This is a genomic window from Bacillus sp. DHT2 (genome assembly GCF_026241455.1).
GTDB lineage: Bacteria > Bacillota > Bacilli > Bacillales > Bacillaceae_G > Bacillus_A > Bacillus_A pseudomycoides.
This window is the reverse complement of sequence record NZ_JAPHWH010000007.1, coordinates 57,672-115,342: the sequence shown is the minus strand read 5'-3', so window position 1 is coordinate 115,342 and position 57,671 is coordinate 57,672. Positions and strand designations below refer to the sequence as shown.

52 protein-coding genes, 1 pseudogene and 1 riboswitch (2 of these 54 cut by a window edge) are annotated in these 57,671 nt (G+C 37.6%); of the genes and pseudogenes, 33 read left to right on the top strand and 20 right to left on the bottom strand.

Translation table 11 applies throughout. The features are described from left to right. A protein-coding gene (gene tagU / locus ORL93_RS17725; RefSeq protein WP_098909811.1) for a polyisoprenyl-teichoic acid--peptidoglycan teichoic acid transferase TagU crosses the window boundary here: on the top strand, positions 1-839 show its 3' portion. Its footprint begins 70 nt before the window's first position; the window shows 839 of its 909 coding nt (coding positions 71-909); its start codon lies off the left edge, out of view; its stop codon occupies positions 837-839. Between the two features lie 315 nt (positions 840-1,154). Here tagU and ORL93_RS17720 read toward each other — a convergent pair whose 3' ends face one another. After that, on the bottom strand, positions 1,155-1,919 hold the full coding sequence (locus ORL93_RS17720; protein WP_309534123.1) for a LicD family protein: 765 nt from the start codon (positions 1,917-1,919) through the stop codon (positions 1,155-1,157). 290 nt (positions 1,920-2,209) lie between these two features. Between ORL93_RS17720 and ORL93_RS17715 the strand changes: the two genes are divergently transcribed. From ORL93_RS17715 to pgtP, 9 genes are all read left to right on the top strand, one after another. After that, complete coding sequence (locus tag ORL93_RS17715) at positions 2,210-4,057, top strand: NTP transferase domain-containing protein (RefSeq protein WP_265959329.1); 1,848 nt, start codon at positions 2,210-2,212, stop codon at positions 4,055-4,057. A gap of 14 nt (positions 4,058-4,071) precedes the next feature. After that, complete coding sequence (locus tag ORL93_RS17710) at positions 4,072-5,046, top strand: DMT family transporter (RefSeq protein WP_018764992.1); 975 nt, start codon at positions 4,072-4,074, stop codon at positions 5,044-5,046. Next, positions 5,043-5,738: a CTP--phosphocholine cytidylyltransferase gene (locus ORL93_RS17705; protein WP_033799240.1), complete on the top strand. Its 696-nt coding sequence runs from the start codon at positions 5,043-5,045 to the stop codon at positions 5,736-5,738. The genes ORL93_RS17710 and ORL93_RS17705 overlap by 4 nt, the downstream gene beginning before the upstream one ends. Before the next feature lie 251 nt (positions 5,739-5,989). Beyond that, entirely contained in the window at positions 5,990-6,982 is a 993-nt protein-coding gene (gene galE, locus ORL93_RS17700) for a UDP-glucose 4-epimerase GalE (protein ID WP_003202222.1), read from the top strand. 111 nt (positions 6,983-7,093) lie between these two features. Then, complete coding sequence (locus tag ORL93_RS17695; protein ID WP_097795185.1) at positions 7,094-7,765, top strand: response regulator transcription factor; 672 nt, start codon at positions 7,094-7,096, stop codon at positions 7,763-7,765. A gap of 11 nt (positions 7,766-7,776) precedes the next feature. Further along, positions 7,777-9,207 (top strand): HAMP domain-containing sensor histidine kinase, encoded by a 1,431-nt coding sequence (locus ORL93_RS17690; RefSeq protein WP_097795186.1) that lies wholly within the window; start codon positions 7,777-7,779, stop codon positions 9,205-9,207. 66 nt (positions 9,208-9,273) lie between these two features. After that, entirely contained in the window at positions 9,274-10,056 is a 783-nt protein-coding gene (locus tag ORL93_RS17685) for a DUF3919 family protein (protein WP_265959328.1), read from the top strand. Continuing rightward, on the top strand, positions 10,053-11,087 hold the full coding sequence (locus ORL93_RS17680; protein ID WP_265959327.1) for an ABC transporter substrate-binding protein: 1,035 nt from the start codon (positions 10,053-10,055) through the stop codon (positions 11,085-11,087). Before ORL93_RS17685 ends, ORL93_RS17680 begins: the two co-directional genes overlap by 4 nt. Positions 11,088-11,106: 19 nt before the next feature. After that, positions 11,107-12,447 (top strand): MFS transporter, encoded by a 1,341-nt coding sequence (gene pgtP, locus ORL93_RS17675; protein WP_006096585.1) that lies wholly within the window; start codon positions 11,107-11,109, stop codon positions 12,445-12,447. A gap of 347 nt (positions 12,448-12,794) precedes the next feature. Here pgtP and ORL93_RS17670 read toward each other — a convergent pair whose 3' ends face one another. Then, a complete protein-coding gene (locus ORL93_RS17670; RefSeq protein ID WP_018764997.1) occupies positions 12,795-13,079 on the bottom strand; it encodes a hypothetical protein in 285 nt (94 codons plus the stop codon). 619 nt (positions 13,080-13,698) lie between these two features. Here ORL93_RS17670 and ORL93_RS17665 point away from each other — a divergent pair. The 6 genes from ORL93_RS17665 to ORL93_RS17640 all read left to right on the top strand — a co-directional run bounded on the left by ORL93_RS17665 (position 13,699) and on the right by ORL93_RS17640 (position 19,074). Next, on the top strand, positions 13,699-14,145 hold the full coding sequence (locus tag ORL93_RS17665; protein WP_265959326.1) for a hypothetical protein: 447 nt from the start codon (positions 13,699-13,701) through the stop codon (positions 14,143-14,145). 223 nt (positions 14,146-14,368) lie between these two features. Further along, complete coding sequence (locus ORL93_RS17660; protein WP_003202236.1) at positions 14,369-15,559, top strand: efflux RND transporter periplasmic adaptor subunit; 1,191 nt, start codon at positions 14,369-14,371, stop codon at positions 15,557-15,559. After that, positions 15,556-16,236, top strand: coding sequence for an ABC transporter ATP-binding protein (locus tag ORL93_RS17655; protein WP_018781240.1), 681 nt, complete (start codon positions 15,556-15,558; stop codon positions 16,234-16,236). The genes ORL93_RS17660 and ORL93_RS17655 overlap by 4 nt, the downstream gene beginning before the upstream one ends. Then, the gene (locus tag ORL93_RS17650) at positions 16,233-17,432 is read left to right on the top strand and encodes an ABC transporter permease (RefSeq protein WP_018765168.1); all 1,200 of its coding nucleotides are present in this window, start codon (positions 16,233-16,235) and stop codon (positions 17,430-17,432) included. Before ORL93_RS17655 ends, ORL93_RS17650 begins: the two co-directional genes overlap by 4 nt. A 258-nt stretch (positions 17,433-17,690) precedes the next feature. Next, on the top strand, positions 17,691-18,386 hold the full coding sequence (gene yknW, locus ORL93_RS17645; protein ID WP_097795815.1) for a YknW family membrane protein: 696 nt from the start codon (positions 17,691-17,693) through the stop codon (positions 18,384-18,386). Positions 18,387-18,600: 214 nt separating this feature from the next. Beyond that, the gene (locus tag ORL93_RS17640) at positions 18,601-19,074 is read left to right on the top strand and encodes a sigma-70 family RNA polymerase sigma factor (RefSeq protein WP_265959325.1); all 474 of its coding nucleotides are present in this window, start codon (positions 18,601-18,603) and stop codon (positions 19,072-19,074) included. 62 nt (positions 19,075-19,136) lie between these two features. On the opposite strand, the gene ORL93_RS17635 is transcribed toward ORL93_RS17640, so the two are convergent. Further along, positions 19,137-19,628 carry a competence protein ComK gene (locus tag ORL93_RS17635; protein WP_003209016.1) on the bottom strand — a complete coding sequence of 164 codons (492 nt, stop codon included), beginning with the start codon at positions 19,626-19,628 and terminating at the stop codon, positions 19,137-19,139. Positions 19,629-19,968: 340 nt separating this feature from the next. Here ORL93_RS17635 and ORL93_RS17630 point away from each other — a divergent pair, with 340 nt between their 5' ends. Continuing rightward, positions 19,969-20,367, top strand: coding sequence for a DUF4359 domain-containing protein (locus ORL93_RS17630; protein WP_033799325.1), 399 nt, complete (start codon positions 19,969-19,971; stop codon positions 20,365-20,367). A gap of 20 nt (positions 20,368-20,387) precedes the next feature. Here ORL93_RS17630 and ORL93_RS17625 read toward each other — a convergent pair whose 3' ends face one another. Then, the gene (locus ORL93_RS17625; protein WP_003203134.1) at positions 20,388-20,603 is read right to left on the bottom strand and encodes a DUF2922 domain-containing protein; all 216 of its coding nucleotides are present in this window, start codon (positions 20,601-20,603) and stop codon (positions 20,388-20,390) included. Positions 20,604-20,631: 28 nt separating this feature from the next. Next, positions 20,632-20,856 (bottom strand): DUF1659 domain-containing protein, encoded by a 225-nt coding sequence (locus ORL93_RS17620; RefSeq protein WP_003203136.1) that lies wholly within the window; start codon positions 20,854-20,856, stop codon positions 20,632-20,634. 109 nt (positions 20,857-20,965) lie between these two features. Between ORL93_RS17620 and ORL93_RS17615 the strand changes: the two genes are divergently transcribed. Beyond that, complete coding sequence (locus ORL93_RS17615) at positions 20,966-21,451, top strand: VanZ family protein (RefSeq protein ID WP_097795814.1); 486 nt, start codon at positions 20,966-20,968, stop codon at positions 21,449-21,451. A gap of 81 nt (positions 21,452-21,532) precedes the next feature. On the opposite strand, the gene ORL93_RS17610 is transcribed toward ORL93_RS17615, so the two are convergent. Both ORL93_RS17610 and ORL93_RS17605 read right to left on the bottom strand, forming a co-directional pair. Continuing rightward, complete coding sequence (locus ORL93_RS17610; protein WP_265959324.1) at positions 21,533-24,289, bottom strand: DEAD/DEAH box helicase; 2,757 nt, start codon at positions 24,287-24,289, stop codon at positions 21,533-21,535. Next, positions 24,273-25,892, bottom strand: a complete 1,620-nt coding sequence (locus ORL93_RS17605; protein ID WP_097795812.1) for an SWIM zinc finger family protein — start codon at positions 25,890-25,892, stop codon at positions 24,273-24,275. Before ORL93_RS17605 ends, ORL93_RS17610 begins: the two co-directional genes overlap by 17 nt. Positions 25,893-26,045: 153 nt before the next feature. On the opposite strand from ORL93_RS17605, the gene ORL93_RS17600 reads away from it, so the two are divergent. From ORL93_RS17600 to ORL93_RS17590, 3 genes are read left to right on the top strand one after another with little or no spacing between them, the layout of a single operon-like run. Continuing rightward, entirely contained in the window at positions 26,046-26,537 is a 492-nt protein-coding gene (locus ORL93_RS17600) for a zinc ribbon domain-containing protein (protein WP_018781247.1), read from the top strand. A gap of 5 nt (positions 26,538-26,542) precedes the next feature. Further along, positions 26,543-28,081, top strand: a complete 1,539-nt coding sequence (locus ORL93_RS17595; RefSeq protein WP_098161405.1) for a zinc ribbon domain-containing protein — start codon at positions 26,543-26,545, stop codon at positions 28,079-28,081. A 12-nt stretch (positions 28,082-28,093) separates the two neighbouring features. Further along, the gene (locus ORL93_RS17590; RefSeq protein WP_097795810.1) at positions 28,094-29,473 is read left to right on the top strand and encodes a zinc ribbon domain-containing protein; all 1,380 of its coding nucleotides are present in this window, start codon (positions 28,094-28,096) and stop codon (positions 29,471-29,473) included. Positions 29,474-29,531: 58 nt separating this feature from the next. On the opposite strand, the gene ORL93_RS17585 is transcribed toward ORL93_RS17590, so the two are convergent. Together ORL93_RS17585 and ORL93_RS17580 are read right to left on the bottom strand one after the other, a co-directional pair. Continuing rightward, positions 29,532-29,825 (bottom strand): DUF3910 family protein, encoded by a 294-nt coding sequence (locus ORL93_RS17585; RefSeq protein ID WP_098161407.1) that lies wholly within the window; start codon positions 29,823-29,825, stop codon positions 29,532-29,534. Between the two features lie 243 nt (positions 29,826-30,068). Then, positions 30,069-30,965 (bottom strand): cell wall-binding protein EntA, encoded by an 897-nt coding sequence (locus ORL93_RS17580; RefSeq protein WP_098123063.1) that lies wholly within the window; start codon positions 30,963-30,965, stop codon positions 30,069-30,071. A gap of 656 nt (positions 30,966-31,621) precedes the next feature. Between ORL93_RS17580 and opuD the strand changes: the two genes are divergently transcribed. Together opuD and ORL93_RS17570 are read left to right on the top strand one after the other, a co-directional pair. Then, positions 31,622-33,136 (top strand): glycine betaine transporter OpuD, encoded by a 1,515-nt coding sequence (gene opuD, locus ORL93_RS17575; RefSeq protein ID WP_006097495.1) that lies wholly within the window; start codon positions 31,622-31,624, stop codon positions 33,134-33,136. 254 nt (positions 33,137-33,390) lie between these two features. Continuing rightward, entirely contained in the window at positions 33,391-33,525 is a 135-nt protein-coding gene (locus tag ORL93_RS17570; protein WP_003205060.1) for a hypothetical protein, read from the top strand. A 355-nt stretch (positions 33,526-33,880) separates the two neighbouring features. Here ORL93_RS17570 and ORL93_RS17565 read toward each other — a convergent pair whose 3' ends face one another. From ORL93_RS17565 to ORL93_RS17545, 5 genes are all read right to left on the bottom strand, one after another. Then, positions 33,881-35,092, bottom strand: a complete 1,212-nt coding sequence (locus tag ORL93_RS17565) for a NupC/NupG family nucleoside CNT transporter (protein ID WP_018765159.1) — start codon at positions 35,090-35,092, stop codon at positions 33,881-33,883. A gap of 511 nt (positions 35,093-35,603) precedes the next feature. Next, positions 35,604-37,316, bottom strand: coding sequence for a C40 family peptidase (locus tag ORL93_RS17560; RefSeq protein ID WP_265959323.1), 1,713 nt, complete (start codon positions 37,314-37,316; stop codon positions 35,604-35,606). Between the two features lie 210 nt (positions 37,317-37,526). Beyond that, positions 37,527-38,411 (bottom strand): D-amino-acid transaminase, encoded by an 885-nt coding sequence (locus ORL93_RS17555; RefSeq protein ID WP_098161106.1) that lies wholly within the window; start codon positions 38,409-38,411, stop codon positions 37,527-37,529. Between the two features lie 430 nt (positions 38,412-38,841). Continuing rightward, positions 38,842-40,770 (bottom strand): LTA synthase family protein, encoded by a 1,929-nt coding sequence (locus tag ORL93_RS17550; RefSeq protein ID WP_018765155.1) that lies wholly within the window; start codon positions 40,768-40,770, stop codon positions 38,842-38,844. Continuing rightward, positions 40,739-40,879, bottom strand: a complete 141-nt coding sequence (locus tag ORL93_RS17545) for a hypothetical protein (protein WP_003205072.1) — start codon at positions 40,877-40,879, stop codon at positions 40,739-40,741. Before ORL93_RS17545 ends, ORL93_RS17550 begins: the two co-directional genes overlap by 32 nt. 447 nt (positions 40,880-41,326) lie before the next feature. Here ORL93_RS17545 and ORL93_RS17540 point away from each other — a divergent pair, with 447 nt between their 5' ends. The 4 genes from ORL93_RS17540 (at position 41,327) to ORL93_RS17525 (ending at position 44,645) form a co-directional block, all read left to right on the top strand. Next, positions 41,327-41,488: a hypothetical protein gene (locus ORL93_RS17540; protein ID WP_265959322.1), complete on the top strand. Its 162-nt coding sequence runs from the start codon at positions 41,327-41,329 to the stop codon at positions 41,486-41,488. A gap of 205 nt (positions 41,489-41,693) precedes the next feature. Beyond that, complete coding sequence (locus tag ORL93_RS17535; RefSeq protein WP_016112579.1) at positions 41,694-42,059, top strand: YkvA family protein; 366 nt, start codon at positions 41,694-41,696, stop codon at positions 42,057-42,059. Between the two features lie 50 nt (positions 42,060-42,109). After that, complete coding sequence (locus ORL93_RS17530) at positions 42,110-42,604, top strand: metal-binding protein (RefSeq protein ID WP_003209033.1); 495 nt, start codon at positions 42,110-42,112, stop codon at positions 42,602-42,604. A 382-nt stretch (positions 42,605-42,986) separates the two neighbouring features. Beyond that, positions 42,987-44,645, top strand: a complete 1,659-nt coding sequence (locus ORL93_RS17525) for a lactate permease LctP family transporter (RefSeq protein WP_018765152.1) — start codon at positions 42,987-42,989, stop codon at positions 44,643-44,645. A gap of 115 nt (positions 44,646-44,760) precedes the next feature. On the opposite strand, the gene ORL93_RS17520 is transcribed toward ORL93_RS17525, so the two are convergent. Continuing rightward, a complete protein-coding gene (locus tag ORL93_RS17520) occupies positions 44,761-44,943 on the bottom strand; it encodes a hypothetical protein (protein WP_003205080.1) in 183 nt (60 codons plus the stop codon). Between the two features lie 471 nt (positions 44,944-45,414). Then, positions 45,415-45,530, top strand: a riboswitch (TPP riboswitch). A 266-nt stretch (positions 45,531-45,796) separates the two neighbouring features. Between ORL93_RS17520 and thiC the strand changes: the two genes are divergently transcribed. Continuing rightward, positions 45,797-47,557, top strand: coding sequence for a phosphomethylpyrimidine synthase ThiC (gene thiC, locus ORL93_RS17515; protein WP_018765150.1), 1,761 nt, complete (start codon positions 45,797-45,799; stop codon positions 47,555-47,557). 151 nt (positions 47,558-47,708) lie between these two features. Here thiC and ORL93_RS17510 read toward each other — a convergent pair whose 3' ends face one another. The 3 genes from ORL93_RS17510 to ORL93_RS17500 all read right to left on the bottom strand — a co-directional run bounded on the left by ORL93_RS17510 (position 47,709) and on the right by ORL93_RS17500 (position 52,170). After that, the gene (locus ORL93_RS17510; RefSeq protein ID WP_018765149.1) at positions 47,709-49,067 is read right to left on the bottom strand and encodes an arsenic transporter; all 1,359 of its coding nucleotides are present in this window, start codon (positions 49,065-49,067) and stop codon (positions 47,709-47,711) included. 729 nt (positions 49,068-49,796) lie between these two features. Then, positions 49,797-50,822 (bottom strand): cytochrome d ubiquinol oxidase subunit II, encoded by a 1,026-nt coding sequence (locus tag ORL93_RS17505; protein ID WP_018765147.1) that lies wholly within the window; start codon positions 50,820-50,822, stop codon positions 49,797-49,799. Further along, on the bottom strand, positions 50,815-52,170 hold the full coding sequence (locus ORL93_RS17500) for a cytochrome ubiquinol oxidase subunit I (RefSeq protein ID WP_018765146.1): 1,356 nt from the start codon (positions 52,168-52,170) through the stop codon (positions 50,815-50,817). Before ORL93_RS17500 ends, ORL93_RS17505 begins: the two co-directional genes overlap by 8 nt. Before the next feature lie 281 nt (positions 52,171-52,451). On the opposite strand from ORL93_RS17500, the gene ORL93_RS17495 reads away from it, so the two are divergent. The 3 genes and pseudogenes from ORL93_RS17495 to ORL93_RS17485 form a co-directional block, all read left to right on the top strand. Next, entirely contained in the window at positions 52,452-52,595 is a 144-nt protein-coding gene (locus ORL93_RS17495) for a hypothetical protein (protein WP_003205090.1), read from the top strand. 108 nt (positions 52,596-52,703) lie between these two features. After that, positions 52,704-53,789, top strand: a complete 1,086-nt coding sequence (locus ORL93_RS17490) for a hypothetical protein (protein ID WP_018765145.1) — start codon at positions 52,704-52,706, stop codon at positions 53,787-53,789. A gap of 1 nt (position 53,790) precedes the next feature. Beyond that, positions 53,791-54,120, top strand: a pseudogene (locus ORL93_RS17485) (ABC-2 transporter permease); the annotation flags it as partial. Positions 54,121-54,158: 38 nt separating this feature from the next. Here ORL93_RS17485 and ORL93_RS17480 read toward each other — a convergent pair. Beyond that, entirely contained in the window at positions 54,159-55,328 is a 1,170-nt protein-coding gene (locus tag ORL93_RS17480; RefSeq protein WP_003205094.1) for an acyltransferase family protein, read from the bottom strand. A gap of 257 nt (positions 55,329-55,585) precedes the next feature. Here ORL93_RS17480 and ORL93_RS17475 point away from each other — a divergent pair, with 257 nt between their 5' ends. Beyond that, the gene (locus tag ORL93_RS17475) at positions 55,586-55,999 is read left to right on the top strand and encodes a hypothetical protein (protein ID WP_265959321.1); all 414 of its coding nucleotides are present in this window, start codon (positions 55,586-55,588) and stop codon (positions 55,997-55,999) included. A 175-nt stretch (positions 56,000-56,174) separates the two neighbouring features. Here the strand turns inward: ORL93_RS17475 and ORL93_RS17470 are convergent, their stop codons facing one another. Further along, a complete protein-coding gene (locus ORL93_RS17470; protein WP_026008517.1) occupies positions 56,175-57,392 on the bottom strand; it encodes a dicarboxylate/amino acid:cation symporter in 1,218 nt (405 codons plus the stop codon). Between the two features lie 232 nt (positions 57,393-57,624). On the opposite strand from ORL93_RS17470, the gene ORL93_RS17465 reads away from it, so the two are divergent. Next, positions 57,625-57,671, top strand: the 5' portion of a protein-coding gene (locus tag ORL93_RS17465) for a PTS sugar transporter subunit IIB (RefSeq protein WP_003202011.1). The gene runs 256 nt beyond the window's last position; 47 of the gene's 303 nt are visible here — the first part of the coding sequence; the start codon lies at positions 57,625-57,627; its stop codon lies beyond the right edge, outside the window.

Sequence of the window (57,671 nt, the reverse complement as noted above, 5' to 3'; positions counted from 1 at the left end):
ATTATCTGTACTCATCCGTTTCGGGGACAATAGATAAAGTGTATACGCCGCTTGAACGAGATCATTCTGAGAAACGTTCTACTGATGTGAAGTTAGGAAATAAACAACCTGTTTCTATTTTATTAGTAGGTGCAGATGAGCGTGGGGCAGATAAAGGGCGTTCGGATTCGATTATGTTATTAACATTAAATCCGAAGCAAAGTTCGATGGAAATTGTAAGTATTCCTCGTGATACATATACGGAGATTGTTGGGAAAGGGAAGAAAGATAAAATCAACCATGCGTATGCATTTGGTGGAATTGATATGTCTGTGAAGACGGTTGAAAATTTTTTAGATATTCCAATTGATTATTATATTGAAGTAAATATGGAAGGTTTCCGTGATATTGTTGACGCTGTTGGCGGGATCGATGTGAATAATGACTTGGCATTTACGCTTGAAGGTATGTCATTTGAGAAAGGGAACATTCATCTAAATGGCGAGCAGGCACTGAAGTATACGCGTATGCGTAAGGAAGATCCACGCGGTGACTTTGGTCGTCAAATGCGTCAGCGTCAAGTGCTAGAAGCGGTTATTAGTAAAGGCGCGAACATATCATCTATTACAAAACTTGGCACGATGTTAGGTGCTGTTGAGAAAAACGTAAAAACAAATTTAAATCAAGATCAAATGTGGGATCTTCAAAGTAATTATAAAGCTGCGATGAATAAAAAAGAGGAAATTCAAATTCCTGGTGACGGTCATAAGCAGGATGGTGTTTGGTACTATTTCGTTCCTGATAAAGATCGTAAAGATTTGTCTAATAAATTAAAAGCTCATTTAGAGTTAACAAAATAGTAGTTGAGTATAAGGAATAAGCTTAATGATCCTGTAATGGGACATTAGACTTTTTTTGATGTCTCATATATAAGCTGCTAAGAACAGCAAAAGGTGACCTGCTATTTGTTTTCTCTCTCTGTTTTTCCTTGGCATGGGGCAGGAAAAGGGTCTGACGGCTTCTATACATGGCTGGATGCTCTCTCCCACCTGAAAAGAAGGATTTTATGTCGGTTTTTCAATTTGTATTTATATAGTAAATAATAGGCGCTACCTATCCTTTATGTATAAAGGATAGGTAGCGCCTTATTTTTGTCCAAATCTTATATGTGTAGCCTATCCAACTTTTAAATTTTGCATATGAGCTTTTTGTTTACTTTCTTCTGGTATTTGCATGTAGTCTCCATACATTCCTGATAAGTAGCGATCTGCATCATTTGGAACAGGGAACATGTGTCCATCGAAAATTCCTTCTTTTAACGGGAAGATTTCACTAAGCTCGAAGTTATGCCATCTGTAATAGCCGGTTTCCATTCCGTATGTTACAGTGTTTGTTTTTTTAAGGCCTTTTACATATAGTTTAAAGAATTTCGATTTGTTTAGAATTCTTCTTGCTACATCTGCAGGACCGTTTATTTTTGAAGGATAATTGATTGCGGCAAGTTTTTGGACAATTTTTTCTAACGGCGTTGCCGATTCTGAAACGTAGTCAAATGGGAAAATATCAATGGATATTCCTTTTCGGTGTGTACCATCGCTTTCTTGCCATTCAAAATCATCTAGATAGAGAATTTTCGTCCAGTTATGTTTGCCGTGTGTGTTTACTTTTTCTGTTTCTAGTTTATATGGCTCTGGTAAATGGTTTGGAATAATGCGCAAAAATTTATCGTAATCTTCTCTTAGCATAGCAAGATCTGCATCATCATCCCAAGGGATAAATCCTTTATGTCTAACAGACCCTAGTAAAGTACCGTCTGTGATCCAAAATTTAATATTATGTTCTTTACAGATTTTATGAACCGTTATGAGCATATCCAGCATCACTTTTTGAGCTTGCTCTAAAGGTGTTAACTGTGTTGAATCCAAAATAAATTCCTCCATTGTTCTAATCGATACGACAAATTTTTTATGGTTCAGATTGCATGGAAAGAGATTACAATCATAAGTTTAAGTATACATCAGTGATAAATTGACACGCAACTACAGTCTTTTTATATGTTGTTCCTTATACTTTTATTGATTATGTTTTTTCACTAATATTATTCATAAAGGATGTTCTTTACAAAGCATACATTAAATTTACAAAATATTTACGTTTATGTCCATAGATGATATGATAATGATATGTTCAAAAAATGAACGGATGAAATCGGGTGATGGAGGGGAGCTCTATGCAACAAGTATTAAATATATTAGAGGTTATCAATCAAAATCCACAGATGAACCAAAAAAAGATTGCAGAGCAGTGCAATATATCTGTTGGTAAAGTGAATTATATTATGAATGATTTAACGAAGAATCAATACATCTATAGCAAAAAGTCAGGGAAGTACATGAATTATTATTTGTACCAGAAAGGCTTTGAATACATGCGACAGGAGCTAGCGGCTTACCAAGGGAAGAAGCTTAGAGTCCATCGCAAAGAGGGCAAGAAGGTTACGCAAGCTGTTGTTCTTGCGGCTGGTAAGCGTCATGAGTTTGGAAAACCATCTGGTTTGTTAACGGTTGGGGAAAAGCTTTTGTTAGATCGCAGTTTAGAAATCCTTAAAAATAATGGCATTGAAAAAATTGTGGTGGTTGTTGGCTATAAGAAGGAGCAGTTTGAAGGTTGGACAGGTCGTCATAATGTGCACTTTGTGGAAAACCCGAAATATAAGTGGACAGGATCAATGGCATCGCTAGCAGAGGTTCAGGAACTGATTACAGATGATTTCTTATTAATTGAAGATGATATTTTAATCGAAGAGAAGGCACTTGTGCAAGTGTTACATCATCCAGAACCGGACTGTGTACTCATTACAAATGAGAGTGGATCTGGTGATGAAGCGTTTGTTGAGATTCAAGATGGCTATCTGTATAAAATTTCAAAGGACATTCATCAGTTAAATCGTATTGATGGTGAGATGGTTGGGATTTCTAAAATCTCGTATGAAGTGTTCATGAACATGTTAGCAACATTCCGTCATAATCAAAATCCATATGTGAACTATGAATATTTACTTCTTGATGCTGCAAGGTTGTACGATGTCGGCTATGCAAAGTTACCAGATGTTGTATGGGCAGAGATTGATACACCGAAGCAATATGAAGTTGTGAAAAATAAAATCTATCCTCGCTTAGTGAAAAAAGAAGCAGAGTTTAAAGAACGACAAATTAAAAAATATGTTTCGGAAGCACTTTCTATTTCAAAAGATGAAATTACAGATATTCAGCCATTTGGTGGTATGACGAATACGAATTTCAAAGTAAGTGTTGGAAAATCCGAATATGTGCTACGTATTCCAGGAAGCGGTACAGAAGATATGATTAGTCGCCGTGATGAAATGGTAACTTCTAATTTAGCGAGCCAATTAGGAATTGATGCAGAACTTCTATACTTTAATGAAGAAACTGGTGTGAAATTAGCAGAGTTAATTCCAAACGCAGAAACATTGAATCCGAAAACGGCAAAACGCAGTGATAATATGAAGTTAACGGCGAATATATTAAAACAATTACACAGTTCAAATGCCGAAATGAATAATACTTTCAATGTGTTTGAAAAAATAGAGCATTATGAAGGGCTTTTAAATAAAGTAAACGGCTCTAACTTTGATGATTATGCAGAAGTGAAGAACAAAGTAATGCGGTTAAAGGATATGTATGAGGCGATGGATGTTACGTTAACTGCTTGTCATAATGATACGGTTCCTGAAAACTTTGTTAAGAGTGGAGAAGACAAAATATACTTAATCGATTGGGAATATGGCGGTATGAACGATCCGATGTGGGATATTGCAGCACATAGTTTAGAGTGCGACTTTTCTTCAGAAGAGGAGGAGTTATTCTTATCCTACTATTTTAACGAGGAAGTAGAAGAGTCTTACCAGAGAAGAATATTGATGAATAAGATTTTCCAAGATTTCTTATGGAGTATTTGGACGAAGATTAAAGAAGCAACAGGCAGTGATTTTGGGACATATGGAATGGATCGCTATAATCGTGTGAAGAAAAACTTACAGCTCTTCTTAGAGTTGTAGTGGGGGATATAACGATGAGAAAAGTGCAAAGTAAAGGAATATTTTATGGAATATTTTCTGGTTTTGCTTGGGCTGTAGATACGGTATTGATTGGGATTATTTTATCTTCACAACTGATGTTAGCAACAGAACAAGTTGTGTTTCTTGCTCCTCTAGTTAGTACGTTTTTACACGACTTTATGTCCACATTATGGATGATGATCTATATGGCGATAAAGGGTCAACTCAAAACGGCCCTTTCTAAGCTGAAAACGAGAAGTGGACGGTTCGTTATGTTAGGAGCACTTATGGGCGGACCAATTGGGATGACGTTTTATGTATTAGCTGTAAAGTATATCGGGGCTTCTTATACAGCAGCGATTTCAGCTGTATATCCAGCAGTGGGTGCATTTTTTGCATTTGTGTTTTTGAAAGACCGTCTTCGTTCATGGAATTGGCTTGGACTTATCATTAGTATTGCATTTATTATCGTACTTGGATTTACAGGCGATGGATTTGCAACGGAAAACTATATGTTAGGATTTATTTTTGTCCTTATTTGTATCGTTGGCTGGGGCTTAGAATGTGTTATCTGTGCGTACGGTATGAAAGATGAAGAAGTATCTCCAGAAGAGGCACTTCAAATTCGTCAGCTTGTTTCAGCAGTCACATATGGACTTGTTATTTTACCTTCAGTTGGAGGGCATTTCTTAACAAAAGAAGTTGTGATGAGCAGCGAGTTTATTTTAATCATTGTGGTTGCATTAGTTGGAACAGCTTCCTATGTGTTTTACTATAAGGCAATTCATGAAATTGGACCGACAAAAGCGATGGCGCTTAACATTACGTATTCTGCATGGGCGGTTGTCATTTCTATGTTAGCATTAGGATCACCGTTTTCATGGAAGTTAATTATTTGTTGTATTGCGATCCTTGTAGGAGCTATATTAACAGTTGCAGATATAACTGAATTTACAAAAGCGAAAAAATATAGAGGTGAAGTAACATGAGAGCGATTTTATTAGCGGCGGGTATGGGAACTCGTTTACGTCCATTAACATTAACGACTCCAAAATCATTAGTAGAAGTAAATGGCAAGCCGATGCTAGAGCGTCAAATTGAATATTTACAGGAAATTGGTGTAGAAGAAATTATTGTCGTAACAGGCTATTTAGCAGAGAAATTTGATTATCTTGTTGAGAAGTATAATGTGAAGCTTGTGCACAATGACAAATATAATGTGTACAACAACATTTATACGATGTATTTAGTTCGTGAATATTTACAAGATGCATATGTAATGGATGCGGATGTTTATTTACACCGTAATATTTTTATAGAGAACCCAGAGTCATCCCTATACTTTAGTGCGAAGAAAGAAGATTTCCGTAATGAATGGATCATTAAGCATGACGAAAATCGTAAAGTATATGATATTGAAATTGGTGATGGTAACGATGACTACATCTTATGTGGTATTTCGTACTGGTCAAAAGAAGATGGCATCCATATTGTGAAGAAACTAGAAGAAGTAGTAAATCAGGAAGATTTCAGTGAACTGTACTGGGATAATATTGTAAAAGATAACATTCAAAATTTAAATGTTCATTTGTACAAAATTGGTAGCAATGATAGTTTTGAAATTGATTCTGCCCTGGACTTGAAGAAAGTAGAAGAAAAACTAGCTGTTTTAGCGAAATAATCATTGTTGATGGTTTTATGAAATAATTGGAATTTAACTTGCCCTATAAAATAAAAGAAGATAAGCTATATTTTATAGGTTAAAAAGTACTATAAAGTGAACCTTCCATCAGTGGGGCGCTTTATCCCCAAAATGATGGAAGGTTCTTATCGATCAGGCAGTGCTCCTCTACCTATCTTCTTTGATGTAGAGGTTTTTCTGTCCGCAGATAGCAGGGTAAAATAATTCATTAAAAGTTGGGTGTGGAGAACATGGGTTCTATTTTAGTGTGCGGCGGAGCTGGTTATATTGGCTCTCATGCTGTAAAAAAGTTAGTTGATGAAGGACAATCTGTAATTGTAGTTGATAATTTACAAACAGGTCATGAAGATGCTATTGCAGAAGGCGTGAAATTTTATAAAGGTGATCTTCGCGATAAAAGTTTCTTAAGAGACATTTTTAAGCAAGAAACAATTGACGCAGTCATGCATTTTGCAGCGGATTCTTTAGTTGGTGTAAGTATGGAAAAACCGCTTCAATACTATAATAACAACGTATACGGTGCGCTATGCTTACTAGAGGTGATGGATGAGTTTAAAATTGATAAATTTATCTTCTCATCAACCGCCGCAACATATGGAGATGTAGATGTTGAGTTAATTTCAGAAGAAACACCAACAAATCCTACGAACACATATGGAGAAACAAAATTAGCGATTGAAAAAATGTTGCATTGGTATAGCCAAGCTTCTAATTTAAAATATAAGATCTTCAGATACTTTAATGTAGCTGGTGCAACGCCAAGCGGTATTATTGGTGAAGATCATCGTCCCGAGACGCATTTAATTCCCCTTGTACTGCAAGTGGCTTTAGGACAACGTGAGAAAATCATGATGTTTGGTGATGATTACAATACACCAGACGGTACATGTATTCGTGACTATATCCATGTTGATGATTTAGTAGCGGCTCATTTCCTTGGACTGAAAGATTTACAAAATGGCGGAGACAGTGACTTTTATAACTTAGGAAACGGTAACGGATTTAGTGTAAAAGAAATTGTTGAAGCAGTTCGCGAAGTAACAAATCATGAAATCCCAGCAGAAGTTGCGCCAAGAAGAGCTGGAGACCCAGCGCGCCTTGTTGCATCGTCTCAAAAAGCAAAAGAAAAATTAGGCTGGAGCCCGCAATATACAGATGTGAAAACAATCATTGAACATGCGTGGGATTGGCATCAAAGTAAGCCACATGGATATACGAAGTAAGAGTGATTTATAAAAGAGAGTGTATTGTCGTTCAACATATGTTCGATAGTGCACTCTTTTTTTGTATGGGATATTTGCTATACTAAAATGTACTGCGAAAGGAGGGGAACCATGAAAATACTTGTAGTCGATGATGAGTCGAGCATTCGGAATTTAATTCGGATGCAGCTAGAGATGGAAGGATATGAAGTGCTTACGGCCGCTGATGGAAAAGAGGCGCTGCAAAGGTGGGATGAAGAGCCGAATGTATTGATTTTGGATGTGATGCTTCCGGATACGGATGGTTATGAGCTGCTTCGGTTGTTCAGGGAGAAGGACCGAGATATTCCAGTACTCATGTTAACAGCGAAGAGTCAGATGAATGATAAGTTGCTTGGTCTTCAGCTTGGGGCTGATGATTATGTGACGAAGCCATTCAATTATGCAGAGTTGATTCTTCGGGTGAAGAATATGGCACGGCGTGTAATGAAGCACGGGGTACCTAAGGGTGATAAGGTCATTCGGGCCGGTGAGTTAGTCATTTATCCGAAGGAACGAAAAGTGCATGTGAATGGAGAAGAAATTGATTTAACGTACCGTGAGTTTAATTTATGCCAGTTGTTTGCTTCTAATAAGCAGCGTGTGTTTATGCGCGATGAGCTATTAGAGAAAGTATGGGGCTTTGAGTATAGCGGAAATACGAGAGCAGTTGATATTATGGTGCAGCGCCTTCGGAAGAAGCTTGGAGCAAGCGGAGAACATATTAAGACGATTTATGGCGTTGGTTATAAGTTGGATTGTTAAAAGGTGATAAGATGTCGTTAAAAAGAAATATGGTACTTGGTATAGTAGGATTATTGATTCCGATTTTGTTTCTTCTTTATACGGTGATTTACATTGCACTGGAAAAGAATATGTATCATAATGCAGCAGGTTCTTTAGAGAAGTTAAGTGTAGAAGCACAAATTTACACGATGAATTATTTAGAGAAGGAAGCAGAAGTGGAGACACTAGGGCCGAATTCACTCTTGATTGCTTCTTATTTAGCGAAGCGGATGGATATTCGTGTGCAGATGATTGGAAAGAATGGAGAGGTCGTTGCCGATACAGAGAAAGGGGCCTTGCTTCATAAGAATATAGATATTGATCAGTCCTTACGAGGAAAGAAGGCATATGTGTTTGAAAATGATGATCCAGCACCACTTCTTTTATTTTCGAGTCCGGTTTATCATGGAAGCGATGTCATAGGGGCAATTCGCTTTATTAATGAATTACAAGATGAGAAAGAAGTTTTAACGAATGTGAGCTGGACATTTCTCGTTACATCGATTTGTTTAGTAGCAGGCGGCATTTTCTTTGCGATTCGTTTAGCGAAGTCTCTTCATAAGCCAATTGATCAGTTAAGACAAATGGCAAAGCGGCTCGCAAATGGGGATTATAAAAGTAAGATTGAGCTAAATGAGTATGTGGAAATTGCCCAGTTATCAGCATCTTTCAATGCGATGGCTGATGCGATTGAGCTGCATATGAGGCAGTTAAAGGAAGAGAAAGAGAAGCAAAAGGATTTCTTGGACCGAATTACACATGAACTAAAAACGCCGCTCACTGCAATTATTGGATATGTAGATTTAATTCCGAAACTGCAATCTGCGCGAGATGTAGAGGAAAGTCTTCATTATGTTTCGATTGAAAGTCAGCGTCTATTATCACTCGTTGAGGAGTTATTACAATCTTCGAAGTATGGAACGAGTACGTTTGAAGTTTCTCCGACGATTGTGGATATAAAGCAAATTGTAGAAGAGGCAATTTCGATCGTGAAGCCTCGTCTTCAGCAATACGAGATAGAAGTTATAAATGAATTAACGGAGGCACATGTTGTTGCGGACTTTGATAAGACGAAGCAGATTTTCTTGAATGTGTTTGATAATGCGATTAAATATAGTGATGCCACGCAATTGAGGATGAATGTCGCTAAAAATGAAGAGGAAGCGAAAGTCTTCATTCATGATGATGGGATTGGTATGGATGAAGCGATACTTGCAGAGTGGAATCGTTCTCGGGAAGGAAAAGTACTCTCTTCTAGTTATGGAAATGGATACGGTTTGTTCATTTGTCAGGAGATTATGACGAAGCAAGGCGGAAGCATGCGAATTGAAAGTAGTGAGGAAATGGGAACGCTGGTAGTCATCACATTTCTATTACCAAGGTACATGGAAGATATAAAAAACTTGAAAGCGGTTAAATGATACATTTATGAAACAATTATGCGGTATTTTCGAAACAACGTTTTTTTATTGTGGAGGTAGGCAGAAATGAAAAGGCTATCATTTCAAATTCTCTTGTTTGTCTTTTGTACGATTGCTGCTTTTGTATTTTTTTTTGCCATAGAAAAGCAATTGTATAACCGCGTTACAACCTTAGATGACAAGCAGGCCGTTTTAGAAAGAGCAAGTGAATCTCTTCCTACTGAAGTGAAAGTAAGACATGAGAAGTGGGGAGAAGTAGTTGTAACAGATGAAGTTCGTCTACATGCGATTGTTTCATTCTTTGACCGAATTCGAATGAAGCAAACAGAAGCGAAGATCCACGAACAAGTATTTACTGGAGAAGTAACGTACTTGAATGGACATAGGCGTACTTTTGCAGTAGGTGACTTGTTCCAGTACGAGGCAAATGTATATGGGAAGAATGGTACAGATCCGATGATTTCCGCATTTCAAACATATTTGCTGGGCCTATATTATACGCCAGAGCGTATTAGCGATTTCTTTGCATCAGCAAAGGAAGTTGTTTTGCGAGAAGGTGATGTAGTGCGTACTACGAATCTTACGCCAATACTTGATTCGATTCGGCAAGCAAAGCAAATTACGGACTATGGAGAAATACAGAAATTGCTGCAATCGCAGAAGGATCCAATCGCTTATATTACTGCTTATCAAAATGGTAAACATGTAAAGAATGAACGTGAGGATATTTTGACGATTTCTGTATATCCTTCTTACTTTGTCGTGCAATATCTTGGCGATAATAATGGGAATGTGATGTATATGAAAGGCTCCCTAGCAAATCTATTTGTAAAGGAGAATGTTTCATGAGAAAGATAGCCTTTTTCTTCTTTTTGCTAGTAATTGGAGGAGCGATGTCTAGTTGCTCTCAAGATACTACCTCTATCAAATATAGTAAAAATGGTCTTCCAATTTTGAAAGATCGTCATCTTGTCGCGTATGTCGCGGCCCGTGAAGAAGTTGGTGAAGCGCTTTTATCATCGTTTTGTAAACCGCGTGGATGTACGTATGAGTTTATTCGTCTTTCTACAGAAGAGCTGCTTAGAAGAGTGGAAGAAGAGGCGGGAAATCCAAAAGCCGATATCATCATTGGAGGTACATTGGATGCGCATCAAATGATGAAGCAAAAAAATCTATCTATTCCTGTTACAAGCCAGCATGCAAGTAGCATTTCAAAAGCCGTTAAAGATAAGGATGGCTTTTGGTATGGTTATGAAGTAGAGAAGCTTGCCATCGCGATTAATAAAGAGCGGTGGAATAAGGAAATAGCACCGCTAGGACTTTCATATCCAACGGAGTGGAAAGACTTATTACATCCAGCGTATGCTGGAAAGATTGTCATGCCTGATCCGAATGTTTCAGGAACAGCTTATACGTTGTTCCAATCACTTATTGATACATTTGGTGAAGAAGAAACGAAGGGGTATGTAAGGAGCCTTGCCAAGCAAGTTGCAGAGGTAACGGTGAATGGTTATATGCCTGTTGAGTATGTGGCAAGCGGTGAATATATGATTGGTATTAACTTCATGGGAGATCAACGGATGCTTCAAAAACAAGGCTTTCCGATTTTGAGTAAAGTGCCTGAGCAAACGGGGTTATCTGTCAATGCAATTTCGAAACTGAAACATGCACCGAGTGGTATTATAGCGGATTTATTTATTGATTATTGTTTATCAGAAGAAGCAGGGCATATTTTAGAAAAAGTTTCGTTTGGCGTACCAACAATGCTTGCGAAGAATCAGAAAGAAATAGAAGGTCAGCCTGTTAGAAGAACGAGCAAAAATGTATCAGATAGTGGAGTAATCGAGATATGGAATAGACAACGTCTCTCTCAAAAGTGAAAAAAGGAGAAGAGATAATATGTTTAATTGGCTTAAGCCTGCACCAGTAATTGAGCGTTTGCCAGCGAATATGATTGACAAAGTATACAGACTACTACGTCTTCGTGTGCTGCTCGGAATTTCAGTTGGATATGCAGCGTATTATTTAGTTCGTAGTAACTTTACGTTATCTAGTACGTATTTAATAAAAGAATATGGTTTTAGTACAACGGAATATGGTTTATTAGGTTCCGTTACGGCGATTGTGTATGGACTAAGTAAGTTCTTTATGGGAAATTTATCAGATAAAGCGTATGCGCAGCGTTTTATTGCGGTTGGTTTATTCTTATCAGCAATTATAAATATTTGTTTTGGTTTTGCATCTTCATTTGGCATGATTTTAACGTTATTAGTTTTCAATAATATTTTCCAAGGAATGGGAGCGCCTCCTTGTAGTACCGTAATGACGAAGTGGTTCTCGAAGAAAGAGCGCGGTACAAAAACAGGACTTTGGAATATTTCACATAATATTGGTGCGATGCTTGTACCACCGCTTGTTGGAATTGGTGTTGGTATTTTCGGTGAAAGTCATTGGCAAGCCGGCGTGTTTATCTTCCCAGCGATAATTGCAATGGTCATTTCAGTTCTTATGTGGGTGAATGCGAAGGATACACCAGAATCTGCAGGTCTTCCACCAATTGATGAATATCGCAATGATTATGAAGATCTTGAGAAGGCAGATAATGCCAACAAAATGTCACCAAAAGAAATTTTGATGAAATATGTAGTGAAAAACAAATTTATTTGGTATTTATGTATTGCGAATGCATTTGTATATTTAATTCGTTTCGGTGTTATTAACTGGGTACCGATTTATTTAACAACGGTTAAAGGATTTACAAAAACAGAAGCGCATGCAGCATATTCAATTTTTGAAGCAATGGCAATTCCAAGTTCATTAATCGTAGGTTTGTTAAGTGATAAGTTATTCAAAGGGAAACGTATGCCACTATGTGTGTTTAGCATGGTTGGTGTTGTTATTGGAACGGTAGTATACTGGCAAGCATCGAATATACTTGTTGTGAGTGCTGCAGTTTCGATTATTGGTTGCTTAATTTATGTACCACAATTTTTAATTGGTTTAAGTGCAATGGAATTAGTACCAAAATTTGCAGTAGGTACAACAGTTGGTATGTGCGGCCTGTTCGGTTATTTAGGAGGAAGCTTAGTTGCAAACGCAGCGATTGGTGTTATCGTTGATCGCTCTGGGTGGGACGGCTGTTTCATTCTATTATTAGCAGGCGGTATTTTATCTACGGTATTCTTATTTATCGTTCAATTTGGTCATGAGAGAAAAGGTCCTAAGAGCAAAATAGCATAATCGTTTATTTAAGGGAGCTGTCCAAAAGTACTACTTTTGGGCAGCTCCTTTTATGTACATCTTATCAGTATAGATTTATATAAAATGAAAGAGATAAGGTGTAGTTTTTGAAACTTAGTAACAGTTTATCAAAAAGGCACTCGTTTTCGGATGCACTTTTTATTTGTGAGCAGTAAGACCTTTACCTTAAGATTTAGAGAAAAGCAAGGAGGATAGGTAGAGGCTTTCCATCATTGAGGGATGAAGAAAACCCTCAATGATGGAAGTTTCGTTTTATTTTCCCCATCTTGGTGAGGGGATTTTTCGATGACAAAAGAGGGGGATAGTTAGCTAAAATAAGAAAGATTTTAAACTATTCTCTGAAGGTTCCCTGCAAAATATAAATTAAGAATTTCACAACTCCATGCTGAATCTGAAACGCCTAGCGTTGGGGACTGGAAGTTAGTAATAATAACGCAATGCTTGTTATCGAACCAATCTATGCTATCTACAAAATATGTTAAAGGTGCTGCTCCTGAAAAAGGTATGATAACATCAAAACTTATCTGCTGAAACCCTGCTGCTGCTGCTTGCACATAGAATGCACGTATTTGATTATATGCAGGGCAACAAGTACGTGGTTTTGGTGGCATATTCTATCACCTCACTTTTAAATAGATTTAATATATTAGTATTCAGACAAGCGTGAATTAGCTTGGGCGAATGTATGAATATTTGATTGCAATGAAAAATATAATATATCTTTCTTTACAGCCTTGGTTTATCCCACATTAACGGGTAGTAAGTAATACTCCTACCTCAAAATTTGGTGAGAGAAAAGAAGTTAGGTGGGAGATAAACTGCCCGTAAAAGCCCGATTGGTCGGGCTAATAATCAGTGGGGGATGAAGAAAACCCCCACTGATTAAAGTTTCACTTTATCAAACTGTTATATATTTCAATGTATACTTATAATTGATTTCATGAATGTTTTATGTGAATGTGACTACTGGAATAGTAATAGTATCAAAATTTTTTTCTTGTAATCTTTTTTGATGCACTTATTACATAATGTTATTTCTAGTACATACAGTATTATGGTTATAAATTAATAGATTATATGTGATATCTATTAAGAATGAGTGAACGGGTAGAGTGAAAGTACATTATATATAGAAAATTAACATTCATTTTACAATATCTTCAAAAACAAATGTTAAAATTCAGTAGGAGTTAGCAAGACAAATTATATGTATGAAGGAGATGCTGGAAAGTGGGAATTTTTGTATCAGAAGTAGAAACGTTTTTGTTCTGTTCCGCAACAGTCACACAGCGAGATTGTACATTTGATTTTGTCGTTCGTAGTACGCCGATAGGGATTGCAATTTGTTTAGTAGAGGATTATGAAGTAGAGTGGCTTCCGATGAGAATTGAAACCTATTTGAAAGTAAATGGAAGCATGTTTCCAGATGAAGATGCAAAAGAGGAATTTCGTAAACAGTTAAATAGTGAAAATGGCTGGATGTTAGACAAGCAAGGTGATAACCTAGAAGGCATTGCTCAAAGAGCAATGCGAGCTGATGAATGTGAAGCGTTTCAAACGATAGAAAAGAATATTCCGCGCGAGATGAGAAAAGACGTGACAACTCTTCCATTTGAGCATGATTTGGATCAAGCGAAATGGAGTACTTGGAGGAAACGTCCAAACCGCCTTATGTAAGGTGGTTTTTTTTTTAGTCTTTTCATGTGGCTTTTAAGTTTCTTAAAACTTGCTTAAAAGATAAAGTGTCATATTTCTAAACATTGGTATTTTTGTTACAATATAAGTGATAGTGTAAAACTTTGTAAAGGAAGCGTAATAATTTAAGAGATGCGGGTATCGTTTTCTGAAAGTCTTACATAATTAAAGAACCACTATATAAAGATATAAAAGGAGCGAGAATATGTTACCAAATACGGTTCGTACTCCAAACAAAAAGAAGAAATGGATTATCATTGGGGTTATTGCATTAATTGTCGTCGTTGCAGCCGTCAATATTTTTATCATGCAAGGAAAGAAAAAAGGCGCGGCACAGGGAGACGCTGTTAGCTTTGAGAAAGTAACAGAACGTACATTGAATAATACGAAATTGATTTCCGGACAAGTAAAGCCTGGAAATATTGAGAGCTTCTACGCAGATCCGACAAAAGGAAAAGTGAAGGACATTGCGGTGAAAGAAGGACAGGAAGTAGAAAAGGGCGCGAAATTATTCTCTTATGATAATGAAGAAATCAATTTACAAATGAAACAAGCTGAGCTTGATCAAAAAATGGCAAGTATGCGCTATGATCAAGGGAAAAAGAAAATAGATTCAGTAAAGAACCAGATTAAGAAAGCGAAAGATAGCGGTGCTGGAAAAGAGGTAACAGATCCGTTAGAAGAGCAAGTAAGCGAATTAGAAATAGGGCAAAAAACAATTGACCTTGAGAAAGAAAAAGGTCAATTACAATCACAACAATTAAAGAAAAAACAAGATGAACTCACAATTTATAGTAATTTCGCTGGTGTTGTGCAAAAGTTAGATAAAGATGCAGCACAAAGTTCAGCGCAAGCAATGGGTGGACAAGGAAAATCATTTTTACAAATCGCTTCTAAAGATTCATTCCAAATTCAAGGGACATTAACAGAACTTCAAAAATCACAAATTCAAAAGGATCAACCATTTACTGCAACTGCAAAAGCAAATAGTAAGAAGAAATGGACAGGTAAAATTACAGAGGTAAGTGAGTTCCCGACAAGTGCAGAAATGGCGCAAGCAGCCGGTGCTGGTGAGGGGGCACAAAACATGTCTCAGTATACATATAAAGCTAGTTTAGATGGACAAGAAGGTTTATCCCCGGGCTATCATGTATCTCTACAAGTAAACCTAGAAAACAAGAAAATGATTGCTGTTCCTAGTAAGAGCATTGTAGAAAAAGATGGTGAACCATTTGTTTATGTAGAAGAAAAAGGAAAACTTCGTAAACAAAATGTGAAAAAAGGTTCTACTGATGGAGACTGGACAGAAGTTCTTGAAGGCGTAACAGTGGGGCAAAAGGTGGTTAAAAATCCTTCCGACAATGTATATGACGGAATGGAAGTGAAAGAAAAATGATTACGTTAAACAATATTCATAAAACATATTATCAAGGAAAACTGGCGGTACCGATTTTACACGGTATTAGTTTAACGATTCAAAGTGGTGAGTTTGTTTCCATTATGGGACCGTCTGGTTCAGGGAAATCGACGCTCATGAATATTATCGGTTGTTTAGATCGTCCAACAGAAGGCGAATATATGTTGAACGATGTGAATATCTTAACAGCAGACGAGTCAAAGCTTGCTCTCATTCGCAATGAATATATAGGCTTTGTATTCCAGCATTTTAACTTATTACCACGTCTTTCAGCGGTAGAAAATGTAGAACTTCCGCTTATATATGGCGGCGTGAAGAAAGCGGAGCGCCGTCAGAGAGCTCTTGAAGCACTTGGGAAAGTCGGATTGTCTGACCGCGTGCATCACTTGCCAAGCGAACTTTCAGGTGGGCAAAAGCAGCGTGTAGCCATCGCACGTTCCATTGCAAATGACCCAACGTTCATTATGGCCGATGAACCAACAGGTGCTCTTGATACGAAATCTGGAGAGCAGGTTATGGATATTTTCACAAAGTTAAACGCAGAAGGTACAACGATTGTTATGGTTACCCATGAAGAAGAAGTTGCGGCATATTCTTCGCGCCGAATTGTGTTAAGAGACGGAAAAATTACAGAAGATAGAAGGTGTGCGGTATGAGTTTACTAGATAGTATAAAAATTGCCCTATCTTCTATTCTAGCTCATAAACTGCGCTCAGCGCTTACGATGCTTGGGATTATTATAGGCGTTGGCTCCATCATTACTGTTGTTGCGATTGGGCAGGGCGGAGAAGCAGCGTTAAAGTCGCAATTCGTTGGAGCTGGTAATAACGTAATCCCAATTCACTATAGTGCGGATATAAATGATCCGTATGGTATGGAAATGATGGAACAACCAAAGTTAACTGAGGAAGATATTTTTGAAATAAAAAAACTTCCAGAGATTGCGCATGTTCTTACAACCAATTCAAGTATGGAGCCACTCGATATTGAAGATAAAAAAGAGATGGTGAGTATTACAGGATTAGATAGTGAGTACTTCTCAGTAAATAAAGTGAAAGTGTTAAAAGGCCGATCCTTACAAGAATCGGATATTGCGCAAGGTAATAACGTCGTGATGATCAGTAAGAGTATGGAAGAAAAGGTCTTCAAAAAGGAAAGTCCAGTCGGAAAAATTATTGAGATGAAAGGACAACCGATGCAAATTATCGGTGTCTATAAATCAAATAATGAGTTTATGGGAATGGGGCCATCGGAAGCTTTAATTCCAATTACATTGTGGCCAACAATATATGGAAAAGATGAGATTCAAAGTATTTCTGTTCAAGCGAAAAATGTGGATGATTTAGAAAAAGCGGGTAAAAAAGCTGCTGATGTATTAAATAGTCGTAAGCCAAGTGATGCATCTGGTAAATACGAAGTGATGAATTTAAAAGAAATTCAAGAAGGTATTTCAAAAATGACGGGCATTATGACAATGATTATTGGTGGTATTGCTGGTATTTCATTAGTCGTTGGTGGTATTGGTGTTATGAACATTATGCTCGTATCCGTAACAGAACGTACACGTGAAATTGGGGTACGTAAAGCACTTGGAGCAACGCGCAGTAAAATCTTGCTACAATTCTTAATTGAAGCCGTTATGTTAACGCTTCTTGGTGGATTGATCGGAATCGGTCTTGGTTATGGTGGTGCATATATTGTTTCTACATTTGCGAAATGGCCACCGCTCGTTTCATGGGAAGTTGTCGTTGGCGGCGTGTTATTCTCGATGACGCTCGGTATTATTTTCGGATTAATTCCAGCGAATAAAGCAGCGAAACTAGATCCTATTGAAGCACTTCGTTATGAATAGATTGGTAGTGTAGTAGAGGGGCGTTCCTCTACTACACATACAAATAGAAAAAAGATATAAAACCATTTCTTTTAGGTGGGAGAGGGAATCCGCTCGAGGATAGAAGCGGTCAGAGCCTTTTTGGCCCCATGCTAAGTGAAACCAAAGAGAGAACAAGAGTGCAAGTCGATATTCTAGTGGGCGGTTCACAGTCTCTGGAGAAGAGGAAGTGAACCGCCCGTTAGAACGGGTGAGAAAAATACAAGGAGGTTTTTTAGAATGGAACCGAATGTTAATTCGCAAAAGGTTAGTGGAGAAAAGCCATCTTTACTAGGAATGATCACATCTCCTGGCTTACAGTTTGAGAGAATGAAAGCGACTGATAAGGTTTGGGGTATGTTCTTTTTGGTTGCGTTGTTACAAGCACTTGTAAATGGATTATCTACATATGTGGCGCATTCATCGCCTGAGATGATGGAAATTCAGAAGAAATTTGGCACAGGCGAAGAAGAATCTATCGGATATTTAGTTGGTAAGTCAATCGGTTCAGGTTTTATTGGGATAATAATTGGAACTCTTATTGTAGCAGCTGTCTATAAAATCTTTATGATGTTTTTTGGAAATGATACTCCTTACAAAAAATTGCTAGCTATTATTGTATATTCAAGCATTGTTGTTGTTATTGGTGGACTTATTAATTCTCTTTTAGGTTTAATTTTTGGAAGTGGTGCAACTGGGTATACAAGCTTAGCACCATTATTTGAACAAGGTACTACAGGGTATGCAATTGGTAGTGTAGTTGAGATATTTTATTTATGGAATATCGTATTAATTTGGATTGGATTACAAATTACAGCTGGGTTAGGAAAAGTAAAAGCTGCGGTTCCAATTGTTGTTCTCTTCATTATTAAAGTAGCGTTCTTAAGTTTAATTGTTATCGTATTAGCAAAGTTTATGCAAAGTTTCAATGGATAAGGATATGTGCAGAAAACGGCTCGAGAAGGAGCCGTTTTTTATTTTTGTATGTATTTGAAATACTAGGCCTCGTATTTGAAATTTCCTCTACAGATATTTGAAATTTCCCTATGCAGAATTTCAAATAACTCACCATGAAATCCTCTTTATCTTCTTATATTGTAAAGGTACCGCGGAATAACAAAGAGGTATACCTTTTAGAAATAGGTATAATATGAAACCGGCTACTTTTACAGAAACAGTTACGTTGTATGAAAAAATGATTAAAAATCAAATGAAAAAACTTTATCTGTACCGGGATTATGAAGAGTACTATCAATGCGGTTTAATTGGACTTTGGATGGCATATGAAAAGTATGAGGAGGAGAAAGGAACTTTTTCAGCTTATGCACTTGTAACAGTACGTGGATATTTGCTAGAGAAATTAAAGAAAGAAAATCGATTTCAAAAGCGGCATACATTCGCCGGACAGGAAATGTTACAAAATGTATGCGGAGCAGAAGTGTCGTCAGAAACTCAGGATTATATGAGTTTGTTAGATGAGAAAGAGAAACATATTATTTACGAACGTTTTTATGCAGGAAAGAAGATACATGAAATTGCGGAAGAGATGGAGATGACATATCATCAAGTGAGATGGGTATATCGGCAGGCGCTGGGGAAAATGTGCAGCAGTATAAGAGAGTGAAAAAAAGAAAAATGGAAGGCAGGAATATTCTGTGTCTTCCATTTTTTTATAACAAATTTGTACTAGCAAGGAAGTAATGGTTTGTCTAGGAGGCGCATGACTTTATAAATATCTCGAAATTGTTGTGAATCTTGCATATTCATGCGGCACAAGAGAAATCCAGCTTTCAAAAATTGTTGTTGCATTTGATAAAAACTAGTAGCAACAATTATGGTTGTACCATTATAAAAATGAAGTTTGGATTGCTTGCGATTATTATAAATTTCTATTTTGTTTATATGACTATAGAAAACCCAAATACAGTCTGGAGATGCAGGAGATTTCGTTGGAATGGCGCAAATATAATGACGATGATCAATTGGGATTGGGATATTTTGTTTAAAGTAATAATTTTCTTGAATCGCATCTCGCCTTCCTTTATAGGTAGAATGGTTATGTAATAGGCAAGATAGCTGTACCAATTGTAATGATGTTTTAGATGAAAACTTAATATTTCCGTCATTTTCTGTTATTTTAGTACGGTGAAAAGGATGGGCGTAAGGCTCAAGTATCATTGTAGAACTAGAGATAGTATCATGACTAACTAGGTCGTCCAAAGGAAAAGCCTCCTTAAAAGTATTTGTTTACATATTTTAGTATATAGATGGAATATAAAAATAATTTTAAATATTTGTAAATGTTTGTAAAGTTTACTTTATTTTGTAAATAGTAAGCTTTCTATATAAATTCATTTTAATTTTTCGACATATAAGCTGTTTTCCATACAAAAATGAATCTACACTCTTTTCCTCCTTAAGAAGAAAGAGTTTCTATCGCTTTTTCAATTTAGGTTTATATAATTTGCATCGCTTGTACATATATATGAAAATAGAAACAGTTAGGCGGTGATAGAATATGAAACGGAAGTATATAATTATGGTACTTGTTGTCCTTCTTTTCGTATATTTAGCAAATAGCAACCCGAGTAAAGGGGAGTATACAGAATGGGCAGCAAAGCAATTTATGAATCGCAATGATATTAGTAAGAAGTTAACAGAGGTTGAAAAAGAAGATCCAGATGGGCTTGTTGGTGAACTTGCGACAATTGGTAAGAAGTTAGCAAAGAAATATGTAGAGCCACAAGTTGACGTGTTGATTAACCATTATACAAAGCGAAGCGATTATATTTTCTTCTCGACGTATAAGACGGAATTTACAATTGGGAAAGAAAATTATAAATATGTTTCAATCGGATTCTCTCATATTTTTATTCCGATTGAGATGCCGAAGAAAAAAGACGAAGCTGCAAATTGATGTAGCTTCGTCTTTTGCGTTTAAGGAGCAACTGTTACTTCTGATACTGTCTTTTCAACAAGGCGTGCCCCTTTTTTACGAGTGTTCCCACTAAGTGATAAGAAAATTGCAGAGGAGAGAATTGTGTCCATCACTTGGCTTATGGTTTGTTCATTCACAGGTGTAATAGGATTGTCGATAGAGAAGACGACTGTTTTTCCATCCTCTTTTAAGAAAATCAGTTCGAGTACTGTCATTGTCATTTACCTCCTTGTCACTAAATTTTTACGGATTTGAGATGTCAGATGTACTTAAAAGTTGAACTGCATGAAGCTTTAATCCTTGTAATGAAGCAAGGGCACGTCCCACTTCATGGACCTGTGCTACATCAGCATTTGGCTTTACTCGTTTAAATTGTTTGTTTTTCAAAATAGTTTTCCCATTTTTGTCTGTGCCACCGTTTAGGACAAGGCGCAAGCTTAAGTCAGTTACAATCGTTTCAATCGCCATTTTTTCACCCCCTTTTCGTCATATATATAGGAGGCAACGGTCATATTTTGGCGTGAAATTTTTTATTTTTTTTGGTACGCTTAGAAGAATAAGAGAGGAGTTTCAAAAGATGAATCGTAAATGGTTAGTTTGGATTCCCGTTTTACTATGGATGGGGATTATTTTTTATTCTTCAGCACAGCCGTATAAGAAGCAGGATATGCGTTCAGATATTGAGAAGTATATTCCGTCTCAATTTGTAGAAGAAAAATTCTCCGGTGTATCGATTGACTATGGCGGGGGAACACCGGTTAGCATTGAAAATAAAGGCGTTGGTGGTTTTGTTGAGTTTTTCCTTCGTAAAGGAGCTCATTTCACAGTATTCTTGATTCTTGGTGCGCTTTCGTATTATGCATTGCACCGTTCTGGTTGTTCAAGAATGCGTTCCTTCATATTCGCACTTCTGATTGTCGCTGGATATGCAACATTCGATGAAATTCATCAATCGTTTACAGGTGACCGTACACCGATGTGGCAAGATTCAGTTTTAGATACGTCGGGCGGACTGACAGGAATTATAATAAGCAATTGGTTTTGGCATAGAAAAAGGAGCTAACCCTTCGGGATAGCTCCTTTTTTGTGAATATATCGACGCCTCGATAATATGCGACACAGCATCTCATTATTAAAATGGATTTTATACACCGAGTAATTCCTTCAACTCGTCTGTTGAGAGTTCTGTCATCCAGCTATCACTTGTGATAATAGTGCTACTCAGCGATTGTTTACGTTCTAGCATTTCATCAATTTTTTCTTCAAGTGTACCTGTTGTAATGAGTTTATGGACGTGTACAAATCGCTTTTGACCGATGCGATAGGCTCGGTCTGTCGCTTGATTTTCTACAGCTGGATTCCACCAGCGATCATAGTGAATGACGTGGTTTGCGGCAGTTAAATTCAGACCTGTGCCGCCAGCCTTTAATGAGAGGATGAAGATGTCATATGTTCCATTTTGGAACTGTTCGATCATCTTATCACGTTCTATTTTCGGTACACTACCGTTTAGGAAGAGAACACGCTGACCGAATTTCTCTTCTAATATTTTTTGTAACATATTCCCCATTCCAATATATTGCGTGAAAATTAAGCAGCTTTCATTTTGATCTTTTATATTTTCAATAAGATCCATTAATGTTTGCGTCTTCATGGAGCGCTGCACAATATCTTTCGGCGCTTCTTCTTTTAAGTAAAGAGCGGGATGATTACAAATTTGCTTTAGCTTACTAAGCATCATTAAAATAAAACCGCGTCTTTCAATGCCTGTTAAGTCTTCAATGTTTTGTAGTGTATCTTGTACGAGTTGTTCATATAGTGATGCCTGCTCACCTGTTAGCGGACAGTATTCTTTTTGTTCTTGTTTGTCAGGTAAGTTTAATGCGACTGTTTGATCTTGTTTTGTCCGGCGCAGTAAGAACGGTGAGATGAATCTTTGTATTTGCTGAATTTTCGCTTCATCACGATCTTTCTCAATGGGTGTTACGAAGCGGCGCTGAAATTGTCCTAGGCTACCAAGATATCCGTGGTTCAAGAAGTCGAAAATAGACCATAGCTCTGCTAACCGGTTTTCCATCGGCGTACCTGTTAAAGCAATTTTGTGATTTGCTTGCAAATTACGAACCGCTTTCGATTGTTTCGTTTGCGGGTTCTTAATATTTTGCGCCTCATCCAGGATGATCGCATCCCAGCACTGCGCGTTTAACTCTTCTTCATCAAGTTGTGCTAATGCATAAGAAGTTAATACGACATCCGTACTCTGAAGAAAGTCCTTAAATGAATCGCCTTTCGAACGGTTGCTTCCATAATGTAATTGAACCTGTAAATGCGGCGTGAAGCGTTCAAATTCCTTCTGCCAATTTCCAAGAACAGACGTCGGTGCTATGATTAGTGCCGGACCTGTTTGGAGGCTTTTTTCTTTCACATATAATAAGTAAGTAATGGTTTGGATACTTTTTCCAAGACCCATATCATCCGCTAACAACGCTCCAAATCCGAGCTCTCGTAAATATAAGAGCCACTCTACACCGTGTTCTTGGTATGGACGAAGTGTGGCTTGCAAGGAAGATGGTATTGGAACTTTTGGAATGTCTCCGATATGCAATAATTTTTGGAAGAGCTCTTCGTAATAGCCATCTAGCTCAATTTCAATGTCTGTAAATGGATTATCTTCTTCTACAATTTCTGCTTCGGCAGAGTTTGATAAGTGCTGCTGCAAAACATCCTTCATTTCAAGGCCATATTTATCTGCACGTTTCATTAGTTTTTTCACTTCTTCAATAAAGGCAGGGTCGAGTCTCATCCATTGTCCATTTAAATTGAAGAGTCGTTTGTTTTGTTCGACAAGATCGAAAAACTCACTCTCCGATAGGTCGATGCCATCTGTGGAAACGCGCCAGTCGAAATCGACGAGAGTGTTCATGCCGAAGAAGGATTGTGTTTGATTCGTACTTTGCTTCAATTGGACGCGTAACTTTGGTTTCGTTGCTTTTAAGTTTTGCCACCAAGACGGTAGTAAAATATCAACGCCGGCTGCTAATAATTCGTTACTCGCCTCTGTTAAGAAGTTCCATGCTTCTGTTTCATAGAGCTCAGTTCGAAAGTGATCATCTTCCTTAAGCCATGGAACTAGCTTACCGAACCCTTCCTGCGTTTCTTGAATACGCTCTTCGTAGTCATGCCATCTTTTTGGTAGTGAATCGATGTCATTATAGACGTATATCCGGTGTGCTCCGCGTTTTGTGGTGATAATCGTTTCAAGTTTCCACAGTTCAAAATCATTGTGTGGTTCTTGGAGACGAAGTCCAATTGTGAAGGGAAGATCATCCTCGATGTAGCCAATTTTCCGGAGCCAATCTTCTTCATGCATTGCTGTTACAAGCTGTCTTTTCGTAAAATCATAGTGCTCATATAGTCGCTTCGCATCTTCCCAGCCATCATTAGAGCGAGCATCTTGAAGAATACTCTCATTAACTGCCTGAGAGAAAAGTGATGCTAGCGTATCATCTTGAGTTGAAACATTGCTAACTTTCCATGACGGATAATCGGACCAGCGCTTCATATCAGGTATAAAGCTTCCAGTTACAAAGGCATCCCATAGTTCTTTTGCATTTGGCGTAAGTGCGGTAATGGGATCATTCATTTGCAGCCTGGCAAATGAATTCATTGGTTTATTGGCGATATATTCAAATGCTTGAACGCTCGTTAGCATAATCCCGCTTCGTCCTTCGTATGTAGCTTCTTTCAAAAAGGTGCCATAGAAGGAAGTTGAATGCCATGTGAAGGCATGTTGTTTCCAATCTCTTGCAGGTAAGAGATTGCCGGTTTCATCTTCTCCCCAAAGGAACCAACCTTGACTTACGTGCTGGAGCCGAATTGTTACTTCAGTTTGTATGATCATCGATTAACTTTCCTTTCCGCAGTTCTTCCTGTAGTGCTCTTAGACGTGAATATAAGTTAGCGATTTGGACAATGAAAATGTGCCATTCATCTGTTCGTTTGAGCCGTTTATAGAGCATACGCAATTTCTTTAAGTAACGGACTGCACGGCGGTATGACTTGCGATTCCGTTCCTCAATTGCTTGCATCGTTGCAAGATGATAGAGCGGAAGAGCTGCTTCTGGTGCTTCTTTTTCAATTTCTTTCAGTGGTTCTTTTAGCAATTCAATTGCTTCAAATCCATACAAGAGATGAAGTTCTGTCCATGCATGATATTGTTTTTTTGCTAGTACATATTGCTCGTAGTTTGTGAAGCTGTATGGCAATAGTTCTTGCAAAATCATTTCAAGACCTGCTTGTTCATTTGTGTGTGTTGCATATGTTTCATACATCATGACAAACAAACGAACGATATCTTTTATAAAAAGGGGATCGGCCTGATCATTCATTGTCTTTTTCACTTGTTTATATGTGAAAGACAGCCAATTTTTGGCGCGCTCCCATTGCATTGTACTCAGTAAATCTTCGAGCCAGTCGAAATAAAGACCGACAACTTGAGCCGGTTGTGTTTCGAGTAAGACCATAGCTAAATGATCCTCTTCTTTTAAAAAGAAGAGGTGAGAAGAGGCGAGTGCTTTCGAAAGTGGATTCATCTTCGCATCAATTCGTTTTTCTTCTTCTTGTATCCAAGATTTTTCTGCTAGCAACTCTCCCCATATATGCCGGTAAATAAAGAACCTCTCCTGTGTATAGGAATCGGTAGAGAAGAAAATATCATGCACTTGGCGAGCTGTTTCTTGCAAAATTGGTTCACATTCAGCAGGAATCGATTCTGATTTCAAGTCACGTACAAGTGATTCAACTTTATCAACAAATAGCCGGACAACGTTAATAGGTTGGTGATAGGAATACGTTTTGTTTGTCTCAAAGTCAAGGATTTCTTCTAATAGCTTTTGAAAGCAAAAAAGTACGCCATGTAATTTGAACAATTCATGTATAGCAACGACACGCGGCGCTTTTCGTTCTAATTTCATGTAAAAGTCTGTAAAGATGCTCATAAGAAAATACATTTGTCTATACGAGAGTCGTGTTTGTTCTTTTTTAAATGCGTCATATTCAGATTCAAAATATGCGTGCCAACTTGTAAAGTCCGTTTCTTCAAATGCAGACGATTGTAATACTTGTCGTGCTGTTCGAATCGGAGGGAGTGATGGTTTCGTTTTATTTTTAAATAATGTTAATACTTCTCCGACTTGTCCGAAGCTAGAAGCAGCAGACAGTAGAACAGCAAGCATGTGCTCGCACTGCGTCGGCGCGAAGCAATCACAATAGCTTTCCGCGATATTACGAATCGGAATATGGACGCTATACACATTTCCTTCAGCATCTACGGTACCTGATAACGTATAGCCATCAAAATCAACGTTGTAGACAAGACCGCTGCGATATAAATGACGAGCAGTGGCAACATGCTCTTGATCGGCTACTTGCTGCGGATCGAGTCCTTGAACAAATTCATTCGCGATCATCATAATTTCATCTTTCGTAATTGAATGTTGCAGCATAGTTTTCCTCCGTACAAAAGATTTATTTCCTCTACCATTATAAACAAAAAGAGGCAAAAACAGAAAAAATGAATTTGCTTGTATTCAATCTAGAAAAATATGGTAATATATATAGTTAAATACGTGACTTTTTTGTTTAGAAGGGGATTTGATTTGTCAGATTTGCAGACGAAATTAGGAAGCGGTATGAATAAGCTACAAGAAGGAATTGAACAGGGAAAGATAAAGTTGCAAGTGGCACAAGAGATTGCGCAATTAAAAAAGGAAATACAAGTGCAGCTTCATAAGAAGACAGAAGTTTTATTAGAGCTTGGCCAACAGGTATATGTTCAGATTCGAGATACTGGGGTCAAGGAAGAGGTATTAAAGCAATTAGTTGCTCCGATTCAAGAATTTGACGTTTTAATTTATCAAGCACGAAAACGAATTGTTGAACTGCAAAAACAACAAGGAGAGAAAGTAACGTGTGAGTGTGGAGGCTCTTTATCAATTGGTGATAAGTTTTGTGGGACATGCGGAAAACCAAATCCAATGCTATTTGTAGAGAGCAACGTAGAAAAGGTTACGTGTGTATCATGTAATGAGCACATTGCAAAAGGCTCCATTTTTTGTCCAGTTTGTGGAATTAAGCAAGGTGGGGAGTGAACGAAATGTACTGTCGCATGTGTGGGAATCAACATGGAGAAGAAGTGAACTACTGTCCAAATGAAGGAAGTATGACAATGGTGTCTGGAGACAGTGTCGTTCTTGAGCAAGACAACTCTAAATATTGCCGTGATTGTGGGAATGAAAATGCAGAGCAGAACCTGTATTGCCAAAAGTGCGGACATTCTTTATTTACAGTGAAGAAAAAAGAACATATCGTAAAGTTACCTAGTATGGAAAAAGGTCATAAAGTTGAATTAGGCTTACATAAAGGTGGTCTGAAGACAGGGATAATTGGCGGAGCAATTGCAAGCGTTCTTATGTTACTTGCGGGATGGCTTGGAAGTTTAGCGGTTTCAGAGATGATGAAAAAGATATTCCATGAATTTGCTAGGGAATTAACAATGTTACCTGATTTTTATGCGAGTACAACCTCCACACTATTAAGCTATCATTTACTTGGTTTTTCAGCAGGAGATGAAGGCGGAATTGTTATGTCGTTATCTTGGCATACTCCATTCTTTTTACTATTAATTATTCCATTTGTTATTTTATGTGGAGTAGGGATTTGGATAGGGAAACAACGTGTTGCAAAGACGATTGGAGAACAAATCGTACTAGCGGCAACAGTCGGTATTATTTATGGATTATTCTTATTTGTAATCAGTTTTATTGCCTCACAATCAGTTACATTCCCAGAAGTAGGAACGATAACAGTTGGATACTCTTCGTTGAAAAGTTTAGTAAGTGGTTTTATCTACGGAACTTTCTTTAGTTTATTTGGATTGATTGCGCATACAAGCCGAAACAATATAGCAGATGCATTTCAGGAGCTACTTCCATACGGGGCATCGCTATATCATGGAATGGCAGCGATGGTGAAAGGTCTTTTACTGACAGCTGCTATTTTTTGTGTGACGACATTCATTGCACTATCCGGTAGTAATGCAAAGCCTTTCGAAGATGTAGCACCGACAATTTCAGCGCGTGCAATGATGGCATTGCAACTCACACCAAATGTATGGAGTATGACTCATTTTGCACCAGTAGAAATAAAGGTTCCAGCGTTACAAAAGGAAATGTCTAAAGTAATGACAACAGGTGACAAAAGTATGATAGAACTTTCATTCATATCAGGTGTATCTGCTGGTGGCGTTAAAATAAAAGATATTTTAATTGCTGAAGGTGCTCCGCTATCAGCAATGGAAAGTTTTGATGAGATAAATGGTAAATTCCACCTGGGTTTGTTGTTCCTTATGATCCCAGTATTCTTTATGTTTAGAGCGGGACAAAAATTAGCGAGGGTGCCATTCTCTAATATGTATGTAACGTTAGCTGTATGTAGCGGTGCTTATACAATTATGATGATTGTAATGAATCTTCTTTCTAAAATTGAAATTAATATTGCAGGAAAGCTAACAAAGGAATTTGGAGTAGGTGGACCAGTATTTTCTATGCAGGGCGGCTGGATCTATTTAATACTCGGTAGTTTTATTCTGACATATGCAGCTGCCTTCGCTGGAATGAAATTGGCAAGGAAGTAGGGGGGAAGTATAGTGAAGTTTTGTGGAACATGTAAAAAACAAGTCGCAGATTACTTGAATTTTTGTTCTGAATGCGGAAGTAAAGTAGAAGTGATTGAAGAAAATGTAGCGGCTTCGAGAGCAGATGTACAGAGGGAAATGCAACCAAAGAAGAGCAAGAAAAATATTGTACTCCTCATTGTATTCGTCGTACTCGCTGCTTTACTATTTGGAGCATATAAATTCGGGGCATATAAATTCTCGAAAGAAAAGCAAATCAATGCATTAATTGATGCTTTCAATAAAAAAGATATAAATACAATTGATTCTCTTATAAAATCGGATGACCCAGGTTTGAAAATTAAAACAGAAGATATTAAATCTTATTTACGTTATTTAAAGGATAGTCCTTCGTACAATAAAGAATTGTTATCTTACTTACAAAAGCAAACGGTAGATACAAAGCTCGTTAACAAAGAAAGCTTTGTGGACGGACAAATTGTAGAGGATGGAAAAGAGTGGTTCTTATATCCAAAATATAAGTTCAGCATTAAGTCGTATTTTATGACGGTCAGCACAACTGCAAAAAATGCAGAAGTATATGTAAATGATAAAAAAACGGCTGATATTTCTAGCGAAAAATCTTCTAAAGAAATCGGACCTTATTTCCCTGGGACGTATGTTGTAAAAGCAAAGGCGAAGGCAGAGCTTACTGAACTAGAAACGGAAAAGGAAGTTGAGTTAGCTGGAGAAAAAGAAGGGAAAGTGGATGTGAAATTACCACTTGAAGGAAAATATGTTACAATCTCTTCTGACGAAAATAGCGCTAATGTCTTTGTAAATGGTAAAAAACGTGGGAAACTAGAGTATGGAAGCTATAAGCTCGGACCAGTACCAACAGATGGGACGGTCGAAGTTCATTTAGAGAAACAAACTGATTTTGGTGTTGTGAAAACCGAAAGCGTAAAAATTGGTGATGAGGAGAGCTCCTATTATTTAAAATTCCCAAAACAAACATCGGATACGGCAGTTGGTGACTTTGTTCGCACTCATATTTATAACAACGTGCGCGCTATTTCTTTAAATGACTTTAGTCTAATTGAAAATGACTATGATAAGAGCGGGAAATCATATAAAGAAGACCGTGATTATCTGCAATATTTAAAGAAAAAAGGAATTACTGAGGATGTATTAAAATTTGAAGTCCGTAATGTTGAACGTCAAAGTTCTACGAAATATAAAGTAACGACATATGAAGAATACAATATTCGCTATGGTGATGGATCTGTAAAGTTTAAGAGCTTTAGCAATGAACATATCGTTACAGTAAATGCGGATGGGAAACTAATGTATCATTCAATCAGTGCGAATAATACATTGAAAACAGAAGACGTATCTGGCCCAACGCATTAAAATGTGAAAAGACTATCTCTTTACAAAGAGGTAGTCTTTTTTTGATATATCGACTTCTCTACAAAATACGACAAGCTTGTACATATGGATCTTGTAGAATTCTTTCTACTAACGGAAGCATTTCTTCTTGAAAGGGTATATCAATTGGAAATGTTTTTTGTGATCCCGGTTTTGTGCCGTATTGCACAAATTTATATTGAACGGATTGATCGTGCTTGAGCACAATCAGCTTATAGCGATTGTCATCATGTTCAAGTGAAAAATCAATTGTAGCCCCGTCGTATGTTACATCATCTTTGTAGATGTATGGCTTCGGTGTGCCGATCCAGTCTATTTTTGCATGTGGGTTCATGGTATAGCCTCCTTATCGTCATTATATATATATCCATTTTGATTTTCCAACATATAAGTCGCTGCTAGGAGACTTGCGCCCGTTTTTAATTTGCATGGGATTAAAAAAGGCCCTGACCGCTTCTTTCCATGGCCGGCAGCTCTCTCCCACCTAAAAAGGATGTTTTTTCATTTGTGTTTATATAAAAAAGTAAAAGCCAGCTCTCAATATATGAGAACTGGCTGAATTTTTAGCAGTCATTGGTTATTTTAAAATTTTCACTTTAACGGATTTACGTCCCCATTTGTTAGCAGCTGAATCAGAGCCAACTAGAACGTCGATACGGTTACCTTTAATTGCGCCGCCAGTGTCACCAGCGATTGCTTCTCCGTAACCTTCTACCCATACTTTTGATCCAAGTGGAATCACTTTCGGGTCAACAGCAATCATTTTCATGTTTGGATTCGCTGTTAGGTCATGACCCATTGCAGTTAATACACGACCACCATATGTGCCGCCATTTTCACTCGGATGAGCTGTATATGCTGTAGCTTCAACTGTTAGTTCACGACCACCAGAAGGAGTGTTTGTTTTTGCTGCTTTGACAGCAGGTTTAGCAGCTGGTTTTTCTTGTGCTGCTGGTGCTTTTGCCTCTGCTTTAGCAGGTGCTGCAGCTTGAGCAGGAGCAGGCGTTTCTTGTTTTTCAATAACAGGTGCTGTACCTGTTAAGAAAGGAACATGAACGTAAGCCGTTTTCCCATTATATTCGAATTGTAACCACTCATTTTGTACTTGGTTCGTTGTTTCGATCATATCGTCTTTCTTAAGCGTACCAAGAACTTCTGAGTTTGTGTTTGCTTCAGCACGTACGTTTAATACGTTTGCTGTTACGTAATAGATGCTTTTTGTAAATTCTGCGTTTACGAATGCGTCTTTACCATCTAATTTGATTTTTGACCATCCGTTTTCTGTATTTGTAACATCTAATTTATGACCATTTAATAATTTGCCTACAACTTGTGATTCAGTAGTTGGGTTCTCGCGTACATTTAATACGTCTGTTGTTACAACAGTTTCTGCTTTTGCAGAAGTAGTGAAAATCCCAAGACCAAAAACCGCTGCCGTTGCTATACCAATTAATTTTTTCATGATAGCCTCCATTGCGTTTGTTTTCGTGTCCTCATTATAGCAACAGTTTTTTTCGGAATTTGGGAAATCACACAATTACAAACCATTCGTAACAAATCATTAATACTCTGTAATATAGAAAGAAATAATAGAAAGCAGTTTTCATTCCGTGTTTTTAGGAGGTTTGATAGATATCTCTATTACTTATAGCATAGAGGATATTTTTCAACTGAGATAATAATGTTACGCAGTTATTACGATAGGGTTACTAAATGGTTACAATCCTTGAGTAATTCGTCGATTTGTGACTAAAATAGTTATATAAACATAAATAATTTGTTTGTGTATTCACAAAGAAGTGCTATATCCTTACAAAAACAACCGCATAATTGTTACAAAAAGAAAGAGCTGCTATCCGTAAATTTGGCTTTTTTCCAACTGTAACACACCTTTTTTGGGAAACACACTCCCATCCGCATCTATCTCGCACGATTTGGCGGTAGCATCTCCATTTTATAATCCGAACGGTTATATGGAGGCTCAACTGTCCATAAGAATTCTAATTGGTGAAGGCTGATTTTAGAGAGCTGAAAGAAAATCACCGCAAGAAATATTTCACTTTATCCGATTTAACATATCGGAATTAGAGTCATTTTACGAAAAAAAGAAACCTACAAAAGGGGGATTTTATGAGGAAACTGACAAAAACATTTATTGTCTCATTAACATTATGTATTGCATTTACAATTTGGGGGATTATTCCCGAATCTATAATCGGAAAAGGTAATTTAGGAAATGTGACTACTGCAATTCAAACTGCATTAGTTAGTAAATTTGGTTGGTTCTATATCATTTCTGTTTCTGTTTTCTTAGGTTTAGCTATCTTTTTAATCTTTTCAAAATATGGTTCGATCCGTTTAGGGAAAGATGATGATAAGCCTGATTATAGTTATATGACCTGGTTCGCTATGCTCTTTAGTGCCGGCATGGGAATCGGTTTGATTTTCTGGGGAGTTGCGGAACCATTAAATCATTTATACACACCGCCATTTGGAGAGAGTGCAACAGAAGAGAGTGCACGTCTTGCACTTCGTTTTTCATTCTTCCATTGGGGATTACATCCATGGGGTCTGTATGCACTTGTAGCACTTTGTATTGCTTATTTTACGTTCCGAAAAGGGAAACCAAGTACAATTAGTGCAACAGTTGGTTCTTTATTTAAGAGTGGTGAGCACGGACGGATCGCACATACGTTTGACGTATTAGCTGTATTTGCGACAGTATTCGGTGTTGCAACTTCATTAGGACTTGGAGCAAAACAAATTGCAGGTGGCGTTAGTTACTTAACATCTATTCCAAACTCATTAACAACGCAGTTAGTTATTATTGGGGTAGTAACGGTCCTATATATGTTATCTGCACAAACAGGATTAGATAAAGGGATTAAATATTTAAGTAATATAAATATTATTTTAGCCTTTGCACTTATGGCAATCTTATTATTTGCAGGTCCAACGAACTTTATTATGAATTACTTTACTTCTACAATCGGTTCGTACATTCAAGAGTTGCCAAGTATGAGCTTCCGTTTAAGCCCATTAAATGAGGGTGGTAACCAATGGATTCAATCATGGACGATATTTTACTGGGCATGGTGGATTGCATGGTCCCCATTCGTTGGTACATTCATTGCCCGTATTTCACGTGGACGTACGATTCGTGAGTTTGTTATTGGTGTGTTGCTCGTTCCAACAATTATTGGTGCGCTTTGGTTCTCTGTATTTGGAGGAACAGGTATTCACATGGAGATGTTTGATGGAGCAAATATTTATGGACAAATTAAAGAGATGGGCACAGAAATTGGATTATTCGCTATGTTAGATCATATGGGCAGCATAGGACCAGTTTTATCTGTTCTTGCGATTTTACTGATTTCAACATTCTTTATTACTTCAGCAGACTCTGCGACATTTGTTCTTGGTATGTTAACGACAAATGGTAGTTTAAATCCACCAAATCGTATTAAACTGGTTTGGGGTCTTGTTCAAGCAGCATTGGCAGCGATTTTATTATATGTAGGTGGATTAGAGGCATTGCAAACTGCTTCGATTATCGCAGCATTCCCGTTTGTATTTGTTATCTTCTTTATGGCTGCTTCCCTATTTAAAGAATTACAGAAGGAAGTTCGTCATCACCATAAATAATAGAAGGAAAGAGCTGATTTTGAATCAGCTCTTTTTTGATAGGTTGTGCGAATTCCTATTGATTAGCAGTTGTCGCAGGTCGTCGAATGGTCGATAAGTTGTGTCGAACCGCCGATATATTGTCAAAAGTAATCCATATTTTTGACAAAAATTTGTCGGAAATGTGTTGTCACTTTTGCGTATATGTGCTATATTATTTCCTGTAAGCGATTTCAAATGGTTTTTAAGCGTATTCAAGGGGGACAACTAGAATAATGAAGCGTTACGAAAGAAAGTGGAAGCATATTTGTTTGAAACGTGTGGCACATCGTAGTGTCCAAGAAAACACGGAACCAAAGACTGAAGTGTCTAAAGAACAGCAAGAGAAGCAATTGGTTTTACAAAAATAGCAGTCACTTTTTCGTATATAAATGAAAGTAGATCGTTCGTTGGGGGATGGACGTGAAAATTACTTTCGACTAAGGGGTATTGTCCGATATATAGATTTAAAGTAAAAATAAGCACAGAGCATACGGCGCTCTGTGCTTGTTTTTTTAATCAAACGTTTGTTTAATTTTGAACGAGCCGCTGCCACTTTTACTTTTTAAACCTGACTGTCTTGTCCCATCCGATAATTTGTTTTTTATTTTTAGCGCGTAAGTATAGGAAGAGGCTTCTGATAAATAGGTACGTAAAGAGCTGGGCGTATGTGAAATACATTCATAAAAAAAGCTGACCCGAAAATTCGGATCAGCTCGATTTTTATTATAAGAACATCATACCTGCAACTGCTGCATTTAAGAAGTTCGCTAGTGTACCAGCGATTACTGCTTTAATCCCTAACTGTGCAATTTGTTTACGGCGAGAAGGAGCAAGTGTCCCTGTTACACCTAATTGAATTGCGATAGAAGAGAAGTTTGCAAAGCCACAGATTGCAAATGTTAAGATCATATTTGTTTTATCAGACAGCTCTGACATGTGTGGACCTAAGTTTGCATATGCAACGAATTCGTTGATTGCAAGTTTTTGTCCGATAAAGCTAGCTGCTTGTACAGCTTCGTTTGGTGAAACACCGATTAGGATAGCAAATGGAGATAGAATATATCCAAAGATTAAATCAAGGCTAAGTTTAATATGGAACCAAGATCCAACCCATCCTAATAGGCCGTTTAATACAGCGATTAATGCGATGAACGCCATTAACATTGCTGCAACGTTAATAACAAGCTGCATACCTTCAGATGCACCGCGTGCTGCTGCATCGATAACGTTAGCATCTTCACGCTCTGTAGAAAGTTGTACATTGTTATCCGGTTTTTCTGTTTCTGGCATAATTAGTTTTGCAATTAATAAGCTTGATGGTGCTGCCATAATTGCTGCTGCTAATAAGTGCTCTAGCGGAATTCCCATCGCTGCATAACCAACAAGAACTGATCCTGCAACGGCCGTCATACCGCTTACCATAATTGTGAAGAATTCACTGTTTGTTAGACGAGTTAAGTACGGTTTAATTAAAATTGGTGCTTCTGTTTGTCCTAAGAAAACAGTTGTTACTGCATTTAAACTTTCTGCTTTAGAAGTGCCAAGAAGTTTGCTTAATGCACCACCAACGATACTAACGAATTTTTGCATAATACCCAAATAATATAAGATTGCTACTAATGAACTAATAAATACAATTGGAAGTAGTGCTTGAATTACGAAGACGAAGCCCCAAGGACCTTTTGGGTTTACTAAATCCCCAACGACGAATTTAATTCCCTCATAAGAAAAATTGATTAAGCCTTGAACGCCGTCAGAAGCAACTTTTAAGCCAGCTTTTCCGGCATCCCAACGTAATACAATAAATGAAAATGTAATTTGTAATGCTAGCGCGATTAAAATCGTACGCCAATTAATAGCTTTGCGGTTGGAAGATAATAAGAAAGCAATTGCTAAAACTCCAATCACGCCGCCAATTCCCCATAAAACATTCATGTAGTGTAAATCTCCTCTCTCATAGTAAAAAAGTATACATAACAGATGTCTATACTCAACGAAAATAACATCTTAAGTAACGTATCATACCGGACATCAGAGGTCAAACGTCTATTGAAAAGTTTAAATAGAAAGAAAATTATTTAAGAAAACACATATTAATCTTATAGAGATTAGGTTATGTTATTTCAGGGGAATATATTCATTATTATAACGTTATGAGCTGTTTTTATAGAATACAGTGTATGAAATAAGAGGAGAGAAACATATTTGTAGCAATATGAATTGAAAAAATGATAAAGACTTTTCTTTTATAGGTAGGGAGAGAGCATCCGACCATGGATAGAAGCGATCAGGGCCTTTTTTTGCCCAGTGTCGAATTGAAAACAAAAGGAGAAAAAGAGAGCAGGTCACCTTTTGTTCTTCGTAGCAGCGACTTATATGTGAAAAATCAAAAAGGATTTATATAAAAAGAGTCTTCTAATAATCTAGAAGACTCTGAAACTATGACTTAAGGTGCTTTTGTATATCCTAAGAAGTGGCTGCTCCAGTAAGAGTTATTCATTGAAACAATTTTAACTCCGTTGTCACCAGCTTGAATAAATGATCCGCCGCCAAGGTAGATACCCATGTGAGAAGGACCTGGCTTATAAGTGTTTTGGAAATAGATTAAATCGCCTGGTTGTGGATTTGAAGTTTTTGGTAGACTGCTCCAATATCCTGCTACAGTTTGACGGCTAATGTTGTGACCGAATTTGTTAAATACGTGGAAAATGTAACCACTGCAGTCAACACCATTAGCAGAAGTGCCACCCCATACATATGGTACGCCTTGCATTGATTTTGCATATGCAAGAATAGATGATGTATTACCACTTGTGTTGCCTGCGTTATTATTATTATTTTGGTTGTTGTTATTGTTACTGTTGTTAGGTTTATTGTCTACAGCGCCACCGACTGGTGTTTTAGATAGGAAACGAGTTCCTACATAGCCAGTGCGACCGTTGTAGTTAATTTTACTCCATCCATAATGTTCAGAAATAACTTGTACTTTTTGACCTTGTGGAAGAGCACCGATTACGCTGTAATTTGTACCTTCGCCGCTACGTACATTTAATGCTGCCGCATTAATGTAGTATTCACCAACAGATGTTTGTGGTTGCTCAGGCTGGTTTGGTTGTTCCGGTGTCGTTGTGCCACCTTTAACAAATTTCACAAATTCGCTACTTACATAGCCAGTTTTACCGTGATGATTAATTTTGTACCAACCATTTTCTACACCAGTTACATTTAATGTTTGACCGTTTAATACGCCACCAAGTACACCGTGGTATGTAGCTGGGCCTGTACGAACACGTAATGATGTTGTATTAACAACATAAGTACCGCCAGTTTGAACAGTTACATTATTATTGATTTCTTGTTGTTGATCATTACCTTGGACAGCATCGTTACTAGAACCACCTTTTGTTACGTAGTCCTTGCTAAGGTAAGCAGTTTGTCCAGCATAGTTAATTTTGAACCAATCTTGAACTTCGCCAACAACTTGTACAACTTGTCCTTTATGAACAGATCCTAAAACTGTATGAGAAGCGCTAGGGCCTGTACGGACGCGAAGAGAAGATACATTTACTGTATAGTTTCCGCTTGCTGCTTGAACATTGTTGTTATTTGAAGAACCAGCGTTTGAAGAAATGCCAGATATGAATTGTCCACTAACGTAACCAGTTTTGCCGTTATGGTTAATTTTAACCCATCCGTTTTCTATGCTAATAACTTGCAATGTTTGTCCTTCATATACACGTCCCATAATGGAACTAGAAGTATTTGGGCTTGTGCGAACACGCAATACATCAGCAGTAACTTTGTTTTTGCCACCTGTGCTTACGTTTGGTGTTGTACCATTTTTTGATACGAATTGTCCACTAACGTAACCAGTTTTACCATTATGGTTAATTTTAACCCAACCGTTTTCTTCACCGATTACGTTTAATGTTTGACCCTCATATACGCGAGAGATGATGTCGTGAGAAGTGCTAGCCCCTGAACGAACGTGTAATACGTCAGCAGTAACTGTGTAGTTTGAATTGTTTTGTGGTGCAGCTTGAACAGTTTGTGTAGCAGGCTTTTGTGTATTTTCAGGGGCAGCTTGAACGCTATCTAATGTCGGGGCTGCTCCTCCTGCTACAGACACTGCCGCAAGACCGGCAAGATATTTTTTCATGTTTTGTCGATTCCTTTCTGTCTGTAATGTAGTGATGAAATATTTACCAACTGTTAAAAATTCTAAAAGGCATGTCGATTACTGTCAAGGCTTATGCGGGAATCTGAATATGTCAAAAATATTACGAAAAAAAATCAAGGTGCATGCTCCACCTTGATTTCGAACGGAAATACATACATTATTTTGTTGTTGAACTTAAAACGTTCGTGGTTAAGGTAATGAGATATTAGAAGTTAAAAAACTTTGGACAAATGTTTTTTGTAGTAGTTTGGTGATTGGCCCAACTTGACCATTTTGGATGGCAGTTCCATCAAGATGTGTCATAGGCAGCACTTCTACAGTTGTTCCTGTAAAAAAGCACTCGTCAGCGTTATAGACATCACGAATACTGAATAATTCTTCTTGAACAGGAATCTGTAGTTTATGGGCTAAGGAAAGAATATATTGACGAATAATCCCGTTTAGGATTAGGTGATTAGCAGGGTGGGTATAAAGGATCCCGTTTTTTACAAGAAAAAAGTTCGAGTGACTACCCTCTGTAACTATTCCGTTACGAACGAGAAGGGCCTCTTTACATCCTTTGCGTTCTGCTTTTGTGACAGCCAATACATTTGGCAATAAATTTAAGGATTTAATATCACAGCGGAGCCAACGTGTATCAGGTTCTGATATGGCACGTATTCCGTATTCAATCCATAAAGCGGGTCGTTCTTTTTTTGAGATATAAGCATAAATCGTTGGGGTTACATCAAAAGAGAATGCGTGCGCACGATGCTGTACTCCTCGAGAAACTTGCAGGTAGATGGTACCATCTTCTTGGAAGTTATTATTTTCGAGTAATTTGTAAAGTAGTGTAATGAGTTCTGCTTTAGAGAAAGGTAGTGTTAGTTCTATTTCATCCATTGAACGGTATAACCGAGTTAAATGTGGATCTAATAAGTGGATGTTTCCTTTATAAATACGAATTACTTCATAGACACCATCTCCAAATTGTAAACCACGTTCTTCTAATTGTATGTACGGTTGTTTGTTATTTGTATCAATAATTTTGTCATTCCATAATACAAATCTTTCGTATGCCATTTTACTTCCCATCCTTTCTTAATTGTTTTAATGATGAGTGGTGAGAGCCCGTATGGAAACGTCAATTTATTGTATTTCGCATATACAAATTCGCAAATGAGAAATGAGAATCCTGCTTTTTAGAAATAAAAAAGGCAACATTCATATAGAACGTTGCTTGCAACAATGTTGCATAAGGAGGGTAGCTTGTTTCATAGGGATATTGTCTTGGTATAGCTTAGAAAGGTGACCAGTAAACCAAACGGCTTTACTAAGACAATGGATGTTACTTCCCGGTAACGTCAGGAAAATTGTTACAAAAATGATACTATTATTCCCCATGAGGAATGAACAGAACACTGTTTACAAATTCTATTATAGAGATGTTTCATGAATTTTATGTAAATATTTGGTGAAGATTGTGTAATTTTATCATACTAATGTAGAGAAAAAGACGCTGAGATTACTCAGCGCCTTTTTTGTCTTCTTTAATAATTGTTTTTACTTCGCCCGTTTTAATTTTGTTGCTTTCGGAGAAGCGAAGTAAGTCTCCCTCAATGAGTTTATCAGACATGTGCAGTTCATTTTGCGCCCGATCAATCATCGCTTGAGCTTCTTCTTTCGGTACTTCTACAATTTCGCCTGTTTCGCGGTTATAGAATGTATTGTTTGTATATATATATTGTTCTGTTATAAAACTTCCATCACGAAGAACAACGAATGATTTATAATCTGGTGAGAATACATCATGACCGAAGCTAATGTCATTGCTTGAATCAACACCAAGTAAGTTTAGAATTGTTGGTTTAATATCAATTTCACCTGTTGGTTTTGAAATTGTTTTACCTTCTTTTTGACCTGGAACGTGAATGAACATTGGTGTACGTTGTAAGTTCATATGATCAAATGTTGTAATTTCTTCTTTTCCTAAGAATTGTGCCATCGCACGGTTATGGTTTTCAGAAATACCATAGTGGTCACCGTAGAATACGATAACCGAGTTATCATAAATACCTTCTGCTTTTAGACGTTCAATAAAGTTTTTCAGTGCTTCGTCTAAGTAACGAGCTGTTACCATGTAACGGTCAAATACACCATCACCAGAGTTGTAAGGTTCGATTAATTTTGTACCGTCATCATAAGTAAATGGATAGTGGTTGGTTAAACTAAGGAAGCGAGTATAGAATGGCTTCTTCACTTGTTTTAACATATCCACGGATTGATTAAAGTACTCAATATCTTTTAATCCCCAGTTTAACTTTGTTTCTGGTGTGATTTTGTAGTCAAGTTCGTTATAGTAACGGTCGTAACCAAGTGCAGGATACATGATGTTACGGTTCCAGAATGTTGCGTTGTTTGCGTGGAATACAGCTGTGTAATACCCTTGCTGACGCAGGATTTCTGGTGTTGCAGTATATTCGTTATTACCATGTGTAAAGAATACAGCACCTCGGTCTAACGGATATAGTGATGTATCTACTAAGAATTCAGCATCCGATGTTTTTCCTTGTCCAGTTTGGTGGAAGAAGTTATCGAAGTAATAACTTTCTTTTGCAAATTGGTTTAAGAATGGTGTAACTTCTTGACCATTTACTGTCGCACCAATTAAGAATGTTTGCAAGGATTCAAGAGAAACGACGATTACGTTTTTCCCTTTCGCAACGCCAAACATATTTGGATCTGGTTTCTCTTTGAGCGTCTTCACATAGTTTTCTGTTTCTTGTAATTTGCTACCATCAGCAAATGCTTTTTGTGAACTTGATTTCGCTTGTAAGCCAAGATCATATAATTGGTGAGTATATAAACCTAAGTTTTTCACGAGCATAACACGGTCAAATGAACGCGTTAATAGTTCCGGACGCTCAGTCTCTGCAAGACCTAAGTTTGCGAAGAAAATAGCAACCGTTGATACGAAGTATAAAGAACGCATTGGACGTGACACACGCTCCGTTTTTGCAAAGTCTTTCTTCTTTTTTAATAAAACGAAGAAAAGAATAATATCAGCAAATGCAACAATGATTTTGTAGTTGAGTAGTTCTTTTACACTAGAACCTAACTGTCCAAAGTTGGACGTTTGCCCAAGTACCGGTAAAGTAACGAAATCATTGTAGAATCCGTAGAACATTACGTTACCAACAAGAACGATTGTTAAAACAAAATCAATTCCAAGTGCTATATAATTACGTTTTTTTCCTTTTGCGAATAATGCAAGACCCACAAGCAGTAATGATGTTGCCAATGGACTAATGAATAAGATAAATTCTTGCATGAAAGATTCAAGTTTCAAATCAAAGCTCGTACGCGTTATGATGTAAGTTTTTAGCCATAAGGCCAAAGCGACGAACAAAGTAAAACGCACATTATGAAATTGTGATTTTAAAGATTCCTTCATCCATTTCCACCCTTTCTCTATCAGGCTTGGTCGATTTTTGAGAGAAAAATGCTAAAATAAAAAATACATAGTTTTCTTGGCCATGAGCAGGGTTTTCTATATCACCCATATACGACTTTAACTATGCATACCCTTTTGGTTTCCTGCCATTTCTTTTGTTGATCCATAAGCATAACGTCATTTCTGTATTATACAACAAAATTCAATTCTTAGAAACACTATAACATTTTACAGTTTTTGTATTTTCGTTGTTGCTGCCAGAGAAAACTTTAACATTGGTTTATATGCTCGTCAACTAGAAAATATAACAAAGATAAAAGAGAATGTTAAGAGAAATAGAACATTTTATATTGAGAAATATTGATAGGAAATATATAAACCCTTTCTTTTTAGATGGGAGGGAGCGTCCGCCTGAGCATAGAAACGGTCAGGTCCTTTTTTCGCCCCATGCCGAATTTAAAACAAAGGGAGAAGGAGAGAGTAGGTCCATTTTGTATGCAAAGCAACTTATAAGTGAAAGAACAAAAAGAGTGATTTAGCAAAATTTTGATTGGTGATGGAAATTTTAATGTATAACCCCCTCTTTTTAGGTGGGAGAGAGCGTCCGCCTGAGCATAGAAACGGTCAGCTCCTTTTTTCGCCCCATGATGAGTTTAAAACAAAGGGAGGAGAAGAGAGCAGGTCTTCTTTTGTTCCCGAAGCCGTGATTTATATGTGAAAAATCTTATTATAATTAGAGTAAATAGCGGGAAATGATTGCGAACACTTGTTCTTTCTGGTGTTGTCTGTTACAATAAGTTTTCATCGATCGGTTATGTGTATATTTGATGAGCTTTTTATTGACTAATGAGGCTAGTTTTTTCTTTTTGAAGGCACATCTACTTTTGCGTATAGTGAAAAAACAAAATATGGGGGCTCTTTATATGGAACGAAAATTTTCAGTTGAAGCGTTTTGGAATAAAGTGAAACATGTAGCGAAACAAGCGGGACAATCGGTTATTTATGCAAGTTTATTGCTGTTTTACGTTATGCAAAGACCGGATGTTCCAAAACGAGTAAAGGCAACCATTATCGGAGCACTTGCTTACTTTATTGCGCCAATTGATGCGATTCCGGATTTTATAGCTGGAATTGGTTATACGGATGATTTAGGGGCATTAACAGCTGCACTTTTGCAAGCATCCATGTATGTAAATGAAGATGTAAAAGAAAAAGCGCAGATGAAATTAGCGGATTGGTTTGGTTCGGATATAGACACATCGTTTATCGATCAAAAATTAGATCAATAGCTGAGAACTGTCATGTGCTGGCAGGGCAAACATAAGCGAGGAAGTGTACTATGCCATCAGGAAAAACACATACGAAAATAAACTTACTTTCTCTTCCGATTGTTTTATTTATGCTTGTTTCGTATGGATTAACAAATTTTGATTTTTTACTCACTTTTGCGATAGGCTTTTTAATCGGCACGTTTTTCTTAACACCAGATTTGGATATTCATAGTAACGCCTATAATAAATGGGGATTACTTCGTATTTTTTGGTATCCGTATCAATGTGTGATGCCGCATCGTTCTTTTTTAACGCATACGCTTGTAATCGGTGATCTCATTCGTATATTGTATATGCTTCTTGTCTTTTCTCCATTCCTATACATAGTAAATAAAATGGTGCTAGACGGAAGGTTGCTTGAGATTGCAAAGGAACATGATGTTGCTTTAACGACATTTGTAATTGGAGTTATCGCTGCGAGTGCACTCCATATTATAGCGGATCGATTGAATACGCGCCGGAAAAAGCTTATGAGAAAAAAGAAGAAAAGAAGAAGAAGGTAGGGCACTTGCGAATTGCGAGTGCTTTTTCTTTTTTAGTTGTGCTGAACGAGGCATAAGGCTTTTAATCAAACGTTTGTTTAAAGTGAAATAGGCCAGAGTGACAGTCTTTTCTTTTGTTAATCAAACGTTTGTTTAAAATAATGAGGGAAGAATGAAACTTACTTTTTTCCTATTTATAGAAAGTGCAATTAAACGAAAAAATGGAAAAAATAATCAGAAAAATCTTTTTAAAATAAAAATGGTATGGTAAAGTATAAATACAATAATTGAAAACGTTTTCTTAAACGTTTTTTATTTTGGACTTAAAGGTATGATGACCGGATAGTCTATTGATAGGATTATAAGGATTTTAAAACAGGGGATTACAGAAAGGGAGAGGACAATGGGCACATGGACACAAGTTTACGATCCGTTCGGTAACATTTGGATTTCCGCAGCGGTAGCACTTATTCCAATTATCTTTTTTTTCTTGGCTTTAGCAGTCTTTCGTATGAAGGGCTATGTAGCAGGACTTATTACAGTTGTATTAACAATTTTAGTTGCGCTATTTGCGTATAAAATGCCGTTTATAATGGCGATGGCAGCAACCGGATATGGCTTTGCATACGGGTTATGGCCAATTGCATGGATTATTGTGATGTCGGTATTTTTATATAAAATTTCTGTCAAAACAGGACAGTTTGATGTGATTCGTGCATCGGTACTATCGATTACGAATGACCATCGTTTACTCGTTATTTTAATTGGCTTTTCATTTGGCGCATTTTTGGAAGGGGCAGCAGGATTCGGTGCACCGGTAGCAATTACAGCAGCGCTTCTTGCTGGTCTTGGTTTAAATCCGTTATATGCAGCAGGACTTTGCTTAATTGCAAATACAGCACCGGTGGCGTTCGGAGCGATGGGAATTCCAATTACAGTTGCGGGGCAAGTAACGGGTATTGATCCCCACAAAATCGGACAAATGGCTGGACACCAATTGCCGTTTTTATCATTGTTTGTTCCATTCTTTATCGTATTTTTAATGGATGGCTTCAAAGGTATAAAACAAACATGGCCTGCATTACTTGTAGCAGGTAGTTCCTTTGCAATTACGCAATTTATTACAGCAACGTTTTTAGGACCAGAACTTCCAGATATTACATCAGCACTTGTCAGCTTAGTATGTTTAGCATTATTCCTAAAAGTATGGCAGCCGAAAGAAATCTATCAATCTAATCAAGCAAATGCTGAAGCGGCAACAACGACGGCTGCATCCATGCCGAAATTAACAGTAGGAAAAGTTGTAAAGGCTTGGTCACCATTTATTATTTTGACAGTGATGGTTGTTATTTGGAGTCAAAGTTTCTTTAAAGCATTATTTGCTCCAGGTGGGACGTTAGAAAGTCTTGTCTTTAAGTTTCAAATTCCAGGTCTGCACAATTTAGTCATGAAGGCAGAGCCAATTGTAAATAAACCAACGCCTTATGAGGCAGTATTCAAACTTGATATTTTATCAGCAACTGGAACAGCAATTTTAATTGCTTGTATCATTTCTATCATTATTTTAAAAATGAGTGCAAAACAAGCTATAGAAACATTTGCAGAAACGTTACAAGAATTAAAAATGCCAATCCTATCTATCGGTTTAGTATTAGGATTCGCATTCATCGCAAACTATTCTGGTTTATCCTCAACACTCGCGTTAGCATTAGCAGGAACAGGTGGATTATTCCCATTCTTCTCACCATTCCTTGGCTGGCTCGGTGTATTCTTAACAGGATCAGATACATCGGCTAACGCGCTATTCTCCAATTTGCAAGCTATTACAGCACAGCAAGTTGGTGTGAAAGAAGTATTGCTTGTTGCTGCGAATACAACAGGTGGTGTAACGGGTAAAATGATTTCTCCGCAATCGATTGCGATCGCGTGTGCAGCAGTAGGTCTCGCTGGAAAAGAATCTGACTTATTCCGCTTCACAGTAAAACATAGTATATTCTTTGTAGTTATTGTTGGGATTATGACATATGTACAAGCCTATTATTTAACGTGGATGATACCTTAAGTAGATAGCCACCAACTTAACACAAACAAGCCAGGTGCTGAAAGTACCTGGCTTGTTTGTGCCTAAAATGATACATAGCCTTAACCCGATGGTTATGTACGGCATGAAAGACTATTCATCCTCGAATAAATACCCTCCCAAGTTTATTGATCCCTCTATAAATAAGTATGCTGATGAAAAGAATGAAAATTGCAAAGAATTCTTCGCCTGCGTCCTCATCTTTCCAGTGAACTTCAAACAGCCAACCGATTCCGTAATTTGCAGTAATCCAGATAGAAAATAATGTCCAGAAATGCATCCAACTTCCCCCAAACAGAGCGGAAAAGAAGGCTATAATTGACGAGCCTCCAAATCAGAGGAAAAAAATGATACATATTGCGAAAAACGTAAATCGGAAGATAGATCCCAAACAACCCATTATAATTTCACTCCTGATCTAAACTTTACTTTACATATGTGAATAAATAATATGACTAACTTTTTAGGTGTTCTGATTTTAGCTGAACATGGATAAGTTTTGACCCCCACCTCAAAATTCAGTGGAAACAAAGAAGTTAGATGGGAGATGAACTGCCTGTAAAAGCCCGATTGGTCGGGCTAATAATTAGTGGGGGGATGAAGAAAACCCCACTAATTAAGGTTCACTTTATCAGCGGTTCGATAAGGAGTATCGACTAGCAGATAAAAAACGACATGTAAAAATTGTACTTCATGCCTTTGCATTTTTCTGATTATCGTGTATGATGGGAAAGTATTGAAAATTAAATCAGTGATAAACTAGGGGTGCCCAAGAGAAGCGTGGGCTGAGAGAGAAGTGCGAGAACTTCTTAACCCTCTGGACCTGATCTGGCTCGTACCAGCGTAGGGAAGTTAACGGCTTTACATAACTATGTCTTTATGAGCCAGGTCCTTGTTTTACTATGGACCTGGCTCTTTTTATTTTGGCATGCGCTGGTCACTAGTTCTTGTCCTTTTCACAAGTAAAGCGAAAGCGGCTCGGTCAGAATGGGAGGGGATGGAGCTTCAGCTGAAGAGGCGAAGCCACCGACCATTCTAGCTGCTGAAGCGGGAATCGAATTGCCCAGAAGGTGGCCCGAGATTCTGAGCAAGTTCGATTTGCCTGAAATGATAAAGGGGAGGAAACACAAATTATGAAGCAATCTGTTTCAGCTGAGCAAATTGAATTGAAGTCGAGTTTACCAGGAAGTCAGAAAGTCTATGTGGATGGCCCGCGTGAAGGTATGAAAGTACCAATGCGTGAGATTGAGCAAAGTGATACAAACGGTGTACCAAATCCGCCGCTTCGCGTGTATGATACAAGTGGTCCGTACACAGACCCTGAGTACAAAGTAGAGCTGGAAAAAGGAATTCCAACACCTCGCCGTGCTTGGATTGTTGACCGTGGAGATGTAGAAGAGTATGAAGGACGTGAAATTAAACCGGAAGATGATGGCGTGAAGGCTGCTTCTCAGCATACACCTGTGTTCCCGCAGATGGATCGTAAACCACTTCGTGCAAAAAAGGGCGCAAATGTAACGCAAATGCACTATGCACGTAACGGTATCATTACATCTGAGATGGAATATGTTGCGATTCGTGAAGGTGTAGAGCCTGAGTTTGTTCGTAAAGAAGTCGCAGAAGGACGTGCGATTTTACCAGCAAACATTAACCACCCAGAAGCAGAACCGATGATTATCGGACGCAATTTCCACGTGAAAGTAAATGCGAATATCGGTAACTCGGCAGTTTCTTCTTCTATCGCGGAAGAAGTAGAGAAGATGACATGGGCAACGCGCTGGGGTGCAGATACAATTATGGACCTATCAACAGGGAAAAATATTCATACGACTCGTGAATGGATTATTCGTAATGCTCCTGTACCAGTTGGAACAGTGCCGATTTATCAAGCGCTAGAAAAAGTAAATGGTATTGCTGAAGATTTAACTTGGGAAGTATACCGTGACACGTTAATTGAACAAGCGGAGCAAGGTGTGGATTACTTTACAATTCATGCAGGTGTACTACTTCGTTACATTCCAATTACAGCAAAACGTACGACAGGAATTGTTTCGCGCGGTGGTTCTATTATGGCGCAGTGGTGTTTATTTCATCATAAAGAAAACTTCTTATACACTCACTTTGAAGAAATTTGTGAAATTATGAAACAATATGATGTTTCCTTCTCTCTTGGAGATGGATTACGTCCAGGTTCGATTGCGGATGCGAATGATGAAGCGCAATTCTCTGAGCTTGAAACGCTTGGTGAGTTAACAAAAATTGCTTGGAAGCATGATGTTCAAGTTATGATTGAAGGACCAGGGCATGTACCAATGCATTTAATTAAAGAAAATATGGATAAAGAACTTGATATTTGCCAAGGCGCACCATTTTATACACTTGGACCTTTAACAACGGATATTGCACCGGGTTATGATCATATTACATCGGCGATTGGTGCAGCGATGATTGGCTGGTTTGGTACAGCAATGCTTTGTTATGTAACACCGAAAGAGCATTTAGGCTTACCGAACAAAGATGACGTTCGTGAAGGGGTTATTACGTATAAAATTGCGGCGCATGCGGCTGATCTTGCGAAAGGACACAAAACAGCGCAGCAGCGTGATGATGCTCTTTCAAAAGCGCGTTTTGAATTCCGCTGGCGCGATCAATTTAACCTATCGTTAGATCCTGAACGGGCAATGGATTTCCACGATGAAACATTACCAGCAGAAGGAGCAAAAACAGCTCATTTCTGTTCCATGTGTGGTCCGAAGTTCTGTAGTATGAGAATTTCACATGACATTCGTGAATATGCAAAAGAAAATGATTTAGAAACAACAGAAGCAATTGAAAAAGGCATGAAAGAGAAATCAGAAGAATTTAAAGAAGCTGGTAGTCACTTATATCAATAATTGGATTTGAGATGGGGGTACGAATGCCCACAAATAGTGGGGGATATGTACGGCTTCCGAACACCTTTTAACTTGATTGATCACGTGTATCTAATTTAAATATAGAAGAAGCCTCCTTTGCTAAGACGGTAGCAAAGGAGGCTATTGTTTTTTAGAGGGAGAAGAAAAGTTGTACCCAGTAGAATAAGAGGAACAATGTTACGATTGTTGAGAGCGGGATGACGATAAGGGATACGCTTAAATAATCTTTCCACTTCACTTTAATTTTATTTTGTTTTAGGATGTACATCCAAATGAGGGAAGCAAGTGTACCGATTGGTAATAATAACGATCCCATGTCACTACCGATAATATTTGCAAGATAAATTGTTTTTAGAGTGACTGGATCGAGTCCCATCTCGGTTAATGTAATGGTACCAATCATTAATGCGGGGTGATTATTAAAGACGTTGGAGAGAAGTGAAACCAATCCACCCATTGTAAAGCTTGCGTATAGTAGATGCTGGTTAACAATCGGTTCGAGCCACTTTACAAGAAACGTTGTTAATCCTGCATTGTGAAGCCCGTAAATAATAACATACATGGAGAATGCGAAGATCAAAATGTGCCACGGTGTCTTTTTTAAGATATCGACAGGGTTTGTACGTAAATAGTACCATCTCCATACAAGGAGAACGAGTGAACCGAGTACAGCTACAATTTCAATTGGTATGGATAGGAAGGAAGCGACGAAGAGAAGACAGCGCATAAGGAATACGAAAAGTAATACCTTTAACATAAATTTTGTCCGTTTTTGTTTTGTATCAACAGAATTTTTTCCTTTTAGAGGATGGAAATTTTTTGTGAAGAAGATTTCTTCAATATCATAAGAGGAAACTGGTAATTTTTCAGGTAGTTTTCTCTTTAAAACAGTGTACATGAGCCATGACATAAATAGTAGTCCTAGTGTTGCAGGTACGAACATCATTGCAGTGTGCATATAAAGTGTCATGTGTACGATATTTAATGCGATTAAGTTTACGATATTACTTACACCAATTGGTGCACTTGAAGCAGTAGCAATTAAAGCACCACTTAGTAAATACGGAATTTGTTGGTGTGGTTTTAATTGAAGGTTTTTGAGAAGTAAAATTAAAATTGGAGTTGTAATTAAGATGCTGCCATCGTTGTTAAATAAAAGAGTCATGAGGAAGCATAGTAATTGAATATACCAGTATAAACGGTGACCAGAACCTTTTGCTAGATTTGCCAGTTTTGCAGCCGCCCAATGGAAGAAGCCGAAGCTTTCTAATATAACGGCCATAACGATGGTTGCTAAGATAGTTATGGAGGCGCCTCCTATTTTACTAATAATATCCATAACATCCGGTTTTGATACAAGTCCTGTAAGGAGAATGATACCGGCACCAATTGCAGCGGGCCATGCTTCATTCAATCCCCGTGGTCGCCAAAAAATGATGATCATGGTTAAGAAGAAGACGACGATTGTAATCAATATTCCAGTACTCATTGTTAGCCTACCTTTCTTTTTTACTTGAGCAAATAGATTTGAGCTTGTCTCAAGTGTATACAGCATTATATTCAAAAAAAATAAGAAGAACTAGGCATGTACCTGAATCTAGTGAATATGTGTATTTGATGTTAAAAGGCAAATATAGATACGAGAGAGATAACTAGTGCTTTTTGATAGAGAGAAGAACCTATATAAATACAAATTGAAACAACGATTTAAAACCTATTTTTCAGATGGGAGAGAGCGCCCGCCCGAGCATAGAAGCGGTCAGGTCCTTTTTTGGCCCCATGCCGAGTTTAAAACAAAGGGAGAAAAAGAGAGTAGGCCACTTTTTGTTTTCATAGCAGTAACTTATATGTGAAAATCCAAAAAGGAGTTATCCCCAAAAAATACAATCAGTGATGGAAGTTTCGTTTTATATAAATAAAAATTAAAAACCCCATATAAACTCTTTCTTTTTAGGTGGAGAGAGCGTCCGCCCGAGCATAGAAGCGATCAGGTCCTCTTCTTGCCCCATGCCGAGTGAAAACAAAAGGGGAGAACGAGTGGGAATCTTCTTTTGTTTTCATAGCCGCGACTTAGTATGAAGGAAAAACAAAATGGATATATATATGGTGTTTTTGTTATGTTTGTAAAGATGTAGAAATTATTTAGGGAGTCATTATTATAAAGAGAAGCTACTCTAGACATTTTAGTAAATGTTTGGAGTAGCTTCTCTTTAAATCGTTATTTTTCTTTGAGGAACGTTCGATCCTTTAAGAATAAATTCCAGAAGAAGATAAAGCCTGGAAGCAAGATCGCGATGCCGATTGCATAGAGGATGAGCAGCGCATAGAATGTTTCTTTCGTTGTAAAGCTTGTAAATACAGTAACGTCCGGATAAATGATATACGGTAAATGCGCGACGCCGTAAGCGTAGCTAGCAAAGGCATATTGTGCAACAACTGCTAAAACAGCGATGCGAGGCCAGCCGAGTGAATCGTATTTTTTATTTGTCCACCAAAGGGAAGAATACCCGATTACAAATAAAAGAATGGAGACTGTGAACCATGGAAACTGCTTAATTAATCCTTGCATGAGCCAATGTGTTTCTGGTTCCATAACAACCAGGGCGATAATGGCTGTAACGAGCGTCGCCGGACCAAGTACGATGGCGTTTCGTCTGTAGAGTCGATACGTATCCTCTGAGCGCTGCTCTCTTGCAAAGTCAGCTAGAAAAAGAGAGGATAGGAACAACTCTGAAGTTAACCCAAATAACATATACCAATAGATTACAGGGCTTGATAGAAGTTTCCCGTATAATAGCACTTCTTTTCCACTAGAGGTCGTAATATAAGCACCTTCTGTTACTGGCAAAACTGTAATTAATAAGGCTGGAATTAAGAGCCCTGTAATACCAGAAATAAAGCGCAAGATATGCTCATACTTCGGTACGGAATATGCAAAAACCATGAATGTGCTACGAATGGCAACGAGAACTAAAATTAATGTCACCGGTACAAACATCACTGTTGCGAGTGTAAAAGCTGCTTTCGGAAAGAAGCCAAGAAATGCGACAACGACAAAGACGAGAAATGTATTCGTTACTTCCCATGTTGGTGATAGATAACGATTGGCAAGCTTTCCGGCTAGTGTCGGGTGCTTTGCGTATACCATGCCCCAAAATCCGGCTCCAAAATCAATGGAACCTAAAATGCTGTATACGAAGATGATGGCCCATAAGATGATAATCGCAATACTTGCCTCATGCACGAGGATCTCCTCCTTGCTGCCCTAGATCATTTTTTAATGGATGTCTTCTGAAGAACGTTCGTAGTACGAAAATCGTTAAAGCGCCAAGACCGATATACAAAATGATGAATAAAATAAATAAAGGCCCGACGAAATCAGCGCGCGTAGCAGCATCCATTGTGCGCTGCATCCCATAAATCGTCCAAGGTTGACGACCGCTACAACTGAAAACCCATCCAAATTCAATGCCGAGCATCATAATCGGTCCGCACGCAGCAGTAGCCCATAGAAGCCATTTTGGTAATTCTGCTCCTTTTTTTCGATAGATAAAGTACCAATATACAAGAGCGATTGCTGCTACAGCAAAAGTGAATGCAGCTGTACCAACCATTAAATTAAAGAACGTATGGGTATAAAATGGCGGCCACGTTTCTTGTGGAAATTCATTTAACCCCTTTACAACGGTATTAGGATTAAATCCAACTAACATACTTAGCATATTTGGGATTTCGAGGGCGTAGTTCAGTTCAAGAGTTTCAGGATCGACAACTCCGCCAATGGACAAAGGAGCATGTGATGTCGTTTCAAATAAAGCTTCTGCAGATGCTAATTTTTCCGGAGAATGTTCATGCAAAGCAATTGCCGATTCATGTCCAGAAAGCCACATCGTAGCACCTGTAATAAATGTAACGACAAGGCCTAAAAATAATCCTTTTTTATGATAAGCGATTTCTCTTGCACCCAGATTTCGTTTTAATAATTTAAACCCAGCGATAGAAGCAATGACTGCCGCTCCTGTTGCATAAGCCGTAATGACAACGTGAAGGGAGCTTGTGAAAAAGCTTGGATTAAAGAATGCTTTCCACGGGTCAACGTTAAAAACAGAGCCATCAGGATTCATAGAAAAGCCTGCCGGTGTATTCATCCATGTGTTTGCTGAGGTAATTAATACGGCAGATGCAGTGGCACCAAGCATGACAAAAAAGAGTGAGATTAATCTCATAAATGGTGGTAATTTATCTGCTGCATATACATAAATGGACATAAATAAAGCTTCTAAGAAGAAGGCGAAAATCTCAATCTGAAATGGAACAGAAATCACTTGACCGACAATTTTGGCGAATCCGGGCCAAAGAAGTGAAATTTGTACGCCGACGATTGTTCCAGTAGGAATTGCGACACCAAGAAGGATGGCGAAAGCCTTTGTCCACCTTTTTGCCATAACAGCGTAATCAGAATCCTTTCTCCAGTGATATAATACTTCGCTTATAAAAATCATTAAAGATAGTCCGATTCCAAGTGTTGCAAAAATGATGTGGAATGCTAGTGATGACCCAAAGAAAGCCCGTGACAATGTAACAGTATCCATAATTCTACTCCTCTTCATTTTTGCCATTATTTTCTGATTGGATTGGAAAATTTATTCAAAAAAATGCCAAAAATATATATGTATTTTAAAAAGTGGATATGATATTATAATTTTGAAATCTTCAGAAAATAAAGAGAAGAATATTTTATTTGTGTTTTAGAACAAAATCTTTTATAATGCTTATGCGAACGTTAGTTCTATCTAAGGGGTTTTATTTGTAGAAGGACAAGCTAGAGTTTAACAGAATGTGGAAGTTCACGTAAAACGGAGGGGATGTTTGTATGTATCCTGAAGTCATTAGAAAAATGGCGTTTTCGAAAGAGCATAAAGATTTGTTATTAAAGTTATATAATAAAGAAATTACACGGCGTGAATATGATCACCTTGTGCAATTATTGTATCGCCCTACAAAAGAGGCTAATTAACGTGTGTAAAGGATAGAAAAGTGAGAGACAATCTAAAGGATTGTCTTTTTAATGTTTTCGTATGCTCTACTAAGATTACGGTTAGTCTTATTATAGAGGTGAGAAAAAGTGCGGAAACGTTTGTATATATGGATTGCGTTAACTTTATTTATGGTTTTAGGTGGAATTGTTTTTTGGACTGCACTACAAGGAAATCGAACAGAATATTTTATTATGAGACATATGATGAACGAGAATGGGACGCTCGCAACATATCGCATAGCTGATTCAAAGGTAGGAACGAACGAGGCTACCGGCCGTGAAGCATTATCAGAATCATCAGGGCTATGGTTACAATATACGCTTGATATGGACGATCAATCATTGTTTGATGAACAAGTAAAGGTGATCCAAAATTATTTTATACATCCAGTCCATATTGTTTTATGGAAGATTTCTGAAACAGGAGAAAGACAGGCTGGTACGAATGCTCTCATTGATGATCTCCGCATCATCGAACAGCTATATCGTGCTTATGACATGTATAAAGAAGAGCGGTATAAGCATCTTGCGGATCAAGTGAGTGATGCTGTACTACGCTATAATAAGAAAAAGAAAATCTATGTTGACTATTATGACGCAGATAAGGGTATGCAAAATAACATATTAACGACATCTTACATAAATCCAAGTGCATTCTCTTATATGAAAAAGTACGGAAAAATTTCAGAAACGCAGTATCAGGAAGCTATTCAATTTTTAACGGATTATCCAAGACGTGGCTGGGCATTCCCGAAAGAATACAAAGAGGATGGTACATTTACATATGAAAACCGGGTGAATCTCATTGATCAATCGCATGTTGCTTACCATCGTAGTTTAGGAGGAATTTCCTCCGAAGCATATTTAGAGTTTATTAAAAAGGTATTCCGCAAAGATGGGAAGTTATACGGTCGCTATGATTTAGAAACAGGAAAACCAGTAGTAGATTTTGAATCACCAGCAGCATATGGGCTAACGATTTTATATGTATTACAAGTAGGAGATAAAAAATTTGCCCAAGAATTGTATGAGCGCATGAGTGAATTTCGGAATGACAATGTATTCAGCAGGTTTTATGGTGGATATGTGACTGGAAAAGAGAACAACACGCATATTTTTGATAATGTGTTGCCGCTATTAGCTGAGACGGAATTGAAAATGGATAAGAAGTAAGTTGTTTATTTTATCAAGTATCATTATTTTCTTTACATTCATGACATTTATTCTTATGTTAGTAATGGTATTTGGCATTGTTGGAAAGTTTTTAGCAGTGACTCTTCTTGTTCTTCAGCTTGCCACCAGCGGCGGAACATTCCCTGGAGAATGCCTTCCAATGTCTCATTCTCTCAGAGGGCTTCAGGATGTTATATCTCTAGGAGATTGGTCACAATTACAAATGCAAATTTTAATTTTATTATGTTATTTAGTTGTTGCTGGTGGAATTGCTTGGATTACAAGTCACATACAGCATAAAGAAACTTCTGCAGAGCAGGTTTCTTCCTAAAAAGAAGCTGTCCAAAAAATCTTTTTGGACAGCTTCTTTTACTTTTTACTTCTTAATAATGGCAGTAAAGGCAGGAGCGTTGGCCATTTTAATACAGGCGTGGGAGAAGGTCCTGTAATCCATGTATGGAATGGAATCGTGCTACATATAACCATTGTGATGATAGAGAATGTTGCCGTTAGAAGAAATAGTAATAGACTATATAGAATTGTATTTGCCTGTATTGTAAATAGAGATAGTAATTTCGTAATTAGCTGTAAAAAGAAAAAGTGTGCTAAATAGGCTCCGTACGTGTAGTTTCCGATAAAGCGTAATGTTTTATATAAAGCACCTCGCCGCTGTACAATCATGATAGATAGTACGTATAGTATTAAAATTTCACATACAATGTACAGAAACATGGATGGCTTTAAATAGGTAGATACAGTAAGGTGAATGGAATCTACACCATAAAAGCTAAATAGTTCATAGTTGATGAATAAGAATAGAATAAAAAACAAGATTGTTATAAGTGGTATGTGTTTCATTACAAATAAGCGCCAAGCTTGAAGTGCTACAGCAGCGATTCCTCCCATGACAAAGTAAAATGAATAGAAGAAGAAGGAACGATCTGTATAATGCAAAACAGTTGATTGAGTTAGCACTTCACCGTTAAAAATATAGTGAGAAGAATACCACATTAAGAGAAAATAAATGCTAGCGAAAGCGGCCATGTATCGGTATATATCTTGCTGATTTTGTGTTCTTTTTTTAAACCAATAAAATAAGGTGCATAATAAGGGAAACAGCAAATGGATTTGGAACATCATAATGACATACCAAAGATGAGGCGCAGCTGTTCCGAGCAATAGGCTTTTTATCCCGCTTTGCACTGTAACGACTTGGTTTGTTGTCAATAAGTACACGACGGACCAGAAGAAGTAAGGAGCAAGCAAGTGAGCTGTTTTTTCATAGATGTATTCTGTATAGACCATTTGTTTTGTGTATTGCTGAATTAAATGAAATCCAACAATGAAGATGAATGCAGGTGCTGAAAATTTTGCGAGATTAAATAGCATTCCCATAATGAGAGATTGTTCTAGTAGAATATGACCTTGATTCATTGTATATAGTAAGGAACTTTGCAAAACAACAGCAAGGAACGCAATGCTTTGCAAAACTTTAAACTCTGGGGCGCTGTGTGTCATAGTTTCCATCTCCTTTTCCATACATGATTATAGTACGAAGGAGAGGAAAGGGCTATGGAAACTTTGTGAAAGTTATAACAAATTTGTGGGTATAGTCTGATTAATTTGTAGTTATAAAACAAACTTGTAACATCAAAGAAGAAGCTAGAGTGAATATCTAGCTTCTTCTCAATTTAAGATAATTCATACATCAATGGAATAGGATCCATGATGCATGAATATATTAACCAATTGTATTAGAGATTCTATCAGGTGGTGGAGGATTAAAAGCCGTTAAGTTGTTAGAAACTCTGTCAGGTGGTGGTGGATTAAAAGCCGTTAAGTTGTTAGAAACTCTGTCAGGTGGTGGCGGATTAAAAGCCGTTAAGTTGCTAGAAACTCTGTCAGGTGGTGGCGGATTAAAAGCCGTTAAGTTGTTAGAAACTCTGTCAGGTGGCGGCGGATTAAAAGCCGTTAAGTCACTAGAAACTCTATTAGGTGGTGGTGGATTAAAAGCCGTTAAGTCACTAAAAACTCTATCAGGTGGTGGTGGATTAAAAGCTGTTAAGTCACTAGAAACTCTATCAGGTGGTGGTGGATTAAAAGCTGTTAGATTAGTAGAAGCATTGCTAAAGCTGAAAGCAGGAAGTGCTAGCAGTGCTACGGCAGGCACTATCAAAAACTTTTTTTTCATAAAAGAACCCCCTCATTAAGTATTCTTGCTAATTATCTTACTTTTTTTACTTTTTTAAATATTTCTACCAGGCGTTCCGTTTGATAAAAATTAACTGAGTATTCAGTTAATTAAACGAAAAACCTTTCTTTATTTTAAAAGAAAAGGTTTTTGTTTCTAGCAATTTTTTATTTTAAAAGAATGATAAGAACTTATTACATTACTTTATTCTTAATCCAGTTTTTACCTTCAACAAGACGAGCTGTCATTACGGCACAAGCGTTATCTCCTGTTACGTTTAACATCGTTGCTGGTGGGTCAATGATTGTACTAATAGCTGCGATAATTGGCAAAGCTTCTGGTGGGAAGCCATATAGAGAAACAATTAACATTTCACCAATCATACCGCCACCAGGAATTGCACCCATTACTGTTCCAACTAATAGGGAAACAACAAGTGCGATTGCCAATGTTTTTGGACTTGAGAATTCCATATTGAAAATCCCGAATAAGAAAGCAATTTTAATTACGCCACCTAAAACAGATCCGTCTTTATGAAGTGTAGAACCAAGAAGGACAACTGTTTCACGAACGTCAGAAGAGATGCCCATTTTTTTCGTTGCTTCTAAGTTTGCTGGAATACTCGCGGCACTACTACAAGTTGCAAGTGATGTAACTGTAGGAGAGACCATGTTTTTCCAAAAGATTTGTACACCTTGTTTGCGTCCTGCAAGGTATGCGTAGAAGGTAAAGAAGACAAAGAAGTATACAAGAGAAGCTGGATAGTATACCATTGCTGCTCGGAAATATGTTCCAAGAAGCTGTGGCCCAAATTCTCCAACTAAGGCTGCAAAGTAAGCAGCTAGTCCAATTGGAGCATAGTACATAATGAAAGAAACAACTTTCATTGAAATTTCTGCACCAGATTGTAAGAAGGTAGCGAATGGTTTTCCTTTTTCGCCAACTGCTGAAGTTGCGATTCCCATTAAAATAGAGAAGAAAATAAGAGCTAGCATATTTTCACGAGAAAGTAACTTTGAGAAATCTGATACTGTAAGGATGCCAACAATTTGATCAGCAACGCTAATGCTTTTTTCAGCCTTATCAGGTTGTGTTAACTCTAGTACAACACCTTGTGCGGGCGGGAATACTTTCACAACAATAATCATAAAAATTGCAGCGATAATACTTGTAAATAAGAAAGTTCCTGCCATGCTAGACATGATTTTTCCGAAACGTTTTAATCCATCCATATTGGCAATAGAGGAAGCAATGCTAAAGAACACAAGAGGTACAACAATCGTAAACATTAAGTTTAAGAAAATGTCACCAAGCGGTTTTAAAGCAACTGCATCGGTACCCATGAAATAACCAATGAAACCACCAATTAGGATGGAAGATAATAAAATAATTGGAAAGCGATAAGCCTTCATCATATATCTCCTCCTATTTAATGTAAAAAATCATACTGAATCATTATAGCGATTTATGAGGCAGTTTACTAGGAAAATACAGATAGATGGAATAGAGTGAAAACGGGGAAATTTTTGTTTTTATGCTCGTCATATGGAAACCAATATAGACATATACATTGGTAACCTAGTAGTGGATATGAAGAGAAATGTGGATAGGATTCCAGCTGATTAAAAGTAAGGAGGGAGTTTAATGAACATTTTACTTTGCTGTGCAGCAGGAATGTCTACTAGTTTGCT

Coding starts and splice junctions, on each gene's coding strand:
- ORL93_RS17720 (WP_309534123.1), bottom strand. CDS start 1,919: ATGGAGGAATTTATTTTGGATTCAACACAGTTAACACCTTTAGAGCAA.
- ORL93_RS17715 (WP_265959329.1), top strand. CDS start 2,210: ATGCAACAAGTATTAAATATATTAGAGGTTATCAATCAAAATCCACAG.
- ORL93_RS17710 (WP_018764992.1), top strand. CDS start 4,072: ATGAGAAAAGTGCAAAGTAAAGGAATATTTTATGGAATATTTTCTGGT.
- ORL93_RS17705 (WP_033799240.1), top strand. CDS start 5,043: ATGAGAGCGATTTTATTAGCGGCGGGTATGGGAACTCGTTTACGTCCA.
- galE (WP_003202222.1), top strand. CDS start 5,990: ATGGGTTCTATTTTAGTGTGCGGCGGAGCTGGTTATATTGGCTCTCAT.
- ORL93_RS17695 (WP_097795185.1), top strand. CDS start 7,094: ATGAAAATACTTGTAGTCGATGATGAGTCGAGCATTCGGAATTTAATT.
- ORL93_RS17690 (WP_097795186.1), top strand. CDS start 7,777: ATGTCGTTAAAAAGAAATATGGTACTTGGTATAGTAGGATTATTGATT.
- ORL93_RS17685 (WP_265959328.1), top strand. CDS start 9,274: ATGAAAAGGCTATCATTTCAAATTCTCTTGTTTGTCTTTTGTACGATT.
- ORL93_RS17680 (WP_265959327.1), top strand. CDS start 10,053: ATGAGAAAGATAGCCTTTTTCTTCTTTTTGCTAGTAATTGGAGGAGCG.
- pgtP (WP_006096585.1), top strand. CDS start 11,107: ATGTTTAATTGGCTTAAGCCTGCACCAGTAATTGAGCGTTTGCCAGCG.
- ORL93_RS17670 (WP_018764997.1), bottom strand. CDS start 13,079: ATGCCACCAAAACCACGTACTTGTTGCCCTGCATATAATCAAATACGT.
- ORL93_RS17660 (WP_003202236.1), top strand. CDS start 14,369: ATGTTACCAAATACGGTTCGTACTCCAAACAAAAAGAAGAAATGGATT.
- ORL93_RS17655 (WP_018781240.1), top strand. CDS start 15,556: ATGATTACGTTAAACAATATTCATAAAACATATTATCAAGGAAAACTG.
- ORL93_RS17650 (WP_018765168.1), top strand. CDS start 16,233: ATGAGTTTACTAGATAGTATAAAAATTGCCCTATCTTCTATTCTAGCT.
- yknW (WP_097795815.1), top strand. CDS start 17,691: ATGGAACCGAATGTTAATTCGCAAAAGGTTAGTGGAGAAAAGCCATCT.
- ORL93_RS17640 (WP_265959325.1), top strand. CDS start 18,601: ATGAAACCGGCTACTTTTACAGAAACAGTTACGTTGTATGAAAAAATG.
- ORL93_RS17635 (WP_003209016.1), bottom strand. CDS start 19,628: ATGATACTTGAGCCTTACGCCCATCCTTTTCACCGTACTAAAATAACA.
- ORL93_RS17630 (WP_033799325.1), top strand. CDS start 19,969: ATGAAACGGAAGTATATAATTATGGTACTTGTTGTCCTTCTTTTCGTA.
- ORL93_RS17625 (WP_003203134.1), bottom strand. CDS start 20,603: ATGACAGTACTCGAACTGATTTTCTTAAAAGAGGATGGAAAAACAGTC.
- ORL93_RS17620 (WP_003203136.1), bottom strand. CDS start 20,856: ATGGCGATTGAAACGATTGTAACTGACTTAAGCTTGCGCCTTGTCCTA.
- ORL93_RS17615 (WP_097795814.1), top strand. CDS start 20,966: ATGAATCGTAAATGGTTAGTTTGGATTCCCGTTTTACTATGGATGGGG.
- ORL93_RS17610 (WP_265959324.1), bottom strand. CDS start 24,289: ATGATCATACAAACTGAAGTAACAATTCGGCTCCAGCACGTAAGTCAA.
- ORL93_RS17605 (WP_097795812.1), bottom strand. CDS start 25,892: ATGCTGCAACATTCAATTACGAAAGATGAAATTATGATGATCGCGAAT.
- ORL93_RS17595 (WP_098161405.1), top strand. CDS start 26,543: ATGTACTGTCGCATGTGTGGGAATCAACATGGAGAAGAAGTGAACTAC.
- ORL93_RS17585 (WP_098161407.1), bottom strand. CDS start 29,825: ATGAACCCACATGCAAAAATAGACTGGATCGGCACACCGAAGCCATAC.
- ORL93_RS17580 (WP_098123063.1), bottom strand. CDS start 30,965: ATGGAGGCTATCATGAAAAAATTAATTGGTATAGCAACGGCAGCGGTT.
- opuD (WP_006097495.1), top strand. CDS start 31,622: ATGAGGAAACTGACAAAAACATTTATTGTCTCATTAACATTATGTATT.
- ORL93_RS17570 (WP_003205060.1), top strand. CDS start 33,391: ATGAAGCGTTACGAAAGAAAGTGGAAGCATATTTGTTTGAAACGTGTG.
- ORL93_RS17565 (WP_018765159.1), bottom strand. CDS start 35,092: ATGAATGTTTTATGGGGAATTGGCGGCGTGATTGGAGTTTTAGCAATT.
- ORL93_RS17560 (WP_265959323.1), bottom strand. CDS start 37,316: ATGAAAAAATATCTTGCCGGTCTTGCGGCAGTGTCTGTAGCAGGAGGA.
- ORL93_RS17555 (WP_098161106.1), bottom strand. CDS start 38,411: ATGGGAAGTAAAATGGCATACGAAAGATTTGTATTATGGAATGACAAA.
- ORL93_RS17550 (WP_018765155.1), bottom strand. CDS start 40,770: ATGAAGGAATCTTTAAAATCACAATTTCATAATGTGCGTTTTACTTTG.
- ORL93_RS17545 (WP_003205072.1), bottom strand. CDS start 40,879: ATGGGTGATATAGAAAACCCTGCTCATGGCCAAGAAAACTATGTATTT.
- ORL93_RS17540 (WP_265959322.1), top strand. CDS start 41,327: ATGGAAATTTTAATGTATAACCCCCTCTTTTTAGGTGGGAGAGAGCGT.
- ORL93_RS17535 (WP_016112579.1), top strand. CDS start 41,694: ATGGAACGAAAATTTTCAGTTGAAGCGTTTTGGAATAAAGTGAAACAT.
- ORL93_RS17530 (WP_003209033.1), top strand. CDS start 42,110: ATGCCATCAGGAAAAACACATACGAAAATAAACTTACTTTCTCTTCCG.
- ORL93_RS17525 (WP_018765152.1), top strand. CDS start 42,987: ATGGGCACATGGACACAAGTTTACGATCCGTTCGGTAACATTTGGATT.
- ORL93_RS17520 (WP_003205080.1), bottom strand. CDS start 44,943: ATGCATTTCTGGACATTATTTTCTATCTGGATTACTGCAAATTACGGA.
- thiC (WP_018765150.1), top strand. CDS start 45,797: ATGAAGCAATCTGTTTCAGCTGAGCAAATTGAATTGAAGTCGAGTTTA.
- ORL93_RS17510 (WP_018765149.1), bottom strand. CDS start 49,067: ATGAGTACTGGAATATTGATTACAATCGTCGTCTTCTTCTTAACCATG.
- ORL93_RS17500 (WP_018765146.1), bottom strand. CDS start 52,170: ATGGATACTGTTACATTGTCACGGGCTTTCTTTGGGTCATCACTAGCA.
- ORL93_RS17495 (WP_003205090.1), top strand. CDS start 52,452: ATGTATCCTGAAGTCATTAGAAAAATGGCGTTTTCGAAAGAGCATAAA.
- ORL93_RS17480 (WP_003205094.1), bottom strand. CDS start 55,328: ATGGAAAAGGAGATGGAAACTATGACACACAGCGCCCCAGAGTTTAAA.
- ORL93_RS17470 (WP_026008517.1), bottom strand. CDS start 57,392: ATGAAGGCTTATCGCTTTCCAATTATTTTATTATCTTCCATCCTAATT.